General features: G+C 66.3%; 62 protein-coding genes and 1 pseudogene (1 of these 63 only partly in view). 26 read left to right on the plus strand and 37 right to left on the minus strand.

Annotated elements, in window-relative coordinates; translation table 11 throughout:
- Positions 1-146: 146 nt before the first annotated feature.
- Both ACZ5QD_RS12755 and ACZ5QD_RS12760 read right to left on the minus strand, forming a co-directional pair.
- Positions 147-722, minus strand: coding sequence for a hypothetical protein (locus ACZ5QD_RS12755; RefSeq protein ID WP_039868129.1), 576 nt, complete (start codon positions 720-722; stop codon positions 147-149).
- 135 nt (positions 723-857) lie between these two features.
- On the minus strand, positions 858-1,061 hold the full coding sequence (locus tag ACZ5QD_RS12760) for a cold-shock protein (RefSeq protein ID WP_006898129.1): 204 nt from the start codon (positions 1,059-1,061) through the stop codon (positions 858-860).
- Positions 1,062-1,367: 306 nt separating this feature from the next.
- On the opposite strand from ACZ5QD_RS12760, the gene ACZ5QD_RS12765 reads away from it, so the two are divergent.
- Positions 1,368-3,680 (plus strand): DEAD/DEAH box helicase, encoded by a 2,313-nt coding sequence (locus ACZ5QD_RS12765; protein WP_062366409.1) that lies wholly within the window; start codon positions 1,368-1,370, stop codon positions 3,678-3,680.
- 20 nt (positions 3,681-3,700) lie between these two features.
- Here the strand turns inward: ACZ5QD_RS12765 and ACZ5QD_RS12770 are convergent, their stop codons facing one another.
- From ACZ5QD_RS12770 to ACZ5QD_RS12780, 3 genes are read right to left on the minus strand one after another with little or no spacing between them, the layout of a single operon-like run.
- On the minus strand, positions 3,701-4,072 hold the full coding sequence (locus tag ACZ5QD_RS12770; RefSeq protein WP_062366407.1) for an Rv3654c family TadE-like protein: 372 nt from the start codon (positions 4,070-4,072) through the stop codon (positions 3,701-3,703).
- Complete coding sequence (locus ACZ5QD_RS12775) at positions 4,047-4,460, minus strand: TadE family type IV pilus minor pilin (RefSeq protein ID WP_082781251.1); 414 nt, start codon at positions 4,458-4,460, stop codon at positions 4,047-4,049. Before ACZ5QD_RS12775 ends, ACZ5QD_RS12770 begins: the two co-directional genes overlap by 26 nt.
- Positions 4,461-4,463: 3 nt before the next feature.
- Positions 4,464-4,595, minus strand: coding sequence for a DUF4244 domain-containing protein (locus ACZ5QD_RS12780; RefSeq protein WP_464367270.1), 132 nt, complete (start codon positions 4,593-4,595; stop codon positions 4,464-4,466).
- A gap of 34 nt (positions 4,596-4,629) precedes the next feature.
- On the opposite strand from ACZ5QD_RS12780, the gene ACZ5QD_RS12785 reads away from it, so the two are divergent.
- From ACZ5QD_RS12785 to ACZ5QD_RS12810, 6 genes are all read left to right on the plus strand, one after another.
- The gene (locus tag ACZ5QD_RS12785) at positions 4,630-6,327 is read left to right on the plus strand and encodes a recombinase family protein (protein ID WP_464366815.1); all 1,698 of its coding nucleotides are present in this window, start codon (positions 4,630-4,632) and stop codon (positions 6,325-6,327) included.
- 375 nt (positions 6,328-6,702) lie between these two features.
- Positions 6,703-6,936 (plus strand): helix-turn-helix domain-containing protein, encoded by a 234-nt coding sequence (locus tag ACZ5QD_RS12790; RefSeq protein WP_464366816.1) that lies wholly within the window; start codon positions 6,703-6,705, stop codon positions 6,934-6,936.
- A 385-nt stretch (positions 6,937-7,321) separates the two neighbouring features.
- On the plus strand, positions 7,322-8,746 hold the full coding sequence (locus tag ACZ5QD_RS12795) for a hypothetical protein (protein ID WP_464366817.1): 1,425 nt from the start codon (positions 7,322-7,324) through the stop codon (positions 8,744-8,746).
- Between the two features lie 29 nt (positions 8,747-8,775).
- Entirely contained in the window at positions 8,776-9,774 is a 999-nt protein-coding gene (locus tag ACZ5QD_RS12800) for a helix-turn-helix domain-containing protein (RefSeq protein ID WP_464366818.1), read from the plus strand.
- Positions 9,775-9,785: 11 nt separating this feature from the next.
- Entirely contained in the window at positions 9,786-9,992 is a 207-nt protein-coding gene (locus ACZ5QD_RS12805; RefSeq protein WP_464366819.1) for a hypothetical protein, read from the plus strand.
- A 1,150-nt stretch (positions 9,993-11,142) separates the two neighbouring features.
- Positions 11,143-13,035 carry a hypothetical protein gene (locus tag ACZ5QD_RS12810; protein WP_464366820.1) on the plus strand — a complete coding sequence of 631 codons (1,893 nt, stop codon included), beginning with the start codon at positions 11,143-11,145 and terminating at the stop codon, positions 13,033-13,035.
- 361 nt (positions 13,036-13,396) lie between these two features.
- Here the strand turns inward: ACZ5QD_RS12810 and ACZ5QD_RS12815 are convergent, their stop codons facing one another.
- The 10 genes from ACZ5QD_RS12815 to ACZ5QD_RS12860 form a co-directional block, all read right to left on the minus strand.
- Positions 13,397-13,921 (minus strand): hypothetical protein, encoded by a 525-nt coding sequence (locus ACZ5QD_RS12815; RefSeq protein ID WP_464366821.1) that lies wholly within the window; start codon positions 13,919-13,921, stop codon positions 13,397-13,399.
- Between the two features lie 45 nt (positions 13,922-13,966).
- Positions 13,967-15,085, minus strand: coding sequence for a cutinase family protein (locus tag ACZ5QD_RS12820; RefSeq protein WP_464366822.1), 1,119 nt, complete (start codon positions 15,083-15,085; stop codon positions 13,967-13,969).
- 34 nt (positions 15,086-15,119) lie between these two features.
- Complete coding sequence (locus tag ACZ5QD_RS12825; protein WP_464366823.1) at positions 15,120-15,857, minus strand: hypothetical protein; 738 nt, start codon at positions 15,855-15,857, stop codon at positions 15,120-15,122.
- 452 nt (positions 15,858-16,309) lie between these two features.
- Positions 16,310-16,603 (minus strand): helix-turn-helix domain-containing protein, encoded by a 294-nt coding sequence (locus ACZ5QD_RS12830; protein ID WP_464366824.1) that lies wholly within the window; start codon positions 16,601-16,603, stop codon positions 16,310-16,312.
- A gap of 369 nt (positions 16,604-16,972) precedes the next feature.
- Complete coding sequence (locus ACZ5QD_RS12835; protein ID WP_464366825.1) at positions 16,973-17,281, minus strand: hypothetical protein; 309 nt, start codon at positions 17,279-17,281, stop codon at positions 16,973-16,975.
- Complete coding sequence (locus ACZ5QD_RS12840) at positions 17,281-17,838, minus strand: antirestriction protein ArdA (protein WP_464366826.1); 558 nt, start codon at positions 17,836-17,838, stop codon at positions 17,281-17,283. Before ACZ5QD_RS12840 ends, ACZ5QD_RS12835 begins: the two co-directional genes overlap by 1 nt.
- Before the next feature lie 11 nt (positions 17,839-17,849).
- Entirely contained in the window at positions 17,850-18,224 is a 375-nt protein-coding gene (locus ACZ5QD_RS12845) for a hypothetical protein (RefSeq protein WP_464366827.1), read from the minus strand.
- A 64-nt stretch (positions 18,225-18,288) separates the two neighbouring features.
- The gene (locus ACZ5QD_RS12850; protein ID WP_464366828.1) at positions 18,289-18,735 is read right to left on the minus strand and encodes a hypothetical protein; all 447 of its coding nucleotides are present in this window, start codon (positions 18,733-18,735) and stop codon (positions 18,289-18,291) included.
- Between the two features lie 64 nt (positions 18,736-18,799).
- Entirely contained in the window at positions 18,800-19,192 is a 393-nt protein-coding gene (locus ACZ5QD_RS12855; protein WP_464366829.1) for a hypothetical protein, read from the minus strand.
- A 29-nt stretch (positions 19,193-19,221) separates the two neighbouring features.
- Positions 19,222-19,392, minus strand: a complete 171-nt coding sequence (locus ACZ5QD_RS12860) for a helix-turn-helix domain-containing protein (RefSeq protein WP_464366830.1) — start codon at positions 19,390-19,392, stop codon at positions 19,222-19,224.
- Positions 19,393-19,462: 70 nt separating this feature from the next.
- On the opposite strand from ACZ5QD_RS12860, the gene ACZ5QD_RS12865 reads away from it, so the two are divergent.
- Positions 19,463-19,813, plus strand: coding sequence for a hypothetical protein (locus ACZ5QD_RS12865; protein ID WP_464366831.1), 351 nt, complete (start codon positions 19,463-19,465; stop codon positions 19,811-19,813).
- A gap of 109 nt (positions 19,814-19,922) precedes the next feature.
- On the opposite strand, the gene ACZ5QD_RS12870 is transcribed toward ACZ5QD_RS12865, so the two are convergent.
- Positions 19,923-20,582: a DUF6308 family protein gene (locus ACZ5QD_RS12870; RefSeq protein ID WP_464366832.1), complete on the minus strand. Its 660-nt coding sequence runs from the start codon at positions 20,580-20,582 to the stop codon at positions 19,923-19,925.
- A gap of 181 nt (positions 20,583-20,763) precedes the next feature.
- Between ACZ5QD_RS12870 and ACZ5QD_RS12875 the strand changes: the two genes are divergently transcribed.
- Positions 20,764-24,561 carry a DEAD/DEAH box helicase gene (locus ACZ5QD_RS12875; RefSeq protein WP_464366833.1) on the plus strand — a complete coding sequence of 1,266 codons (3,798 nt, stop codon included), beginning with the start codon at positions 20,764-20,766 and terminating at the stop codon, positions 24,559-24,561.
- A gap of 385 nt (positions 24,562-24,946) precedes the next feature.
- Here the strand turns inward: ACZ5QD_RS12875 and ACZ5QD_RS12880 are convergent, their stop codons facing one another.
- Positions 24,947-25,579 carry a recombinase family protein gene (locus ACZ5QD_RS12880; protein WP_464366834.1) on the minus strand — a complete coding sequence of 211 codons (633 nt, stop codon included), beginning with the start codon at positions 25,577-25,579 and terminating at the stop codon, positions 24,947-24,949.
- On the minus strand, positions 25,576-25,773 hold the full coding sequence (locus ACZ5QD_RS12885; RefSeq protein WP_464366835.1) for a hypothetical protein: 198 nt from the start codon (positions 25,771-25,773) through the stop codon (positions 25,576-25,578). Before ACZ5QD_RS12885 ends, ACZ5QD_RS12880 begins: the two co-directional genes overlap by 4 nt.
- 261 nt (positions 25,774-26,034) lie before the next feature.
- Here ACZ5QD_RS12885 and ACZ5QD_RS12890 point away from each other — a divergent pair, with 261 nt between their 5' ends.
- Together ACZ5QD_RS12890 and ACZ5QD_RS12895 are read left to right on the plus strand one after the other, a co-directional pair.
- Positions 26,035-26,268: a hypothetical protein gene (locus ACZ5QD_RS12890; RefSeq protein WP_464366836.1), complete on the plus strand. Its 234-nt coding sequence runs from the start codon at positions 26,035-26,037 to the stop codon at positions 26,266-26,268.
- Between the two features lie 266 nt (positions 26,269-26,534).
- A complete protein-coding gene (locus ACZ5QD_RS12895; protein ID WP_464366837.1) occupies positions 26,535-28,130 on the plus strand; it encodes a DUF6119 family protein in 1,596 nt (531 codons plus the stop codon).
- Between the two features lie 30 nt (positions 28,131-28,160).
- On the opposite strand, the gene ACZ5QD_RS12900 is transcribed toward ACZ5QD_RS12895, so the two are convergent.
- Positions 28,161-28,427, minus strand: a complete 267-nt coding sequence (locus ACZ5QD_RS12900; RefSeq protein WP_464366838.1) for a hypothetical protein — start codon at positions 28,425-28,427, stop codon at positions 28,161-28,163.
- Between the two features lie 91 nt (positions 28,428-28,518).
- On the opposite strand from ACZ5QD_RS12900, the pseudogene ACZ5QD_RS12905 reads away from it, so the two are divergent.
- The 4 genes and pseudogenes from ACZ5QD_RS12905 to ACZ5QD_RS12920 form a co-directional block, all read left to right on the plus strand.
- Positions 28,519-28,770, plus strand: a pseudogene (locus ACZ5QD_RS12905) (hypothetical protein); the annotation flags it as partial.
- 114 nt (positions 28,771-28,884) lie between these two features.
- Positions 28,885-29,505 (plus strand): HNH endonuclease, encoded by a 621-nt coding sequence (locus ACZ5QD_RS12910; protein WP_464367271.1) that lies wholly within the window; start codon positions 28,885-28,887, stop codon positions 29,503-29,505.
- Between the two features lie 81 nt (positions 29,506-29,586).
- Positions 29,587-30,549 carry a DNA cytosine methyltransferase gene (locus tag ACZ5QD_RS12915; protein WP_464366839.1) on the plus strand — a complete coding sequence of 321 codons (963 nt, stop codon included), beginning with the start codon at positions 29,587-29,589 and terminating at the stop codon, positions 30,547-30,549.
- Entirely contained in the window at positions 30,546-31,406 is an 861-nt protein-coding gene (locus ACZ5QD_RS12920) for an NgoMIV family type II restriction endonuclease (RefSeq protein WP_464366840.1), read from the plus strand. Before ACZ5QD_RS12915 ends, ACZ5QD_RS12920 begins: the two co-directional genes overlap by 4 nt.
- Before the next feature lie 9 nt (positions 31,407-31,415).
- On the opposite strand, the gene ACZ5QD_RS12925 is transcribed toward ACZ5QD_RS12920, so the two are convergent.
- The 9 genes from ACZ5QD_RS12925 to ACZ5QD_RS12965 form a co-directional block, all read right to left on the minus strand.
- A complete protein-coding gene (locus ACZ5QD_RS12925) occupies positions 31,416-32,192 on the minus strand; it encodes a hypothetical protein (RefSeq protein WP_464366841.1) in 777 nt (258 codons plus the stop codon).
- Between the two features lie 289 nt (positions 32,193-32,481).
- Positions 32,482-32,628, minus strand: coding sequence for a hypothetical protein (locus ACZ5QD_RS12930; protein WP_464366842.1), 147 nt, complete (start codon positions 32,626-32,628; stop codon positions 32,482-32,484).
- A gap of 171 nt (positions 32,629-32,799) precedes the next feature.
- On the minus strand, positions 32,800-33,261 hold the full coding sequence (locus tag ACZ5QD_RS12935; protein ID WP_464366843.1) for a hypothetical protein: 462 nt from the start codon (positions 33,259-33,261) through the stop codon (positions 32,800-32,802).
- Positions 33,262-33,367: 106 nt separating this feature from the next.
- Positions 33,368-33,559 carry a hypothetical protein gene (locus ACZ5QD_RS12940; protein WP_464366844.1) on the minus strand — a complete coding sequence of 64 codons (192 nt, stop codon included), beginning with the start codon at positions 33,557-33,559 and terminating at the stop codon, positions 33,368-33,370.
- Between the two features lie 92 nt (positions 33,560-33,651).
- The gene (locus tag ACZ5QD_RS12945) at positions 33,652-34,404 is read right to left on the minus strand and encodes a metallophosphoesterase (protein WP_464366845.1); all 753 of its coding nucleotides are present in this window, start codon (positions 34,402-34,404) and stop codon (positions 33,652-33,654) included.
- A gap of 432 nt (positions 34,405-34,836) precedes the next feature.
- Positions 34,837-35,403 carry a hypothetical protein gene (locus ACZ5QD_RS12950; protein WP_464366846.1) on the minus strand — a complete coding sequence of 189 codons (567 nt, stop codon included), beginning with the start codon at positions 35,401-35,403 and terminating at the stop codon, positions 34,837-34,839.
- Positions 35,404-35,503: 100 nt separating this feature from the next.
- Positions 35,504-36,070, minus strand: a complete 567-nt coding sequence (locus tag ACZ5QD_RS12955; RefSeq protein ID WP_006898135.1) for a type II secretion system F family protein — start codon at positions 36,068-36,070, stop codon at positions 35,504-35,506.
- Complete coding sequence (locus ACZ5QD_RS12960; RefSeq protein ID WP_045538944.1) at positions 36,067-36,867, minus strand: type II secretion system F family protein; 801 nt, start codon at positions 36,865-36,867, stop codon at positions 36,067-36,069. The genes ACZ5QD_RS12955 and ACZ5QD_RS12960 overlap by 4 nt, the downstream gene beginning before the upstream one ends.
- The gene (locus ACZ5QD_RS12965) at positions 36,864-37,022 is read right to left on the minus strand and encodes a hypothetical protein (protein ID WP_197078086.1); all 159 of its coding nucleotides are present in this window, start codon (positions 37,020-37,022) and stop codon (positions 36,864-36,866) included. The genes ACZ5QD_RS12960 and ACZ5QD_RS12965 overlap by 4 nt, the downstream gene beginning before the upstream one ends.
- A 184-nt stretch (positions 37,023-37,206) precedes the next feature.
- Between ACZ5QD_RS12965 and ACZ5QD_RS12970 the strand changes: the two genes are divergently transcribed.
- The 5 genes from ACZ5QD_RS12970 to ACZ5QD_RS12990 are packed head-to-tail and all read left to right on the plus strand — an operon-like array spanning position 37,207 to position 43,036.
- A complete protein-coding gene (locus tag ACZ5QD_RS12970) occupies positions 37,207-37,917 on the plus strand; it encodes a hypothetical protein (RefSeq protein WP_006898138.1) in 711 nt (236 codons plus the stop codon).
- 58 nt (positions 37,918-37,975) lie between these two features.
- On the plus strand, positions 37,976-39,199 hold the full coding sequence (locus ACZ5QD_RS12975) for an XRE family transcriptional regulator (protein ID WP_006898139.1): 1,224 nt from the start codon (positions 37,976-37,978) through the stop codon (positions 39,197-39,199).
- 21 nt (positions 39,200-39,220) lie between these two features.
- A complete protein-coding gene (locus ACZ5QD_RS12980) occupies positions 39,221-40,420 on the plus strand; it encodes a tyrosine-type recombinase/integrase (protein ID WP_006898140.1) in 1,200 nt (399 codons plus the stop codon).
- A complete protein-coding gene (locus ACZ5QD_RS12985) occupies positions 40,410-42,656 on the plus strand; it encodes a tyrosine-type recombinase/integrase (RefSeq protein WP_006898141.1) in 2,247 nt (748 codons plus the stop codon). Before ACZ5QD_RS12980 ends, ACZ5QD_RS12985 begins: the two co-directional genes overlap by 11 nt.
- Positions 42,653-43,036, plus strand: a complete 384-nt coding sequence (locus ACZ5QD_RS12990; RefSeq protein ID WP_006898142.1) for a hypothetical protein — start codon at positions 42,653-42,655, stop codon at positions 43,034-43,036. Before ACZ5QD_RS12985 ends, ACZ5QD_RS12990 begins: the two co-directional genes overlap by 4 nt.
- Before the next feature lie 119 nt (positions 43,037-43,155).
- Here the strand turns inward: ACZ5QD_RS12990 and ACZ5QD_RS12995 are convergent, their stop codons facing one another.
- The 3 genes from ACZ5QD_RS12995 to ACZ5QD_RS13005 form a co-directional block, all read right to left on the minus strand.
- Positions 43,156-43,317: a hypothetical protein gene (locus ACZ5QD_RS12995; protein WP_156150509.1), complete on the minus strand. Its 162-nt coding sequence runs from the start codon at positions 43,315-43,317 to the stop codon at positions 43,156-43,158.
- Positions 43,318-43,713 (minus strand): hypothetical protein, encoded by a 396-nt coding sequence (locus tag ACZ5QD_RS13000; RefSeq protein ID WP_006898143.1) that lies wholly within the window; start codon positions 43,711-43,713, stop codon positions 43,318-43,320.
- A 62-nt stretch (positions 43,714-43,775) separates the two neighbouring features.
- Positions 43,776-45,740, minus strand: a complete 1,965-nt coding sequence (locus ACZ5QD_RS13005) for a heavy metal translocating P-type ATPase (RefSeq protein WP_039868140.1) — start codon at positions 45,738-45,740, stop codon at positions 43,776-43,778.
- A 96-nt stretch (positions 45,741-45,836) separates the two neighbouring features.
- Between ACZ5QD_RS13005 and ACZ5QD_RS13010 the strand changes: the two genes are divergently transcribed.
- The 3 genes from ACZ5QD_RS13010 to ACZ5QD_RS13020 all read left to right on the plus strand — a co-directional run bounded on the left by ACZ5QD_RS13010 (position 45,837) and on the right by ACZ5QD_RS13020 (position 47,345).
- On the plus strand, positions 45,837-46,235 hold the full coding sequence (locus tag ACZ5QD_RS13010) for an ArsR/SmtB family transcription factor (protein WP_006898146.1): 399 nt from the start codon (positions 45,837-45,839) through the stop codon (positions 46,233-46,235).
- A 144-nt stretch (positions 46,236-46,379) separates the two neighbouring features.
- Complete coding sequence (locus ACZ5QD_RS13015; RefSeq protein ID WP_174302307.1) at positions 46,380-46,589, plus strand: heavy-metal-associated domain-containing protein; 210 nt, start codon at positions 46,380-46,382, stop codon at positions 46,587-46,589.
- Between the two features lie 171 nt (positions 46,590-46,760).
- Positions 46,761-47,345 carry a YdhK family protein gene (locus ACZ5QD_RS13020; RefSeq protein WP_006898148.1) on the plus strand — a complete coding sequence of 195 codons (585 nt, stop codon included), beginning with the start codon at positions 46,761-46,763 and terminating at the stop codon, positions 47,343-47,345.
- Between the two features lie 27 nt (positions 47,346-47,372).
- Here ACZ5QD_RS13020 and ACZ5QD_RS13025 read toward each other — a convergent pair whose 3' ends face one another.
- A complete protein-coding gene (locus tag ACZ5QD_RS13025) occupies positions 47,373-47,699 on the minus strand; it encodes a hypothetical protein (RefSeq protein ID WP_231650302.1) in 327 nt (108 codons plus the stop codon).
- A gap of 87 nt (positions 47,700-47,786) precedes the next feature.
- Between ACZ5QD_RS13025 and ACZ5QD_RS13030 the strand changes: the two genes are divergently transcribed.
- The 3 genes from ACZ5QD_RS13030 (at position 47,787) to ACZ5QD_RS13040 (ending at position 51,256) form a co-directional block, all read left to right on the plus strand.
- Positions 47,787-49,682: a heavy metal translocating P-type ATPase gene (locus tag ACZ5QD_RS13030; RefSeq protein WP_464366847.1), complete on the plus strand. Its 1,896-nt coding sequence runs from the start codon at positions 47,787-47,789 to the stop codon at positions 49,680-49,682.
- A 153-nt stretch (positions 49,683-49,835) separates the two neighbouring features.
- Complete coding sequence (locus ACZ5QD_RS13035; RefSeq protein ID WP_039868132.1) at positions 49,836-50,450, plus strand: TlpA family protein disulfide reductase; 615 nt, start codon at positions 49,836-49,838, stop codon at positions 50,448-50,450.
- The gene (locus ACZ5QD_RS13040) at positions 50,447-51,256 is read left to right on the plus strand and encodes a cytochrome c biogenesis CcdA family protein (protein WP_006898152.1); all 810 of its coding nucleotides are present in this window, start codon (positions 50,447-50,449) and stop codon (positions 51,254-51,256) included. Before ACZ5QD_RS13035 ends, ACZ5QD_RS13040 begins: the two co-directional genes overlap by 4 nt.
- Before the next feature lie 110 nt (positions 51,257-51,366).
- Here ACZ5QD_RS13040 and ACZ5QD_RS13045 read toward each other — a convergent pair whose 3' ends face one another.
- From ACZ5QD_RS13045 to ACZ5QD_RS13065, 5 genes are all read right to left on the minus strand, one after another.
- Positions 51,367-52,281, minus strand: a complete 915-nt coding sequence (locus tag ACZ5QD_RS13045) for a M56 family metallopeptidase (RefSeq protein WP_464366848.1) — start codon at positions 52,279-52,281, stop codon at positions 51,367-51,369.
- A 28-nt stretch (positions 52,282-52,309) separates the two neighbouring features.
- Complete coding sequence (locus tag ACZ5QD_RS13050; RefSeq protein WP_006898154.1) at positions 52,310-52,663, minus strand: BlaI/MecI/CopY family transcriptional regulator; 354 nt, start codon at positions 52,661-52,663, stop codon at positions 52,310-52,312.
- 49 nt (positions 52,664-52,712) lie between these two features.
- Entirely contained in the window at positions 52,713-53,141 is a 429-nt protein-coding gene (locus ACZ5QD_RS13055) for a hypothetical protein (RefSeq protein WP_006898155.1), read from the minus strand.
- 366 nt (positions 53,142-53,507) lie between these two features.
- Positions 53,508-54,431, minus strand: coding sequence for a M23 family metallopeptidase (locus tag ACZ5QD_RS13060; protein WP_006898157.1), 924 nt, complete (start codon positions 54,429-54,431; stop codon positions 53,508-53,510).
- A 303-nt stretch (positions 54,432-54,734) separates the two neighbouring features.
- Positions 54,735-55,551: the 3' portion of a L,D-transpeptidase gene (locus ACZ5QD_RS13065; RefSeq protein WP_006898158.1), read on the minus strand. The gene runs 398 nt beyond the window's last position; 817 of the gene's 1,215 nt are visible here — the last part of the coding sequence; the start codon falls outside the window, past its right edge — the gene reads right to left on this strand; the stop codon is at positions 54,735-54,737.

Below are 55,551 nucleotides of genomic sequence, written 5' to 3' on the forward strand. Positions count from 1 at the left end.
AGAATTGCTGCTCGATGCCGTTGTACCTTATATAACGCGTCTTCTGCACGTCACCTCGGATTGTGGGGTCGGGACGTTGGTCCCGAATGACACACGTCGGGTAGTCCGAACGGACGACATCCGGTGGGGTCGCCGCACCTCACGGCCTATGGGGAAGGCCACACACCTTCCGGAGCCCCGTCCGGTGCGATGCCGACGGTCTCGAGCAACCGGGTGACCCGCTTGCGACTGGAGATCCGCAGCGCCGGGTGCGGCCCGCGCGTTCCGACGAGGGTCGGTGCGATGCCGACCCGCATGAGCGCGGTCGACAGCGGCGCGTGAGTGTCGGGGGCACTCGGGTCGAGGCCGAGCAGGTAATGAGCGCCGTCCGGGCGACCGGACGCGAGAGTCCACAGGCGCAGCGCGTGCGGGGTCGGCGTCCACCCCTCAGGAACCGCCTTCACGGCACCGGCAGACCATGCACGGTGCAGCGCGGTGATCCGCGGATTGGCCTCGGTCCGTGCGATCGGGCGGCCCTCCTCGGAGGTCACGATCTCCGCTTCGAGACCGGCGCCGCGGATCTCCGCGCAGATCTCCTCCGCGCGCCATTGCTCCCCGACCACCACGGAGACGCGTGCACCCCAACTCGTGTGCACCGACTGACCCTGTGCCGCAAGTAATCCGGCGAGGTCCGCGATGGCCGGGTCCTCGATCTCCGCAGAGAACAGCGACATCTGACTCACACGACCATGGTACGGCCCGAATGTGACAGTGAGGTCTCCGGCCGACGCGGGACGAAAAGACCGGACTCCCGGCCGCCGAAGCGGTCCGGGAGTCCGGTGAAGTCTTGTGTCGAACCCTGGCGGGCTCAGAGAAGACTAGAGGGCGTGAACGCCGGTGGCCTGCGGGCCCTTGGTGCCCTGACCGACCTCGAACTCCACGCGCTGGTCCTCTTCCAGGGTACGGAAGCCGTTGCCCTGAATCTCGGAGTAGTGCACGAAAACATCGGCGTTGCCGTCGTCAGGCGCGATGAAGCCGAAGCCCTTCTCCGCGTTGAACCACTTCACAGTTCCCTGTGCCATTTACTGCATTCCTTTACATTGCATTGCATCACCCATCGCAACGGAGCCGCGACGGGGGCCTGTTCCGACCGCCATACTTCAACAAGCCTCGCCGTAGGGCGATGAAACCAACTGCAGTACACCGGCCGCAACGAACTTCGATCAGATCGGAGCATGCGACCGCCTTAAGCTAATCACGTTCCTCACGCCAATGACACCCTCATTCGGCAGGTCGTTCGGCGACACGCCGGAGAAGGCGCCAAAGTCCCTGCGTACCATGGGTGCTTCGGGCAAGACGAATTGAGGGCAGTGAGGCGAGAACACGGCATGTCGCAGCGTGGTTACGGCAGCGAACTTCTCGGCCGCACCCTCGAGGGAACGCCGGAGGGCACCGCGGGACTCACGCACATGTCGGTGATCGATCCCCGCGGCGCGGAGTTCACCGATTGGCCCGACTGGGTGCACCCGGCGGTGCGCGAGGCGTTCGTCGAACGCGGAGTGCAGCGTCCCTGGCGTCACCAGTCCGAGGCCGCGAGCCTCGCCGCCGGCGGTCGCCACGTCTGTGTCTGCACCGGCACCGCATCGGGAAAGTCCCTCGCCTACCAGCTCCCGGTGCTCACCACCTTCGCCGACGACCCCGACTCGACGGCGCTCTACCTGTCCCCGACCAAGGCTCTCGGGACCGACCAGCTCCGGTCGGTGGCGCAGTTGATCGCCGGCCGGCCGGAGTTCGCGCACCTGCAGCCGTGCGCTTACGACGGCGACACCGATTCGGAGCTGCGTCAGTGGGCGCGGCAGCATTCCCGCTGGATCTTCACCAATCCCGACATGCTGCAGATCGGCATCACCTCGACCCATCCCCGATGGCGGCCGTTCTTCGCGAAGCTCCGCTACATCGTCGTCGACGAATGCCACCACTACCGCGGCGTCTTCGGCTCGCACACCGCGCTGGTGCTGCAGCGGGCACTGCGGATCGCGCGGAAGTACGGCGCCGACCCCGTCGTGATCGGGGCCAGCGCGACCGTGTCGAACCCGGCGCAGGCCCTGTCTCGGCTGATCGGCGAGGACGTCGTCGCCGTCACCGAGGACGCCTCGCCCCACGGTGAACGGACCGTCGCCATGTGGGAGCCGGGTTTCCTCGAAGAGGTCACCGGGGAGAACGAGGCTCCGGTACGCCGCTCCGCAGGATCGGAGGCGGCACGACTGCTCGCCGACTTCGTCATCGAAGGCGCACGCACCCTGTGCTTCGTACGCAGCCGGCGCGGCGTCGAGGTGACCGCGGTGCGGGCCCGGCAGATCCTGGCCGAGACGGCACCGGAGTTGGTCGACCGCGTCGCCGCGTACCGCGCCGGATACCTCGCCGATGATCGGCGCCGGCTCGAACGGGCCATCTCCGAAGGCGAATTGCTCGGTGTCGCGACCACCAACGCCCTCGAACTCGGCGTCGACATCTCCGGGCTCGACGCCGTGGTGGTGGCAGGCTACCCCGGAACGGTCGCCTCCTTCTGGCAGCAGGCCGGACGCGCCGGTCGGCGGGGCGAGGGGTCGATCGTCGTGATGGTGGCCCGCGACGATCCGCTCGACACCTATCTGGTGCACCACCCCGAGGCGCTCCTGGAGCGCGCGGTGGAGGCCACCGTCACCGACCCAACCAACCCGTTCGTCCTCGGTCCGCACATGCTGTGCGCGGCGACCGAGTTCCCGCTCACCGAGGCCGAAGTCGCGGCCTTCTCCGCTGAGCAGGTGGTGGCCGACCTCGCCGCCGAGGGCAAGCTCAAACGACGCAAGGCCGGCTGGTACGCGGCACCCGGGCTCGACCCGCACGGCGACATCGATCTGCGCGGCGGCATCGGCGGACAGGTGCTGATCGTCGATGTCACGTCCTCCCGTCTGCTCGGCACCGTCGACACCGCCCGCGCCATGACTTCGGTGTACCCGGGAGCGGTGTACCTGCACCAGGGCGAGAGCTTCGTGGTCGACGAACTCGATCTCGACGACGGCCTCGCACTGAGTCACCCCGAGGAACCCGATTGGACGACGTCGGCTCGCGAGGTCAGCGACGTGTCGATCCTCGAAACCGTGGACCGCCGCGAGTTCGGTCCCCTCACCGTCGCTCTCGCATCGGTCGTCGTCACCAGTCAGGTGGTCGGTTTCCTCCGCAAGTCGCTCAGCGGCGAGATCCTCGACTCGGTTCCGCTCGACCTGCCGGAGCACCGACTCGAGACCCGCGCCGTGATGTACACGCTCACGCCCGAGGCGATGATCGACGCCGGCATCGCACTCGACAAGTTCCCCGGCGCACTGCATGCCGCCGAGCACGCGGCCATCGGAATGCTGGGGCTCGTCGCGACGTGCGACCGCTGGGACATCGGCGGACTCTCCACCGCGCTGCATCCGGGAACCGGCTTGCCGACCGTGTTCGTCTACGACGGTTCCCCCGGCGGGGCGGGCTTCGCCGATCGCGGGTACGAGGCGTTCACCGAGTGGGTCGCAGCCACCGAGGCCGCCGTCTCCTCATGCGGCTGCGACACCGGCTGCCCGTCGTGCGTGCAGTCCCCGAAGTGCGGCAACGGCAACGAACCGCTGGACAAGGAGCACGCGATCAAACTGCTCCGCCTGATCGGCCGTCTGCACACGTAGCTCCGGGCCGACCCGCGGCCCTACGGCGACTCGACCGGCCCCGCCCGCGCGACCGCACGCGCCTCACGAATACCGAAGCGACCCAACCGAACCCTGACCGCGACGGACAGCTGCACGTCGTCGCCGTCGACCACGCAACCGGTCATCCTCGGATCCCCCTCCTGCCTCGACATCAGCTGCCGCGCGGCCGCACACGCCTCCCCGTCTCCACTGACCCGCACCGCAGCGGCCGCCAGTGCGGACAGGTCCGCTGCCGACTGCGCCCGATGCCTCGCCACCACCGCTGCACCGGAATACAGCATCGCCACCAGCAGGAACCCCAACCCCGCGATCACCGCGGCTCCGGCGACGGTCGAGAATCCCTCGTCACCCTCCGTCCCCCGAACGCTCATCGCCGTGCCCCGGTCCGCCCGCCTCATCGCCGGTCGGCTCGCGAGCGGCCACCGCCTTCGCCGAGACTCTGACGAAAGGAAGCAGCGGGACGTCCGCCGACACCTCGACCACCACCCGGTCGTTCTCACCGGACACCGCGATTCCCGCACCGGCGGGCGCCACCTCCGCGCCCACGCTGCGGGCCGAGTCGTCCCCCGCGGCCGTCAGCCGCGCCACCTCGCGTGCCGCATCGGTGCACCGGATCTGCGCCGACACCGCGGCCACCGCTCCGAGGCCGATGAGCAGAAACGCCGCTATCGCCGCGAGTGCATACGCCGCCTCCACGGTCACCATCCCGGACTCGTCGCGGGCGCACCGCCGGATCAGCGCGACCGTCCGGCCACGCACGGCTCACCCCGCCGACGTGCTCAGTGCCTTGCCGATGATTCCGGTCAGCGCCGAGAGCACCGAATCGCCGGTGACCACCGTGTACAGAAGCGCCCCGAACGCCGCCGCCGCGATCGTGCCGATCGCGTACTCCATTAGTTTCAATTAATACCACGGTATGATCCCTGACATGGGAAAACGTGCGTTGATCGTGGTCAGGTTGTCCCGCGTCACCGATGCGACCACCTCGCCGGAACGGCAGGAGCAGGCATGTCGCGAACTGTGCGAGCAGCGCGGCTACGACGTTGTCGACGTAGTCGAGGATCTTGACGTGTCTGCCGGTGCGACAACACCGTTCACGCGCCCAAAGCTCGGCCCGTGGCTGAACAGCCGGCACCAGGAGTTCGATGTGCTGGTCTTCTACCGCGTCGACCGGATCGCACGTCGACTCTTCGACCTCTCGGAGCTGATCCAGTGGTCGCAGCGCCACGACGTAACCCTCGTGTCGGCCACGGAGTCACACTTCGATCTGTCGAACGACTTCGGTGACATCATCGCGCTGCTCATCGCGAAAGTGGCCGAGATGGAGTTGGCCGCAATCAGCGCCCGCAATGCGTCGGCGTCGCACCACAACATCCGCAGCGGAAAGTGGAGGGGTGGGATCGCGCCCTGGGGTTATGTACCTGAGAGGGGTGACGACAAGGTCTGGCGACTCGTACAGGACCCGGTGCAGGTTGAGGTGATCCACGAGGTCGTCGAGCGGGTGTTAGCCGGGGAGCCGCTGCGTCCGATCGCTGCCGACCTCACTAAGCGGGGCGCGCTGACGCCCAAAGATCGTATGAGCCAGATCAAAGGGCGGGAGATCAAGCACTACGGTTGGGCCAGTGGACGGATGAAAGAGCAACTGACCTCCCGCACCCTGCTCGGACAGATCGTCACTCGTGACCCCGTGCTCGATGCGAAGGGACAACCTCAGCGAGATACCAAAGGGCGCCGGGTACTAGGCCCGGAGTTCGTCGTCACCGGAGATGATGGCCGGCCGGTGGTGCGGGCGGAGCCGATCCTGACGCGGGAGATCTTCGACCGAGTCGGCGCGGCGCTACGAGCCCGCGAGGTCGATCGTACGGCGACGACGACGTCGGGGTTACTGCTCAAGGTGCTGTTCTGCGGTGTGTGCGGAAGACCGGCGTACCGCCTCAAGGGTGGTCCGGGCCGCAAGCCCAGGTACCGGTGCGCCTACGCCCAGGACAAGAAGGGTGCTGCTGGTGTTTCCGGGCCGTGCGACAACCGTTCGGTGCCGCTGGAGTGGGCAGACGACGAGGTAGAGAAGCACGTGCTCGACCGGATTGGCTCGATGGAGCGGATGACGAGAGTCTGGTTCAGTGGCAGCGACTCTCGTACCGAGCTGGCCGAGGTCGACGAGCTGCTCGCCGACCTGACTGACCAACTGGGTACAGGGGCCTTCAAACGCGGGACCCCACAGCGTGCGCGTCTGGACGAGCGGATCAAGGCACTGACTGAGCGACAGGACGAACTACGTGGCCAGTCGATCGAAGCGCCGTCATGGCGATACGAGGGCACCGGCGAGACGGTGTCGGAATGGTGGGACCGGGTCGACTCCGCAACGCGAACAGCGTGGCTTCGTGATGCGGGCGTACGCGTGACGTGGCTATCGCACACGGAGAACGGCCGTACGAAGGTCGACAAGTTCGAGATCATGATGGGCGCCGGGCCGGATCTCGACGGTGCCGCCCTGCCCGGGCCGATCGCCGCGATGGCCGAAGTGCGCGCGGCCGGCGGATGGGACGCCGACGGGTGGGCTTCGATCCCAGAGGCTTTGGCGGGCCGCTACTGGCGTGATGGTGCCGAGCCGACGGAAGTCGAATAGCTCAACCAGCGTCATCGTGTGTTGAGGCGCGCGAGAACGCGGTTGCGCCCAGGAGCAGCCCCGAACCTCGCCGCGGTGTGCCGCATAACCTGCGGTTTCAAGTCGGCGGGGTGGGACCGAATAGCCTCGACCGCGGCGTGTCGCGTTGGTGAACTCGCGATTCGGTGACAACATTAATTGCGAGTGTTACCGCTGTTGGGCGGTTGACCCGCTCCGGTGCTCGCGCGGCTGACGCGCAGCAGTCGACCACAGGTCGGGACCATGCCCGGGGCAGCGCAAGCGGGGTTTACCAGGCGGTTCGGCGCAGACAGTTCTGCGGGCCGACTGCGAAGATGACCTGGACCGAAAGCACTCCTCAACCTTGAGGAGCATTTCGTGTCTGTCCCGTCCGTTCGATCCGTCCCATCCGCGTCTCCCGCGCGCACGAGCCGCCGAGACGAGCTGTCCGCGCTGAGCACCGCCCGTGCCGTGCTCGACGATCGCCTGTCCGACACCATCGTCGCCGCCCGCCGCGACGGTTTGAGCTGGGCCGCGATCGCCGCCCAGCTCGGCGTGACGCCGCAGGCGGTCCACCGCAAGTACGCGCCCCTGGTCGGAGGCGCTCGATGACCGCCACTTCCACGGCGTCGACGGCCGTGGGCTTGTCCCAAACTGGTCTGTCCCAGATCCGCGGAGCAGAAAGTGTTTCGGCACAAGCACCGGAAACAGCGATTTTTGAGCTGCAAGTGAGACCCCTCTTCAGGAAGGGCCCTCTGACCAGGCAATGCGTGCGCGTACGTACGCGCCTCACTGGCTGAAGCCAACTGAGACCAAGTGAGACCAACCCACCTTGACCTGTGGTGATGTGGTCTCACTTAGGGAACTCCTAAGTGAGACAACTGAGACCACACGAGGTCACAAACGGGCAACTCGCCCACCGACGGCCCGTAGGGCCCACCAGAACTGAAAAAAGAAGCACCCGGGCCGTCACCCAGGTGCTTCTCACAGAAAGGAATTGGCGATGCTGCGCCAACATCTCAATGATAACCCGCCGCGCCCTCGGTGCGGTCAATCCCGCGATCGTGACCGGGCCCGTGCGTTCGGCGCGGTCTGGTTCAGCGACCGGCCGATCACCGCGGCCGACGTGGCCGAGCTGAAGGCCGCTCTGGAGGCCACGGACGCCAAGTACGCGTTCGGGCTGCATGACCAGGACGAGGCTCGCGATCACCTGCAGGCTGGCCTGCAGTACCCGACGCAGCGCGATCTGGCCGTGGTGCAGGCGTCGCTGCCGTCCGGCTACGTGGTCGTGAAGATCACCGGTCGCCTCGCCTGGCCGAAGCACGTGGACTACCTGACCCACGAGGGCATGTACGAGCTGGTCAGCAACTTCGACTACAAGGCACTGATCGCCAAGTACGCGCCGAAGAAGCCGAAGGTCGGCTTGCAGGAGATCGATCGCCAGCTGTTCGAGGGCGAGCTCGATCCCTTGCACTGCGCCGAGCTCTACCCGGACACCTACCGCAAGCACGCCGGAAAGCTCAAGCGCACGTACGACGAGGGTGTCCGACTGCGCACCCTGCGATGGGAGGAGCAGGAGGAACGTCGCCTGGCTGCCGCCTTGGCGGAGCAGAAAGCCCGAGCCGAGCGTAAGCGCCAGGCCGAGCGCGAAGCCGAGCGAGAGTGTGCCGAGGCCGCGGCCCGGCGGCTCGTCGCCGAGCTGGCCGATGAGCTGGCCTGGGAGAACTCCCCGGTGCGCCTGTCCGAGGTCGCCGAGGAGGTCGAGCGCGCGGCTGCGAGCCGGGCCCGACATGCTGAGTGGAAGCGGCAGCGGACGGAGGAGTGGCTGGCCGCCGAGAAGGCGTGGTACGCGACCGAGGCGGGGCAGCTGCATGCGATCCGCTACATCGTGGCCTGCTACTTCGACTTGCTGCGAGACAACGAATTGCCCGTGCCGTCGACCAAGGTTCGTTTGCACCATGTGCTCGTAGACGTCGCTATGGCGTTCCGAATCGAAGAACTCGAGGACGCGCATTTCGCGAGCCACGAGCTGTCCGAGGACGAACAGGATGCCTGGACCGCGGAGATGGTCGCGGAGATTTACCGCAACCCGGCGAGCGTCTTGACGGACTGGATCGCGGGCGGGGTCCCGACAGCCGAGGAGTTGCACCAGCTCTACGCACACGTCGGTGGGCCCGACGAGGAGGACGTCAAGGATTTCACTGGCTGGCTCACCGGTTTCGGCACTCGCCACATGCTTCACGATCGCGACGCCGAGGACGGCGAGGAACCCATGAAGCGTGCCTGCGCCCTCCGTGAACTCGGCATGCGCAATCGCGATTTGCTCACCGAACCCGTGGGGCTGCCCAGTGTGGCGTACGCGAAGTCCGTGCGTGAGCGGCTGATCAACGCGTCGACGCCGACACACATGCGCAGCAAGTAACCAACAACACGTTTGCCGAGGAGGCACCGATGATCAACCCGATGAAGCTCGACCCGAACCTCGATAACTACGGCTACCGCTACTACGCGGGTGTTCTCGGTGCCTTCGTGGCGCTGTCGGTGGCCGGGAACATGGCGTACTACATGGTCCCGGAGATCCCGACGGCGGTCGTGGCGCTGTCTCACGGCACGCCGCCGGCGATCTTCGCATTGATGGTTCACATGGGGCCGACCCTTCGAGCCAGTTTCGCCGGGTCGGTCCGGCGGCCGGGACCGCGGGCACGCCGTGAACGCGGTCATATCGACTGGGGCTCGCTCGCTCTCTTGGCGGTCCTCGGCGTGGCCGTGGCCACGGTCGCGGTCATCGCGCTCATCGTCTCGTTCTCCGGCCTGGAGGGCTTGGCCGCGGCGATGGGGTGGGGCCGGTGGTCGTGGACCCTGCCCGTGCTGATCGACGTGCCGGCGGGCGCGGCGACCATCGGCGTGATGGCGGCGGCGTCCGCGATGAAGGCTGATGCGGCGGTCGCCGACGAGGTGACGAGTTCGACCGACGAGGTCATCACCAACTCGTCGCTCGCATCTCGTCACCCCTCTGAACTGGGCGTTCTGGGTGACGAGTTGCTCGACACCACCAACGAGTTGGCGGCGGAGACGGTCGACACCGCTGGGCGGAATTGGTGTGTCGACGGCAACTCGTCGCCCAACTCGACGGACCGTCGAGTTACCGACGAGTTCGACGAGCAGAGCGACGAGTTGGGCCAGGGCACTGTCGAGTTCGGCGACGACCTCGACGACACCGACGAGTTGCTGCGCGAGCGCGCTCGCGAACTGGTCGCCACGACGAAGATCAATGCCAGCGCAAACGAACTCGCGACGGTCCTGGCACTCGACGGGCGAGGCGAGTCGAAGCAGGCGATCGCCGACCGCATCGGTCGCTCGCGCTCGACCGTGACCGGCTGGCTCAAGGCAGCCGAGGGACCGGCGAAAGAGGGCCAGCGCCGCACGGCGCTGGCCGTGGTGAACGACTGAGAGGGCAGATGATGACCGAGCTGATGAATCTGGACGAGCGGTTGATGCTCGCCGAGGAGCGCGTGGAAACGCTGTGGGAGCTGAAGGCTTTGGCCGGCCGGGTCGCCGAGCGGGTGTTCGACGAGTTGAAGGACTCGCCGGCGGTCGCCGCGCTGCTGCGCTCCGACGACGCGATGAGCTGCCCGCGACCGGCCGAGCCGGTGCGCGGCGGACCCTGACGCGCTAGCCAGCCACCAACTACAGAGCCCCGTCACCGGCAGGTGGCGGGGCTCTGTCGTTCCATGGGCCGGTGACACGCACGACGACGACCCGCCGACGCCTCGAAACGCGGCACCGCTGGTGTCTCGGTGGCGTGTCGTCGCACCGCGTAGACCCGGATCGGGTCAGTCAAGCGCGAACCGCGGGCACCGCCGGCCCCCGGGTGGACGCTCGACGTCGCGGCGATGCCTCTCTCGTGGGTCGTCGCGCCCCGAAACGAGGCGCGGGTGGTCGCTGGTCGGCGTGTCGACGCACCACAGCAGGTCCATGATTACTGGCTGTCGTTTGTTCAGGGCTTCTCCGTCGGCACCGGTGCGTTACGCGTTTGCGATAGTCCGCCCAGTGCCCGCGCATCCGCGCTGCGATCAGCACAGCCCGCCGCCTCACCACGTCGACAGTCACCAGCTCGCCTCAACGGCACGTCGACCGTGACCGACTTGGCCCGGAGTGCAGCAACACTTCTTCCTCGCTGCGGGCCCCACTGATCACGGGACTCCGCGGCCACCTCGCGGCGGACCGGCGTCGCCGGGCTCCAGGTCCCTCTCTGGCATCTGAACAGGCTCGCCCGCCGAGGCCGCCGCGACGTCCCGGCGCAGAGTCTCCTGGGTGGGGCGTGGCCGGTGCGAGCGCGCGAGCACCGGGTGCGCCGTGCCCTCCCTGGCCGCAGGCCGGGGACCCCGCCAGGGCTCGCGGCGGGACGCCGCTCCCCGGTCCGGTGCATCAGCGCCGGGGGAACCCAGCCCGCCGCGCCGACGGCGGGGTCTGGCCGAACAGGCCTGACCCCGTAGAGGGCGCGCCAGCGCCCGACGAGCCCCCGGCAGGGCCCTCGGAGAGCGCCTCAAACCGGAGGGAGCGAAGCGACTGGAGGTTTGACTTTAAGGCGCTAAAAGTCAAACCCGGGTACGATGGGTGGAACGACGGTGGGGGCAGGCGGAGCCAGGGCCCCGCAGCGGCGTTCAGGGCCCCGTCGTACCCGGGTTTGACTTGGGCGCAGGCGCACGTCGCGGGCGGGGCCGGTCGGAGGAGGAGCGGCGCCAGCCGCCCCGACGAGGGCCGGACCAGGGCCCCGCGACGAGTGCCGAGCAATCACAGCAGAGAGGAGACGAGGCCGTGGCCGAGTCGACAGAGCCCGCGTCCCGCGCGGGCTGGCACGCCCAGCACCTCCAGCACGGCCGCGAGGCGGCCGGGGCGAAGCCGAGCACTTCAACCCGCGGCGAGCGGGCCCGCATCCTGCGCGAGGCGATGCGCCAGCTCGACGACGCCGACGCCGCGCGCCAGGCGAAGCGGAATCCGTCCATCGTGGCGGCTGACACGCGCCTGAACGCCGCCTACGTCAACGACGGGAACGGCGGCCTGCGCGAGTTGACGGCCGTCGACGGAGTGGATGCGGTCCTCGACTACGGGGACGGCCGCATCAACGCTGTGAGGCGGAAACTGGCCGACAGTACGTTCGAGACGACCACGATCGTGGCGTGGGTGCCGAAGTCCCTGCTGAAAGAGATTCCGGCCTACTACCCGGTCTTCAACAAAGCCGGGACGGAAATTGGCAGGCGTTCTCGGTGGGTGATGCCCGACGACGAGGCCGGTCGCGCGGCGGTCTCCCGCTGGTTCGCCGAGACGCACGAGCACCTGACCACCGATGTCCTCACCGGGGGCCACGACGCGGTCCACGGCGTGGTGTGGAACTTCGACGAGTCGACCCCTCACGTCCACTGGATGGCCGACACCTTCGCGCCGATGATCAAGTCGGTGACCTTCGACTCCGATGGAGCGGCGATCACCGAGGGCGGCGAACCGGTCGTGAAGTACGGCAAGCCGGTGACCAGGTCGACCCTCATCGAGCTGGAGGCCGACCTCGACGGGATCGACCGAGTGCGCCACGCGCCGGAGATCCCGGCCTCGTCGATCGGCGGCGTCGACGAGCACGGCCGGCTGGTCGACTACCACGGGCAGCTACTGCTCAGTAGCGCCGGCGCACCCGTGCAGGCGAGCACCCACCTGCGGACCGAGGCCCAGCAGATGTGGGGCCAGTCGAGGGAAGTCACCGAGGAACGGACCGACCCCGAGACCGGCAAGACCCGCCGCGTGCAGATCACCGGGGCGACGAAGATGCATCGCTACCAGGAGATCTACCGGCGCACGATGCTCGCCGCCGGTATCGATGTCGAGGCCGAGGTGAATCCACGCGGAACATCTCTGAACAAGGCCGCCTTCGGCGCTTCCGAGGCCGAGAAGCTGGAACTGGCCAACGCGCGGTCCGCCGTCGCGACCAAGGAGCACGCCCTGGCCCGAGCCAGCGCGGATCTCGACGAAGCGATCCAGACGCACGAGACGATGGTCCGCGAGACGGCCGAGCACGAGCAGCGAGTGGACCGCAAGGGCGCGATCGTGGACCAGCGGCAGAAGGAGCTCTCGGCAGCCTGGGGGCGGATCAACACCGCGAGGACCTCGCTCGACCGCAAGCGCGAGCAGGTGAGCGCCGCCCAGCAAGACACCGCTCGCGCGCTGGCCGAGGCCGAGCAGGCACTGCAGGACGCCCAGGCCTCCCTGACGCGCCAGCAGACGGCAGAGGCCGCCCAGCGCGAGGCCCTGGCCGCGGAGGAGGCCGTGGCTCGCACTGAGGTCGAGACTCGTGTCGCGACCTACGAGCGCGAGCAGAAGGCCGAGGTCGACGAGCGCGTCGCCAAAATGGTCGACGAGCGCGTGCAGTCCGAGGTCGAGAAGGCCCGGCGAGCCGGCTTCGACTCCGGCAAGGAGTTGGCCGAGTCGGCGCTGAATCGCCGACGCGCCGAGCTGAAGGCCGGATTCGACGACGCATTCGCGCATCTGGAGACGATGCAGGCCGATGTCGTAGCGCTGTTCAAATCTGTCCCGCCGGACAGGTGGAGCCCCGGGATGAAGGTGGGGTGGAAGGTCTACGGCGAGGCCAAGCGGATGTGGAATGCTCCCGCCGAGGAGGCCGCGGCGCCGAGCGACGCAGATGGCAGCCCCGACTTCGCGTGAGCTCGATGCCTGTTTGGCCGCCACGCGACTGAGTGGCTCGACCAGCGGGGCGTGAATAAGAAGAGGCCGGTCCTCGTTGCTCACAGCAACGAGGACCGGCCTCTATTACGCACCTACGGAGCTCGATGACGCCGGATTGGTGATGAGAAGTGGCGCCTCGGATCGCTCCCGCGACCCGCCGTGAGGATCCTGTGTGAGGGCTGGCGAGGCCCAACAAGTTCACGGCCGGGTTCGCCGAAATGCCTACGCTGGGGGATCAGTCGATCGGCAGGCACCGGCCGTACGGCTAGTGCATCAGGAACTGGCCGTAGCTGGATGTGACGCTTCGCCGATCGAGGCGCCGGGCGGTGGCTGCAAGGATTCAGAGTCCTAGTAGCGCTCCGACCGTGCCTCCAATCGCTCCGGCAGCGGCCCATTCTGCGGCCGAGGCCCCGGACTTGTGCGCTTTCCGGGCATCAGTTCCCTTTCCTGTGGCCACGAGCACGATCGTCGCGCCGTCGTCTTGAAGCTCGGCTGTCCAGTGGTCGGCCCAGTATTCTGTCTTCGGGGCTATCCCTGTAGGAACGACTACAACACGCGTCAATGCTCTCCGCGGCGCTTGGTCGGAGCCTGGTTGCTCAGCAAGCGGTATGCGAGCGGTGCCGCTGGCGATGCGTTCCAGGACCATCTCGTCAATGTGGGCCGTAGCGTCTGCGAGGAGACCGTCGTAGGTCGCCCGTCTGTACGGGTCGCTGAGAATGGTTCGCGCCGTGGTCACTCGGCGTCGGTTGATCGCGTCGTACTGGTCGAGAGTGTCTAGGTGGCGGGTGAGCTGCTGCGCAATGTCGGCGCATGCTGAGGTGGGGGCCAAGCCGTGTGCAGCGTACAGGTCAATGTGGATAGTCACGGGATTTCCTTCATCGGTGGGTATGTCTGAGTGAGTCTTGGCTGTTCACTGTCCGAGGGCCTTCTTGGCGAGCCACGCACGCCAGTCCTGTGGGTCGTAACCCTTGGTGTGGATGAGGGCGCCCGCTCCGAAATCGAAGTCGACCTTTCCTGGTGTGTTGGCGCATACGGTGTCACCCGTCATGCACCACGAGACGAGATTGCCTCGCCAACCGGATGGGAAGAGCCGAACGGAATCGACGCCCGACTGGCTCACTCCGAGATCGCTGTACGAAATACCGGGGAGGGCTTTTGCGCCTCCGCCGAACAGCACGTTCGGATCACTGGGTAGTCGGTCACCGTCTGCGATGAAGATGCCGAGAAGCGACTGCTGCGGTTCGATGCCGTGCAGTGCGCGGTGCATGACCATCGCGCCTTGTGAATAGCCTGCGGCGACCACGACCGAATCCGGACATTCGGCGATCGAGCGGCTGATCATCTGCGAAGCCGCCTGAGCTCCGGTCTCCACTGAGTCCTTGAACGTCTCGGACAGTGCCGTGCTGATCGGCGCTGCTGGGTACTCGACGGGCAGCTTCTCCACCGTCTTTCCGGCGTCGTTGGCGTCGCTGAGTAGGTTCTTGTACGTCACGTCGACGAACTCGCCCATGCCGCTGGTAGATGCGGCCTTCTCCCCGGTGCGCTGGCCGGAGCCGGCGGCGCCGATGAAGACGACGTCCGCGCAGTCTGATCGAGTCGAAGTAGGACCGATCGTCGCAACTCCAATCACGACGGCGAGCAGCACGACCAAGCCGACCCCACCGATCGCAAACCACTTCTTGCCGATACCGCGGCTGGTACGGGGAGTCGGATGTCGTTGTGGCCCGAGGGCGGCCATAGGGCGAGGATCGGAGGGCGCCGCGCCGAACGTCGCAGCGCGGCCGGGAGGTTGTAGGGCGAGTCCTGCGAGAGTCGCTTCGTCGATCGGCGGCGCCTGTGGGTCGGCCAGGTGTGCGTCGTAGCGAGCACGGCGTGCGGGATCGCCGAGGACGGCCCGCGCAGTGTCGATGCGCTGACGCGCGAGCGGGTCCGATGCGGCGCTGAGCTGGGCAGTGAGCTGTGCGGCGAGTTGCTCCGACGGTGCGCGCCGGTCGAGTCCGTGGATGGCGTAAAGGTCGAGGTCAGGCATGGTCGTCTCCCGGAGGTGGTCGTGCGAGGTGGTGTCAGTGGTCCCAGCAGGTCTTCATTTCCCGACTTGCGCTGACTGTTTCGCCCTTGCTCGGGAAGTACCAGGCGATCGTGAGGTACGCGCGTTTGCCGTTGCACATGCCGATGTTGGAGGCGACGACAGTTGCCGGGATGTACTGCTCTTTCCCGACCCGGCTGTCGACGCGGTAGGTTCCGGTGCCCGTGCCTTCGGCACGATCACCTCCCCAGCTGGACCAGGTGATGTTGGTGATCCGACTGGTCGGCGACCCGCCGGCGTAGACATCAGTCGGCCGCGAGGTGCCGTAGCCTGTGCCGTTGCTCGGCATCGAGCCCAGCACGACGTCCTCGGCAGTAGCCGTCGCGGTCGCCGGACCGGGTCCGTCGAAGGTCTCGACTTTTTCGTTCGAGAGGAACACGCCGGAGCCGGTCGTCACGTTCCAGACAGTCAGGCCGTTCACCTCCGACGCGATCGCCCAGTCCTCGAAGTAGTACTGCTTGCCGTACTCCACCCGCGGGACCGTGTAGCCCTCGCCAGGTGCATTCATCCAGCCGGTCGTGCCGGTGTTGCCGGTCGGCGCACCGACCTTGTTGCCAGAAAGCTGGAACAGCCACTTGCCCTTCCTGGTTCCGCCGATCACCTCGGTGCCCAATGGGCTGCTCGGGGTGTTCATGCTCCGCACGCCGCACTGGCCCTGCTTGCCGTCCCGGTCAGGGGCATTGAAATCGCAGGCGATGCCGCCGGTGGGCGTCATGAGATGCGCCGAGCGGAGCTTCGTGTAGCGGCCGACGTAGGTCGGGAGGGGCTCGGCACCCGCTGGCCGCGGACCGCCCGCGCCTACGTAGGCACCGGCCACCGGTGCTTGTGGTTCGGGCTCGGCGGTCGTGGTCGCGGCGGGCGCCGTCTGCGGCGCGTCCGCGGTCTCGGTCGACGACGCGGCGGCCGGTGTCGCGGAATCGTCCGAACCGTCGTTCATCACGATGAGGACGACCGCGACAACGAGCGCGATTGCGAGCACGACCGCCGTGGCGATCAACCATGGCAGCGGGCCGCGCTTGGGCGGCGATGGATAGCTTGGGTAAGTCATCTCGGATTCCCGGTGGCGTTTCAGGTGGTGGTTTCAGGTGGTGCGTTCACGTCCGCCGAGGACGGCAAAGACGGACGTCGAGGGTGTCGACGCCTTCAGTAAGGAGTGGAGCGAGTCGGTTACGGCTTGAGCGTCTCGGCGGTCGCCGGATCGGCCTCTACCGCGCTGAGCAGGGCGCTCGGCGTAGTTCCGAGGGCTGCAGCGATCTGGAAGAGGGCGTCGACAGAGATCGTCGCGGTACCAGCCTCCAGGCGAAGGATCGCGTGACGGGACAGACCAGCGCGTTCTGCCAGCTGCGCCTGGGTCCAGCCCCGCTCTGTGCGAGCGGCCTTCAGGACCGCCGCAAGTGCCTGCCGACGCACGTCACGCTCTCGCCGCTGCTGCGGTGTGAGTCGGTCGTCGGCGATGGGCACGGCCCCATCTTGTCATGTACTGCATGTCAACTCCCCTCCTAAGATCTGCATCCAGCCCTGCGAGGTAGCGCTAGAGTTACATCGCAGCTTGGTCGATGACCCGTCTTGGCCGCAAGCGAACTCGGGCAAAGAAAGAAAAAATGCGCCGCCCGGCGTGAGCGACGCATCCATTCGTAGCAGGGGTTTGTGACAGAAGATAGGCCATGACCTGCGCAGACCGCTCCCGCGGAGGCCTATCTATTCGTCATAAGAGGGTAGCAGATCGTGTCAATAATGAGACGCATGTCACACTCGCCTGCAAAGTCTCGCGTCGTTTAGGTGGACGACCACACGGGGGCCGGCTCGCGCAGCGGCCAGCCCCCGTGGTGGTCAGTCGGCAGTCGAGACGTAGACCGTGGTGATCCCCAACTCGTCGAGTAGATCCCAGCTTCCGATGCCGTTGTAGTCCGGGAACACTTCGTCGAGCTGCTGGCCGGCGCCCAGCGCCTGCCAGTCAGCGTCGTCCTCGCGCTCGGCGAAGATCCTCTGTACCCGCTCGATCGTCGCGGTCCGTAGGCCGTCGGCCGCGGCGGTGTAGCCGACCCGGCAGCCCTGTGAGGCCGCGTCGGCGGTGATGTCGTCGTGCCACGCCTCGGGCAGGAGGTCGAGGGCCAGGTCGAGCGGTGTCAGGTTGGTCATCACAGGCTCCTGAAGATGAATTTGCCGCCGTGACCGTCGGGCTCGATGACATGGTCGAAGGCCAGGTCGCGGGTCCACGACTCCCAGTCGAAGTAGCCCTGGAGATGATCGGGCAGACCGTCGAGCAGACCGATGTCGTCGGCCAGCGATTCGGCATACTCGCGGAAGCTGTCCCAGCAACCGGCGTACGCCTCCTCGAAGTCGGAGATGGACGGGTAGTCGGTGCTTCTCACGGCGATGTAGCTGCCGGAGCGGACCCAGGCGCACAGCGCAGGCCACTGCTCGTCGCCGACCGCTTCGTAGATCTCTCCCCAGCTGGCTGCCTCTTCCAGCGACGGCTCGCCGGTCGTGGGCAGGCCGTCGGTGTCCACGCAGACGAACTCCTCGCAGCCTTCGCGGATGTAGTCCACGCCGGAGCCGGCATGGATCTGCTCGGCGGTGAGTTCTGCCGCATCGATCGCGTCGACCCACACGCCGACGAGACGGCCTGCGGCGTAACAGCTTTCACAACCCGCCCAGACCCTGGGGGTGTTGGTGGTGGCGGTGACGATGGTCATGGCGATTCCTCTCAGTCCCACGGCAGCGCCGCGATCAGGGCGTCGGCGCTGATGGTCTCGCCGGTGCAGAGACGGTGTTCCTCGACCGCGGCCTCGATCTGGCCGGGATTGGCCCGGTAGGCGCGGCCGCACCGACCGGCCACGAGGTCAGTCAGGACGACGCGAGCGCCGTCGGGAAGGTCGATGCCGACCATCGACAGCGCTGCGAGGGCGACTTGTTGGGCCTGACCGGGCGAGTACAGGTAGTCCGTGTCGGTCTGGTCCAGCGCGTTGGCGGCGTTGTACTGGTCAGCGGCCTCGGCGCGGCTGAGGCCTCGGGCGCCGGGAGCCAGCCGGCCGGCGGCGATCATGCGCTCGACCCAGGGGTCGCAGAGAATCGTAGTCATGGGTAGTCCCCTCCCTCGGTGTGATCGTTCGAGGTGGAGACCGTCGACGGCTATGCCGTCGCTGCTACCCGTAGCTGTCGACCTTGAGCCCGACGAGGTACTCGAAATACGCTGGGGCGCTGAGGATCTCGACTTCATATGCAGCGGGGGTGTTGGCGTATTCAGGCCCCTCGCCGACGTACTCCCAGAGATGGTCGTACATCCAATCGGTGGCGTAGTCGTCATCGCGGTGGGCGGGAACGGTCACGTCGAGGATGTGCTCGAAGGACTTGTGCGGGTAGGAGTTCGTGACCTTGATCGTCACCGTGATGTCCCCCGTTGCGGCACGGGCAAGCATCGCCGACAGGTCGGCGGCGGCCGACGGCGTGAAGCTCATGATCTGGCCGTTGTCGACCATGATGCTGACGATCGGCTCGGCGCCGTCGCGCACATCATCGGTGCGCGTGACGACGACGCGGGAGCCTGAGCGTGTAGCGGTGGTGTTTGCTGGGGACGCGCTGGGAGTGGACATGTGAGAAGCCTCCTCGACGTGGACCTGTGTGTCGAGGAGGCTTCCGTCGCCGGCTGCGCCGGTGCTATGTCGGTACCTGCCCTGGCGGCCGGGCCATCGCGTGCGGAACGTCGCGCCGCGGGTGCGCGGCACAGCGGGGCGCGTTCGAGGGTTCAGCGACCGGGCCGCCGCACACCGTGCACATCGCCGCGGTACGCTCGGCGGCCTCGGCGATCATCCGCTCGGCGTCACGGTCGACGGTGTCGATCAGATAGCGGAGACGGTCACGCTTCTGGGCGGCCTGGATCACACGGTAGCCGGGCACGACGCTGCTGAGCCGCCCGTGCAGGCCATTGACGACGGACACCCAGCCGGCAGGCAGTGCCCATTCACGGCGCGGGTGGTCCTGATCGAGCCGGATCGTCGGGTCGGCCATCGTCTGCGCGGCATCGGGATGCTCGTCCGCCCACAGGAACATGTGCGCCTCCTTGAGTAATCGAGCTGCTGCTACGCCGCCTCGGCCAGGTAGCGGTACACAGTCTGCCGAGAGACGCCGAACTCGCGGGCCAGTGCGGTGATCCCCTCGCCGGCACCTCCGGCGTGGCGGCGGGAGATCTCCTGTACCCCTGTGGAACACCGGGGTCGGGTCGAGATTCGCCGGTCGGTTCGGTCTGGCACCGTCGCGGCCTGCCCTAGTCTGTCGTTGGGCCGCAGCGTGATCCACTAGCACCCAACCCGAGAGGTCGATATGTCCAGTACTAGTCCATCCCCGTCCGTGATCCCCGAGGGACTCTCGGAGGAGGGGCAGCGCGCAGCCGAGGGGATCGTGCAGTTCCTGTTCGAGCGCGGCGCGGCGCACGACCTGGAGGACTGCCTCTACAGCCCGCAGCAATGGGCCGAGCGCGGTGAGCGGTTCGGAGGCAACTCACTGTTGATCGTCACGCATGAGGGCGGCGCCCATGCCGGCGCCTTCGATACCGAACAGGACCCTGGCGAACTCCTGCACCCGGCGATGACCAAGCGCCTGCGGTCGCTCGGCCTGATGAGCGAGCTGTGCGACTCCTGGTACTCGGCGGTGTACCCACACCACGGGGTCTGACCGATATTGGTGTGATTCGGAGCAACGTCTGGTGCGGGCCGCGGAGACCGGCGACGGGAGCGGCCCACCGCCGGATCTCGACGAGCATCTGCGCTAATCCGTACCTGACTCAAGCGGAGGCAGCGCGGCCACTGCCCTGCATCCAGACCAGGACGTCGAACACCCGGATCGTGCTGATGTCGTCGCCGATCCCGGACCTGTGGCGGAGATCGTCGAGGTGGGCGGCCAGCCGCCCACCTCCGGCATTCAGCGCGGCGCGGAGGTTCCGGTAGAAGTTGTGCCTGCCCGGGACGTGCCCAACAGTCTTGACGACGACGGAGTCGATCACCGGGAGCAGGTGCGGGCGCTTGCGGGCCAGCAGCTTGCTCGTCTTCGCCCGGCCCATCCTGTGGTTGGCTCGGACCAGGGACCAGAGCTGCTCAGCGCACTCCAGAAGATCGTCGTCAGCACCGGCGAGCGTGCGGTCGGTGGGGATCGCACCGAGCTGCTCGCACACGAGCCGGTGGTAGTCGTGATCGCAGTCTCCGAGCAGTCGGAGGGCCGCGGGTCCTGGAACATACACATCGAGGAGGCTCACCGCGACGAGATCCTCGGCAGTGATCCGGTCGGCGACCTCGGGCCGGTCGCCACGGCCGGCGAACCGCTCGAATCGCGACCCGCTGTAGGCCGGCACCACACCGATAGCGAAGTAGCTCTGCAACGCCGCGACGGCCTGTTCGGAGCTGCGATCGTCAAGGATGGTCGGTAGGCGCATGCCGTCGATGGTCATGCCTGGACGATAGCGGCCGACGCCGACAACCCCTTCCCGATCGAGCTTTCCGATCAGCCTCTCGCACGAAGCATGCTGGCCGACGCCGTGAGGTGCCTACCTGGCGCTGTCATGTCGGATGTTAGCGGTAGAGTTGTCTGACTGATTGCCGACCGAGGCGGCGAAACAGCGAGGGGCTCGAATGACCGGCACTGTGTACGACAGCTATACGCCGGGCACTGGTACCGGCAACAGCCTTTATCGCGTACTCAACGCCACCATTTCCGACGCTAGACGGCGATTGTGGATCACAGTCCCTTGGTGGGATACCTCGGAACCCGCGCGCCCTCTGCTCGCCGCCGCCATCGCTGCCAAGAGCCGCGGCGTCGATGTCCGCGTGATCGCGCGCCCCACGCGGAACAACGACGCGGTGCTCGCGAGGCTTCGCGATGCGGGGGCTGAGGTGATCACGATCGAGAACCTCCACGACAAGCGAGTGATCTCTGACGACCGTGCCCTCACCCTCTCATCGAACTTCATCCGCAAGGAACTGCTGGTCAATGAGAACTCGGGGAAACTCGACACCGACCCGGCATCGGTCGCCATCTACGAGGCGATGTTCAACCAACTGGTGTCCAACCGGGACGCACTGGCGGTCGGCCAGGACAAGTGGACCCGTGCCGCGGAGATCATTCCATCGCCACTGACGCGCTACCTCGAACGCTACGAGAAGCTGAATCCGCTGCAGTCCAAAGCGGTCCCCGCCGTGCTGTCGGCCGCCGGGCACACGATGGTCGTGGCTCCGACAAGCTCGGGCAAGACCCTGATCGGTGAAGTCGCCGCGCTGCGGTCGATCGTTCTGGAGGGACGGCCAGCGGTGTGGCTCGTCCCCGCACGGGCCCTGGCTGCCGAGGTGGCGCAGACCGCCGCGCGCTGGAGGCGCCTGGGCATCGACTCCTTGGAGCTGACCGGCGAGGTCAATCTGTCGAGCGAGAAGGCGCGCAAGGCGCAGCTCTGGATCGCGACGACGGAGAAGTTCGAGTCGATGTACCGACGGTCGACGCTGACTGACTTCATCGACCGAATCGGGTGCTTGGTCATCGACGAGGTCCATCTCGTCGGCGACCCGTCGCGCGGCCCGACGCTGGAGTCGGTGATCGCCCGGCTGCGCCTGGCGGAGGGACGGACGCGCATCGTCGCCCTGTCTGCGACTGTCGCTAATGCCGAGGAACTGGCGGAGTGGTTCGACGCGCACCTCATCGAGTCACCGTGGCGGCCGACCGTCCTGACGACCCAAGTCGTCCCCTACAGGCCGGGGCCAGGCCGCACCGACTTCCAGAAAGATGAGGCCGGGAAAGACATCGCGATCACCGAGCTGTTCTGTAACCTCGCGACGACCGACCCTGAGCGGCCGGCCACTCTGCGGGGTGCGCTCGACCAGAAAGAAGGTGCGCTGGGCAGCGTCCTTACGTTCTGCGGCAGCAAGAACTCGGTCCGTCGCACCGCCTCGATGTTCGCGGGAATCCAGGCAGCCCCCGGCGACGACGCCGAACTGGTGCGCCAGGCGCGTCAGCAAGGCGTCGGTATCCATTTCCGCGACGCGCCGGACGCGAGTGACGCGCTCAAAGCCTTCAACGACCGGGAGATCAGTACCTTGGTCGCGACCTCCGGCCTGTCCACCGGAGTGAACACCCCCGCACGGATCGTGATCATCCGCGACCTGACCCTCGGGATCAGCGATCTGGAGGTCAGCCAGGCACAGCAGATGCTCGGACGAGCCGGACGGGCCGGCCAAGAGCGTGAGGGCTTCGGATTCCTGCTGGCTCCCGAGAAGCAGGCGATGGAATGGCATCAGAACCTGGCGGAAGGCTACCGCGTCGACAGCAAGCTGATCGGCCAGATCGACGACGCAGTCCTTGCCGAGATCCTGCTCGGCTCCATCACCTCGCGCCTCGACGCCGACATCTGGTTCAAGGGCACTTTCGCTTTCGCGCAGTCGACTGAACTGCACGATGTCGGCGCGGTCATCGACGCACTCGTCAAGCATCGACTGGTCTCGGAGGCCAATGACGAACTGAAGGTCACCGAGCTGGGCAAGGTCACCGCACGGCTGATGATCAGCGTCGAAGCCGCGTGCAACATGCTCGACGGACTACCGGGCATGGGCTACCCGGTTGACGCCGTCAGCGCAGAGAACCGCGTCCTCGGACTGGTGGCTGACAGCGTCCCGGTGTTGCGCGGCCTGCCGGTGAACGAGCGCACCTACGAGGACTGGGTGACGACGACCTTCGCCGCGTGCGGCGAAGGACTCGACGAATACGCTGGGAAAGCGTTCGGTTCCAAGTTCGCCGCTGCCGCCGGGGCCGCAGCGCTCCGCGACCCCGGCCGATTCACGGTCCCGCGCGGCTCGAAGATGGCGCGAGGGGAACTGGTCAGAGCGGTCGCCGAACTGCCGCGCTTCCTCGGCTGGTTGAGCGCACTCGGGGAACTCGGGGAATCAGCGTGGGCGCCGGCCGTCGCCGGGGACCTGTCCAGACGCCTGGAGTGGTGGACGCTCGATCCGCGCCCTGCGAGAGGATCTGGACGCCTGCTGTGGTTCCTGGAGCAGCTTCTCGACTCAGAGCATCGGTCTCGGCGAATGCCGGACCTGTGGCATCGTGCACGCAGCAATGGGTTCGACAACCCGAACTCCGTCATGGCCCCACCGCGCAAGGTCGATGTCACCGGCGAGGCGTTCGCCGAACTGGCGTCGCGGCGGGCGCACCTGGTGCTGTCGCCTCCCGAGGGGACCTCGTTGCCGCTGGAGGCCGGCCCATACGGCGCTGAGCTAGCTGTGGTCACGAACTGCGGATCGGTCCCGGTTTACTCCGCCATGAAAGCGCTCAGCGAGCGCATCGAACTGGCAGTGCCACACGGCAGCGACCGCGATGAGCTGGCAGCAGACGTGATCCTCTACACGCGATCGGATTTCGCCTACCAAAACCTCACGACCGACGTCCCGCGGCAGGTGGGCGGGCACACCGAGGCAACGCTGCGCCGGGTGCGCCCCTTGATCGCGGGACTGAATCCGGCGGCGGCAGTGGCCCCGCACCATTCCAGGGTGCGCCGGCTGTTCATGGGCGAGCGGAAGAAGACTCTCGCCGAGATCATGCCCCAGGCCGCAGCGGAGGACGGATTCACCGAGATCGCCGAACTGCTGGGCGGCCGTTCACGCGACACCACGGCCCAGGTGATGAGTCTGCGGGCCGGGCTCGATGCTCTGCTCGACCTTGACCGAACCGGCCCGGACAGAGCCCTCCGTTCCTCTGGCACAGTACTCAAGTCGGGACGGGCGACCCCGCGCGAGTTCGAGTGCGTGCTCCTCGGACTCGCCTCCTCGCTGGGGATTGAGGTAGGCATGGCGATGTCGAGCGAGGGCAACTTGATCGCACTCGTCGAGATCGGCGGACACTGGCGCATCGCCACTCCGATGGACCCAGCCAGGGAACACATCAGTCAACCGCTGACTCCTGCGACTCTTCCGCCGAATGTCCGGCCGCTCGTCCCGCCTGCCGCCCCGGGTCCAGTTTCACCGCTGATGCCGTGGCTAGCCGATTTCGCACCTGGTTCAGGCGAACCGGCTCCAAAGGATCGACCCGGCCCGAGGGAGACGCCTCCCGGCGATGGTGCGAACAGCGCGAACCGCGGGACGCAACCCTCCGTCGACCGGTCAGCTGATCGCAGGACTGCTGACACTGCGGATCTTCCGATCGGCCAGAGTCGTTTCGAACGACGAGTCACACTGGAGCGGGATCAGTCCTGGATTGATGAGGATCTAGATTGCGAGGATTGTGGGCTGCCGCTCGACGATGAATTCCCGTGTAGCGATTGTGCCCAGCGGATCTGTGGATCATGCGGGCACGCGTGTCCCGAAGGCCGCTCGGACCTGGACGAGTGGTTCAGCTGCGGTTCCTGCGGACTCGAGTTCCAGGGAGATACGCCAGACTGCGCATGCGACTGATCCATTCCAGATTGTCGTCGGCCCTGTCCGCACAGGCTCCGTGTATAGATGATGTATTTCAAGTACGCGATTCCCGGCTCGCTTCTTGATGATGATGGCTGCGCCCAATCGAGACGAATAGCTCTCGACGGCGTGCTCGGTGTCGAACGGCCGGGCTGTCAGCACAAACTTGTGAGGATCGCTGTACGCATCGCGGACAGCAATTGACCACCACGCCGAGACCTTGGCTGGATTCAGGCTCTGCCAACTGCAGTCCTCCAGGGGCGCGGCCCCTCGTGAAACGACCGCCGACTCGGCGACGTGCCGTGCGCCGTGGAGCGGCACGCGGGGTAGACAAGTACAGCGATGGGAGCGGCCCGACGCCGGACCTCGCGCAGCGTCTGCGCTAATCGGGTTCGGCAGCTCGGCCCTCGGCGACATACCGGTAGACGGTGGCGCGGCTGACGCCGAGGTCGCGGGCCAGGGCCGCGACGCCCTCGCCGGCCGCCTTCCGGCGTGCCAGCTCGGCGATCTGGGCGTCGTTGAGCTTCGGTGCGCTGCCGCGGTACTTGCCCGCAGCCTTGGCCAGCGCGATGCCCTCGCGTTGGCGCTCCAGAATCAGCGACCTCTCAAACTCGGCGACGGCGCCGAGCAGGGACAGCAGCAGGGTGTTCATCGGTGAGTCGTCGCCGGTGAAGGTCAGCCCCTCCTTAACGAACTGCACCCGAGCGCCGCCCTTGCAGGCGACCAACTCGTCGCCGATCTGGATCTCGCCGCCGACGGTGAGCACCTTGACTATGCGTCGCAGGTCGTCGAGGTTCCGAGCGAGGCGATCCATGCTGTGCACGACCAGGGTCTCACCACGACGCACATAGCGCAGCGCCTCGGCGAGCTTGGGACGGCTGGTGTCCTTGCCGCTGGCCTTGTCGGTGAACACGGGGTCGACGAGGTCCGCGGCGATCAGGTCGTCGAGCTGGCGGTCAGCCTTCTGGTCGACGGTGCTCACACGGCGGTAGCCGACGAGCTTGGGGCCGGTCACAGCAGCGCCCCTATCGACAGGCCCTTGCGGCCGTCGTCGGCCTCACGGTCGTCGCGCCGCTTGGCTGCCTCGATCCGGCGGACCAGCTCGCTGCCCCGCTGGTCTGGGAGGTCGATGATGACCGTGCCCTGCTCGTCGATGTGGGCGACGAGGCCGGTGACGGTGGTCGGCCGGTGGGTCGCGGCTCGCTCCACGGCGCGTTTGGCGCGGGGATGTAGTCGGAGGGTGAGGGGCACGGCGGTCTCCGTTCGGTCGTCCGCGTCTATCGCGGCACTGGGTTTGTCTCAGTCAAGTTTATAATCTCAATGAGAATGTGTCTAGTTGATGGGAATGGGACTTGACTGAGACGCAGTTCGTCGAGTGCTGGGGTGTCTCACTCGGGTGTACCCCATATGATCGAATGATTGTGCGAGTGCCGGTGCGAGGTGCTGTCGGGGCACAACTACGATGCGGTCATGGCAAATCGGAAACCAACAGTTCTGGACAGCGTGAGTGACGCCAACGAGGGAGACCGGCTCAAGCTCGACCACGGCGACGGCTTCGTGCAATACGTGCGGGTCGCCGAGAGCCCCATCCATGACGATGTCCGAGGCCGGGGCGCCAGGCTCGACTACGAGGGCGACTACGGCGGTGCGGTGCGGCAGTTCGACTCGATGTTCGAGGATGTGACGATCACCGTCGTGCGCTGAGCGCTACGCGGCGGGCGTACGGTCATCGAGCCTTAACTGCGACTGTATGTGTACACCTCTTCCGTACGTTTCGCGGCCGTGGTGGCATGACGAATGGCCAGGTGTACGGTGTCCTACCGGCTTGCGGACGTGTAGTTCGATCGGATGATTGCAGGATTCGAGTTTCGCAGGCGCCCGCGTGGCGCGGGCTAACCGCTATACGGTGCACGACATGATCCGACACCTCGGTGGGCCGCATGGCGCCTAAGAAGAGCACCGAGACGCGCATGACTCTCTACCGCCTGTTCGGCTACTCGTCTCTGGAGAAGGTGATCCGTGAGAGGTACTCGGACTTCGGGGAGGAGCAGGTGGTAGTCGGCGGACGGCAGTCCGTCCTTCACTGGGGTCAGACTCCGGAGAAGACCGTGAAGTGGGCCGCGATCGTGAAGGGCCTTTCCGGGACGAGTATCGACCTGTCGACTGGAGTTCCCGCCGCTGTGCTGGTGATACCCGGGTCGGACGACGAGTCCGCAGAACCATTCGCGTGGGCAGTCACGTTCGGGATGGGATTCCAGCTCCTCGATCAGCGATACATAGACGCCGGTTTCGGGCAGAGGGTCGCCATCCGGGGTGCCGACCCCACACGACTGAACTCAATCACCAAGGTGACGTTGGACGAGTCGGCGAAGACAGACCGATCATCGATACCGGTGGGTGCGTCACTGCGCAGCTTCGGCTTCGAGGACATCGGAGAACTCGCGACCAGAGTCGTCGCTTCTGGGGTCGTGGAGGGAATCGGTTCGGGTGGCAAGCCGGTGACGATACGAGGCGCCGACGCTCTCAGCATGCCGATGTCCAAGAAACCGGACGAGTTCATCGCCGATCTCGACAGGCTCGTAGAGGTTCTGGACAAAGAGCCCGCGAGTGAAGAATTGGCAGACTTGGAGAGGTTGGTCCTGATCAAGGACAAACCAACGATCGAGGATCTCGACCGTGCGCTCGTCGAGGCGATCTCCGAGAGAGCGCCGAAGCGACTGAGCATCGCGTGGCCGCACGAGACGGTCGACGAATTCGGTCTGGCGCAGGGGTTCAAGGTCACCCATTCGGGCTACCGCGAGATCCAGGACGGATTACCCACGCTCGACGACCTGCTGTCCCCCGTCAGGAAATCGGACAGGAGCAATTGGGCCAATCGACTCAGCGAGATCGGGGTGTTCCTCTACGAGAGCGCTGACTCCGACGGTCTTGTGAGTTCGCGCATACCGGTGAGGAAGTGGCTCACTTTTCAGGTCGATAGGCACGATCGCCGATACTTCCTGCACAGCGGGCGGTGGTATCTGATGGAACAGAGCTACGCGGACAAAGTGGTGGAGCGTACCCGCGAGATTTTCGCCAGACCGGCGCCGATAGCGAACCTGCCACGCTGGGAATCGGGTATGGACGAGGCTGCCTACAACAAGCGAGTCGCCGAGAGCGTCAGGGGACTCCTGCTCGATCGGAAGCTGATCAAGGGCGAGACGACGAAGGGGCGGTTCGAGGCGTGCGACGTTCTGCTGAACGACGGCACGTTCATCCACGTCAAGCACGTCCAATCATCGGCTCCTGCCAGTCACTTGCTGGCGCAAGCCCTCGTCTCGACTGAGATCCTCACCCACGACACGAAGGCGCGCACTGATCTGCGTAGACGCATCCGCGACGAGGGTCAGGACTCGAAGGCGTATGAGTGCACGCCCAAGAAGGTCGTGGTAATCCTTGCAAAGGAGGGCGCGGCGATGGACGCCGATTCGCTGTTCACCTTCACGCAGGTGAATCTCGGGCGGCAGGATCGGCTGCTGAAGTCGCGGGGCGTCGACCTGTCGATCGTCTCGATCCTCAAGGAGTGACAGTCTGCGGCCAACCGGCGCTTCACGGGCTCAACCCCACCGGTCGGTCTCGATGAAGCACCAGCCGATCTGGCCGAGGTCGTAGTTGCCGTCGGCGTCGGGGCGCAGTTTGTCGCCGGAGATGACCGCGGTGGTCTCGATGAAGTGCAGGGTCTCGCCCTCGGCGGCGGCGATCACCGACTCCAGCACATCGCGGGTGACCACCGGGGTGGCCCAGCCGTTCCAGGGCCGACCGTAGCGCACCGCGGTCCAGACGTGCTCGGGCTCGAAGCCGTCGATGGTGAAAGTGCTTGGCATGGTCTGAGCGTATCCCTTCTCGGAGAGCCAGATTCAGGTCCGAATGGCGGTTCGTCGCCGACTTGTCGTTGGCGGGTGCTAGTTGTTGTCCATGTCCATAGGTCCTCTGACGCGCAGCTCAGTTCTGTCGGCGATTGCGGAGTGCGAGTCGCTTGGCCGGGAGGCTTTCCTGGCGCGTGGCGGATACTCCGCTGCGCACGAGTACTTCCTCATCCACAACGGCCGCGCGTACGACTCGAAGGCGATCGCGGGTACTGCTCACCGGATCGCCACGGGCGAAGAGGTCGGGTCGGCCGACTTCCGGGGCGGGACGCAAATCGCGGAGCAGCTGCGGAGCCTCGGCTTCACTGTCACTGGTGACACCGACTGGACCTGGGACGAACTGATACTCGCGTGCGACCTCCTCGCGAGCCGCGGGTGGGTAGCGGTCCCGAGGAACTCGACTGAGGTCGTCGCATTGTCCGACCTGCTCCGAGCCCAGAACCCTGCTCTGGCGCTGTCGCCATCGTACCGAAACGTCAACAGCATCAATCGCAAGCTTGAGGACCTCCGGTCGGCGCACCCCGGCTACTCGGGCAAGCCGACCAAGGGTGGGCACCAGACAATCCGGATGACGCAAGCGTTCGTCGAGGACTACGAATCGATGCACCGTGCGGCGACGGCCCTGCGCTCACTGGAGCGGTTTACCGACGAATCCGATGAAGGCTTCCCTACGGCCACCGACGTCCCTCCCAGCGAACTCGCTCAGGCGACCGAAGGGCGAGTGATGGAGCGGATCGTGACCCGTCGCGAGCGCAATCCCGCGATGCGCAGGGCGAAGGTCGACGAGTTTCGCCAGCGCCATGGGCGATTGTTCTGCGAGTTGTGCGACTTCGATTTCGCCCGGGCCTACGGCCCGCACGGCGACGGCTACATCGAGGTGCACCACAGAGTGCCACTGCACGCGAGCGGAGAGGTCACCACGACTGTCGACGACCTGATCCTGCTGTGCGCCAACTGCCACCGCATGATCCACTACCGCTCGCCCTGGAAGACGCCCGAGGAACTGCGTGAACTGGTTGAGGGCAGTCGTCGCTGACCAGGCACCTACAGCGCGGCGCAACGACGACGGTAGCCCGTGCAACTATGCTCATCTGTGACCGAGTGAACTGAGGAGACCATGACAGAGTTGACGTCCGTTGAGATCTGCACGGGTGCGGGTGGGCAGGCACTGGGCCTTGAGTGGGCCGGATTCGACCACCGCGCTGTCGTAGAGATCGACGCGCACGCGTGCAACACGCTGCGCACCAACCGCCCAGGTTGGAACGTCATCGAGGATGACCTCCTTGAATGGGAACCGACCGACGACCTGCTGGGGGTCGATCTGTTCGCCGGCGGCGTCCCGTGCCCGCCGTTCTCGAAAGCAGGCAAGCAGCTCGGCGCTGACGACGAGCGCGACCTGTTCCCTCGGGCTCTGCATTTCGTCGAGCAGATCGGACCGCGTGCGGTGATGCTGGAGAACGTTCGCGGGCTCCTGGACGCGGCGTTCGATGACTACCGCCAGGCTGTACTCGCACGTCTCGACCACCTCGGCTACAAGGGCGAATTCAAGCTTCTGCATGCATCAGACTTCGGGGTCCCGCAGCTTCGCCCGCGCGCCATACTGGTTGCTGTCCAGAAAGACCTCCCGGACTTCGAATGGCCTGAGCCGCACGGCGAGACCGCTCCGACCGTTGGTGAATGCCTCGTGGATCTGATGGGTTCGCGAGGCTGGAGTGGAGCGCGGGCATGGGCGAAACGTGCGAATACGATCGCCCCCACATTGGTCGGCGGGTCCAAGAAGCATGGAGGTCCAGATCTCGGGCCGACGCGCGCACGACGGGCCTGGGAAGACCTGGGGGTGAATGGCAAGACGATCGCCGAAGAGGCGCCGGACGCCGATTTCGACGGGCTGCCACGACTGACTGTCCAGATGGCGGCACGTATCCAGGGGTTCCCCGACGAGTGGGAGATCACCGGTCGCAAGACCAATGCGTACCGCCAAGTCGGCAACGCGTTCCCTCCACCGGTCGCTGAAGCTGTTGGGCGGCAGGTACGCAAGGTGATCGAGGTCGGCCGGGCCGACGGCCGACGAGTCGCGTGACATCCCTCGTCTCGCGCGAGCGAGCAGCCTTCTATCGCCGACTTATCGCTGACGGCACCCTGTCGATCTCGGGCGGAGTGGCGTCGAATGCCGACAAGTCGCAGAAGACGAGCACGACGATCGCACTCGACATCGCCGAGCGCCTCGGCGCGCAGACGATCGGCAAGAAGCTCGATGGGCAGAAGGCCGGCAAGCAGTTCGAGGACGCGGTGTCGGCTTTCGTCTCAGCAACGTTCCCGCACCTGGCATCGCTACGACCGGGGTCATGGGAAGTCCTCAATGTCGGCGGATCGAGAGGCACCTACCAGATCGCCAAGTACGAGCCCTACACGCATCTCGACGATCTCGCGGGCGCCATCGACTCCGATCCCACACTGCAGTCGGTCCTTGGGAACTCGTACGAGATCAGCCCCGACGTGCTCGTCCTCCGTCGCCCAGAGGCTGATGAGCGGATCAACGCTGACATGGATCTCGTGGACGAGTCGACGGCGCGGCGCACGATCATCCGATCCGTCAACCAGGAGCGCCCCATCGTCCACGCCATCGTGTCCTGCAAGTGGACGCTACGGTCAGATCGCGCGCAGAATGCCCGTTCGGAAGCACTGAATATCATCCGCAACCGGAAGGGCAGAACCCCGCACATCGCAGTAGTGACCGCAGAGCCGACCCCGTCACGACTCGCCTCGCTTGCACTGGGCACCGGTGACGTCGACACCGTGTACCATTTCGCGCTACCCGAGCTGGCCGACGCGGTGAAGGCTAGCGGCAACGACGAGGCCGAGAGCATGCTGCAGATTCTGGTCAACGGCAAACGACTGCGCGACATTAGCGACTTGCCGCTCGATCTCGCAGTGTGAGCGGACTCGTCATCGCTGCTGTGCGGCCCGTATCTGCTTAACTGCGGACGCCAGAGCGCGATCGTCCGGGACATGAAGCCTGCCGAAGGTGTGCTGTGTGGGCAGGTTGAGCGAGACGTAGCTGAACGAGTCACCCAGCAGGTCGCGCGGCCGTGGCTTTCGCCCGGCAGCACCGTCACGGAACGCTACGTTCCCGATGTATAGCGAGACGACGGTGCTGCCGATCCACGCGTCGGTTCGAAACAGTGCGTCGGCGAGCGGATGCACTTTGAGGTCGAGTCCTGCCTCGCGGATTCCGACCGCTGTGACCAGCTCACGCAGGAACGAGTAGTAGCTGTTACCGATTCGCCACTGCATGGCATCGCGGGCCCGTTCTCGGCCATGACGCACGGCCGCGAGTCTGACCGCCTCGATCGCGGGCTCGGTCAGCATCTGCCGAGCGGTGGGATCATCGACCGTGAAAGTGCGAAACTCCTGATAGGTGAAGGGCTTTCCGATCTGTTCCAGAGCGTAGTGCAACACATGTGTCATCGCGAAGCGCGGATTCCAATCACGAATCTCGGTGACCCCCGAGATCTCGTGCTTCTTGACCTCGCCCAGTGCATGCACCGTGCTAGCCGCCACCGCACGGAGTTCATCGGACGTCGTCGCGTAAGGGACCCTGGTGAGGTGAGGGAGCACCAGCGCGGCAACTTCAGGCCGCTCGTCCCGCCAGAGATCGAGGGCGCGGCGGGCGCGGGCGTCAACGGCGAGGTCTTCAACGACGTCGTTGCCCGAGATGTGCACCGCCCCATTGTTAGCGGCGGCTAGATGCGAACGCAACAGCGTCAGGCGATCTGATCCACCGGAGCCCCGGCCTTCACCGCTTCTTCCGAGATGTCCGTCGTAGTCCGACTCGGGCCTACACAGTCGGTGCCGCCAACCATGCAGCGGGTAGCGACTAGAATCAGGTCGACGAACTTCCCGTGTGGTGATCAAGGGGAGGTGCGGCTGACGGAGGCGGGCCTGCTTTCGATGCGCCACAGTGGTCAGGTCAATCGCCGACATCTCCGAGCGGACTCCCCTCCCACCCGGTTCAGCCTTTCGCTGACATCTGGGGAACCTCGTCGGCGGCGGCGATGATTCGCTCGGCCTGCGCGAGTGCGTTGATCGCGTTGCCGATCGGCTGCGTGCGCTCGAACTCGGCGTCAATCTCGGCTTCGCTCATCTGCTCATCGTCCACGCCTTCCAGTACAACTGAGGGGCAGGTGTCGTGTGCGGCATTCGCCGCAGTTTGTCTAAGTCGAGCAAAGCCCCAGTTCACGGGACCGAACCAGTGTCGTAATAGGCACCATTTGAATATCCGGGGGTACGATCGAATGGACCAGGTGAGGCCGTGAGCAGTGTCGACGGATCAGTCGAACTCGACGAAGCACCAGCCCAGTTCATAGAGGTGGTAGAGGCCGTCGCCGCCGGGCCGGATTTCGAAGTCGCCGTCGTCGGCCTCGTCACCGAAGACTGTGAACGCGCCGTCGGCGCCGACCTTGCCGGGAGCGCCGCCCAGCTCGGCGAGGTCCTCGACGAGGTTCTCCAGGGTCCGTCGGGTGACCACCGGTGTGGCCCAGCCGTTCCACGGCTCCTCGAAGCGCTCGGCGTGCCAGTTCAGGCCGACGTGCCCTTCGATGCCGAAGTCGCCGGCGGGCCGAGCGCCGAAATCCTGGCTTGATTCGGTGCGGCGCAGGCTAACCGCCGCCTGGCGCAACAACTGGCACTCATGGTCCTCGATCAGGGCGCGCTGATCCTCCTCGCTGAGGGTCGGCCATGTTCGGCGCAACATCGCAGAGGCCCAGTCAGGTACAGGAATGTCGGGATTCATTGGGCGGCTCCTTACGGCGTCGACGATAGCGGCGTGCGGCCGCTCGCGGACGCACCCGGTCGGCGCTGCGCGATCGACTACGAGCCGCAACTGTAGTGCGAAGGGGTCAGTCCCCGTGTGGGCCGAGCAGGTCTCGGAGCACCCGGTCGAAACGTGCCTGGATCTCGGGCGGCAACTCGTCGACGGCGGCCACGGCCAGTTCTGCCTGCGCGAGTGCGTTGATCGCGTTGCCGATCGGCTGCATCCGCTCGAACTCGGCGTCGATCTGCGCCTCGGTCATCATCTCGTCGTCATCCACATGCCTAGTACAGCGCGGTAGGTGTGCGACGCACAGCGGAACGAAGAAGGAGCATCCGCCAGCCACCGGCAGGCGGGTGCTCGTGTCGCAGGTCAGAGGAAGGCGGTCGTCCTCGTAGCCGAGTCGTATTGCATGACGTTGAGCCGACCGGTGTCCTCCACACGCCCGTCGAGGTACACGTGGCCAGCGTCGACATAGGGCTCCCAGCAGCGCATCCGGCCCTCCTTCGCGTGCAGCGGACCGACGCCGGTGTGACCGGCGACGATGATCTTGCCGACGGAGTGCTCGCCAAGCGACGGCGGGTGCTTCTCGGTGAACACTTCGTCGGTCGTCAACGATTCCCACATCGGTCCGGTCTCCTCGTCGACGCCGGCGTGGACGTAGATGTGCGTGGGCGTCTCGTGGAACAACGGCCGCTCCCTGAGCCAGGCGATCAGATCGGTATGACAAGCGCGGATCTCGCGCTTGAGCATGGCGTTGACGACGTCGATGGTGCCGCCAGCCAGCTCCGCGACGGCCTGCTCGATGATCCCTGCCGGCAGAAACGACCTGACCGTGACCAGGCCTGTGTCGGCCAGCAGCCAGGCGGGGTCGTTGTCGTCGGCGTCGAGCCAGTCGAGGAACCACACTTCATGGTTGCCGGCGAGCGCGATCACCTGGTCGGGGTGGGCGTCGGAGAGGGCCTTTACGGCGGTGAGGACACCGAGACTGTCAGGTCCACGGTCGACGTAGTCGCCGAGGAACACAGCGCTGGTGGTCGGGTCGGACAGATCGACCCCGGTCAGGGCGTCGCGCAACTCGGTCAGGCAACCGTGGAGGTCGGGAATAGCGTAGGTGATGGTCACAAGCTCCCCTTCTATATATAAGGCTCGGTTTTACTTGCATATGCAAGTAGTCCGCCGTCGGGTTGTGTCACCCGACTGCCGCCGGTGGCAAGAACGGCTCCCAAGTAGACATCGGTCGTGCGTTACTCGCACGTGAAAGTACGGATCCCGTGGGCGTTCGCGAACGCGCTGGTCAGACAGCCAAAGCATAAGGTGTTAATTACAAATAGTGGAGTACTCCGCCGTCGACATGCCCTCCTCTTCGGCCGCGAGCCGGATCGTTAACTCCCGAATCTCCGTCCAGCGTTGCCGCGCGGTCCCCGGAATCGTCATGACGTCTCCCTTTCGTCGATGAAACCCTGCATCACTTAGACGCGCGAAAGTCCGGACCGGTTCCGACGGCGGCGGTAGGGCGTGTCGGCTAAGAACTGCGCGCAGGCCGACGTCGGCCGGTCACGCCCCGCACACCACCGACTGGCCGAATCTCGTCGAGCACCAGTCGGCGAACCCGGGCATGTGGAGCACCGTGACACCGTCCTCCGCCGACGGCGCCAGGACCGCGGTCCACGACGTGCCGGGCTGGTTTCCGAGCGGTTCGCCCGTGTGCCAGGTCATGGTGTCCAGCGTGACGACGATGCCGTTGCCGTGCGCTCCCCACGTGGCGGTCCACTTCTCCACATTCGCGGCGCCGGAGGCCAGGGTGACCAATGCGGTCCCATCCGGCTGCAGCGTCATCTGCCGTCCGTGCCCGGTCCACTCCCCATAATAGCTAGACAGATCCGACCTGGGAGAGGTCTCCGTGGCCGCCTCGGTCGTCTCCGTCGACTCAGTGGGCATGACCGTCACCGTGGGCGACCCACTGTCGGTCACGGGCGCGACCGACTTCGTGACCGTGACGACCGTCGACGAGGCGCTCTGCCGCACGGCGCGGTCGCCGTTGTCGCAAGACCCGACTCCGACCGCCAGCAGCGCCGCTCCGGCCGCCACGGCCATCCATCGGGTGACTGCACGTGTATCCATGTACGAAGCGTGCGCGTCCGGGCGAGAAGAGGAAAGAGCGGCAGAACCGAATTCTGTCGTCTGAATGACCCGGGACGCCCGGCGCCGGCGCACGCCTCCGTCACACGCCCGCGAGGAGTCCCGACGCCAGGCCGATCACCACCGGCGCGATGCCCAGACATACGAACGCGGGAAGGAAGCACAGCCCCAGCGGTCCGCTGATCTTGACTCCCGCACGTTCGGCCGCTTCGAGAGCGGCGTTCTCCGCACGCCGCCGTGTGCCGTCGGCGAATCCCGAAACCACGTCGGCCACCGCTGAACCCGCTCGCGATGCCCTCCTGATCAGCGCCGCGAGTTCCGCGAACTCCGGGCTGTCGGACTCTGCGGCTGCCCAGGCCTGGTCCGGATCGGAGCCGAGCGCCAGGAGTTCCGCGGCTCTGGTGAGCGACCTGCCCAGCACCGGCGGCGACGTCCGGGCCGCGACCGCCGCCGCGGTCGCCAGCGGCAGTCCGGACCGGAGGCACACCGCCAGCGTGTCGTAGCCCGCTGCGATGTCGAAGGGATCCGGCGATCCTCCGGCCTCGTCCCCCGCACCGGTCTGCTCGGACTCCCGGACCCGGGCGAGCACCCACCCGGGCGGTGGCCACGCGAGCAATGCCGCCGCCAGAAGCACCAGCGCCGCACTCACGGCGCCACCGCCCTATTCGTGATCCGCCCGGCCCATGCGAGTCCGGCGACCGCCAGCAGCGTGCCGATCACCAGCAGAACACCGCCCGTCCCCGTGCCCAGCAGCACTCGAGCCGGATCGGCTCCCATCGCCTGTCCGAGTACCAGTCCGAGCATCGGCAGACCTGCGAGAACCGCCGCGGTGGCTCGTGGCCCCGCGAGCCCGGCTCTGGTCCGCGCGGCGAAGTCCTGCCTCGACAGGAGATCCGACCGCAGCGCGGCGAGCACCTCACCGATGGGCAGCCCGAACTCGAGCGACATGGCCCATGCCTGCGCCAGACGCCGGACCGGGTTCGACGCGGTTGACGGGGGTGGTCCCGGATCGCCGCCGAGTTCGGCCCGGGCCGCCATCCGGGCCAGTTCGTCCGCGACCGGTCCGGACGACCCGGACTGCAGCAGGTCGGACGCCGCGGCGCGACACGCCTGGACCACAGGGGCACCGACCGACAGTTCGGCTCCCATCACTCCGAGCGCGGCGATCAGCTCGCCCATGTCGCGATCTCGCGCAGCGTCCCGTCGCGTCTGCCTCCGCTGCCGGGTAATCGCACCGGCCACCAGCGCCCCGGCGACACCGGGTGCGACGCCGAACACGATCAGCGCGCCCGCGGGCAGCGCCCAGACCGTCAGCCAGGGGTCGGTCCGCCGGCGCGAGCCCCGATCGGCACGACCGCAGAGTTCCTCGAGTCTGCGGTGAGCCTGCGGCGCCGGCCACAGCAAGACGGCGGCCGCTGCCGCGAGGAGCAGCGGAACCACGGTCACGACCGACTCCCGATGAGCCGCACGAGAGTCTCCCGACGGTCGGTGAAACCGGTTCCGGCCCGCCACGCGGGCACCACCCGGACCAGCCCGGCTCGATCCCGTTCCACCACTCCGATCTCGGTCATCGACCGTCGACCGCCCGCGGTCCTGGCCATTCCGAAGATCACCTGAGCCCCTTATCTGTAGTAGCAAGACAAGATGAGTTATAAATATGCCCTTGACCTTTGCATTTATTGTTATCTACATGTATACTATTAGGTATCAACCGAGTATTCAGATGCGAAAACTTTCATCGGTGAACCTATTGATATGTAGGAACGGATATGAAATTCTTCATGCATGAACCTCAGCCAACTCCAGGCCAAGTGCGACCAGCTGGTCGAGCAGTTCAACGGCGAGTTCGTGGTGTTGCGGCGCGACCTGGCCGACGCCGTTCAGGCGGTTGCCGACCTCTGGGAACCTGTGGTGACCGAGCACGGCGGGACCGTGTCGGACCTACACGGAATGATCCACTGCACGGACGTGCGCGGGATGCTGTTGCTTCGCACTGTGGGTTTCAGGAATCCAGATTCTCCGCCGAAGCCTGGCGTGTTCGCGATGCGTTACGGGCAGGGGATGTCAGCACTGCTCGAGGACCAGCGAGGGACCAGCATCCGGGTCCGGAAGATGCCGGCGTCGGTCATCCCGGAGCAGGGCGAGCGTCTAATCGTGCGCACCGGCCCGGTTCCGGTGACTCCCGACGAGCGGGACTCCGGCCCGGCGGAGGCCGACTGGGTGCTTCCGTTCCCTGTTCCCGATCCGGAGCAGCAGATTCCCTCGGGCCCAGTGGAATGGTTCGTGCTCTACTCGTTCACGCCGGACTCGGTGCAGGTGGCCGAGGTTTTTCTGGCGGCGGTGGTCGGGATCGATTCATCGTCGACGGTGGCGATTTTGGCGTCGACTCCACTCCCGCGGCAAGTGCAGCCTCGTCAGGTCGTCGCCGAGAACGACGACGACTTCGGCGACCTGCTGGGCAAGGCTCAGGAGGGCGACGGTCCTTCGCCGGCCTAGCGGAATTGTCAGACCCGGTCGCTACCGTCAGTCGGCGAGTGTTTGAATCGGGGACGTTATGACCACATGTGAGGTGTACGGACTCAGGGTCCGGCAAGCGAGACTGCTCCGACGGATGACCGCCAAAGAAGTACTCGCGAAGATGGGCTGGTCTGGTGCGCGGTTGACGCGGATGGAGCGCGCGGAGACCGTCGAGTTGGCCGTCCAGGACGTCGATCATTTGAGTGAGGTTCTGCGGTTTCCTGCGGAGTTCTTCACCACCGCACCGGTGTCGCGGGTCGAGCCGTCGGATCTGTCGTTCCGGGCGCCGAAGGCGATGACCGCTGCCGAGAAAAATCGGATGGCGCAGGTGATGGCGTTGTCAGGTGACTTCCTGCTCCAGTTGCATGCTGCGCAGAAGTTGCCGCCCTTACTGATTGAGCCCAGACCGACGTTGGATCCTGTCGCTGCGGCCGCGGCGGCCAGGGAGATGCTCAATGTCGGACCGGATGCGCCGATTGCGGACCTGACTCATCTGATGGAACGAAGTGGGATCCCGGTGATGATGCGGAGTGAACGATTCGGATCCCAAGGCCTGGAAGGCAATTCACGCGGACGTCTGGAGAAGCATCTCGGGTGCTCGGTGTGGATCGGAGAATTCCGGGAACGGCCTCTGGTCGCGTCGCGGGAGTTGGACTCGTGGGAACGGACGCGGTGGACGCTCGCACACGAGCTCGGGCACCTGATGCTCCATCGCAATGCCGGTGAGATGACCGACGAACGCGAGCAAGAGGCCTCGCGATTCGCTTCGGAGTTCCTGGCGCCGTACGCGCATGCGTCGGCATCGTTGCGTAGTGCACCGTCGTTGGTGAATCTCCTTCCGGTGAAGATGAAGTGGGGCATCTCGCTCGGCGCATTGCTGCGCCACTTCTACGAGTCCGGCGCCATGGACGAGCATCGTTACGAGACGCTGCGCAAGCAGTTGTATACGCGGGTGAATCCTGATACCGGGTTCACCTGGGGCCGCACCGAACCGGGCTGGGACGATCGGCTTCCCGAGCGTCCTCGCCTGATGAGCAGGTGGGTCGAAGCGGTGTACGGCACCAAATCTGTGCAGGCTCTGGCCGCACGCCGATTGATCCTGCCGGTCGATGTGATCGGCGAGTTGATGGTCGGCCAGCGAGGGCCGGCTCAGAAGGCTGTAGCAACGCCGGCGTCAGCGGCCGCGCCGTCGGTCACCGGCCGCCGCGGCGCGGTTGTCGAGGTCGACTTCGCCGGCGCTCACCGTTCGCGGCAAGCGTGATCGTCGGCGGAGGTGGCGGTGATGGCCCGAGCACAGCGAATGAGATTCCCTGACCGGCCCGACTCCTACACCGTCGTCGACGACACCGGTCTACCCGTTCTGCCTGCGCACGAGTTCCTGCGGTTTCTGCGCGATCAGGACCGCTCACCTAATACCGTCCGCGGCTACGCCCGTGGCCTGGGATACTGGTGGACTTTGCTTGAGCATGTCGGCGACGAGTGGGACCAGTTTCCGGTGTCCCGGTTCGGCGACTTCCTGACCTACCTGCGGTACGGGGACCTGCCCGGCGTGACGCGACTGTCCGAGCGGGAGAGGTGGCTCGCCGAATCCTCGGTCGCCACCTACAGTGCTGCTGTGCTGGCGCTGTACACCTTCCACGCCGATGCTCATCACCTGATCGAACCGTATGAGCGGCTCTACAGTGCCCGCCGGACCCAACGCTGGGCGAGCCCCTACAAGGGCTTCCTCGACGGTGTCGGCCCGCACCGCGATCACCGGCGGCCGTTGTACCGGACTCGGCTGCCGAACCAGTCTGCGACGCCGGTCCTGGATCCAGCGCAGGTGGTCGCGATCCTCGACGACTGTGCGGTCCAGACCGACACCGGCTGGACCGGCGGCCCTGTCGGACTCCGCGACCGACTCATGATGGCGGTCCTGGCCGAGACCGGCATGCGCCTGGGTGAAACGTTATCGTTGCGGCACAGTGACTTCCACATCACTGGCGGCGTCACCCCATCCATCGACATCGTCGGCCGCGATGATCATCCTCACGGCCTGCGCGCCAAAACCGGGGCTCGCCGCATCTACATCGGTGACGACTTGGCCGCGCTCTACACCGAGTACGTGTGGATGCTCGTGCAGATGTGCGCTGACGTGCTCGTGGAGAACCTGGATTCACATTTCGTGTTCGTCAATCTCGTTCGCGGGCAGCAGTTCGCGCCGATGCGGGTGGAGACCGTGTACGCCCGGGTCGACCAGGTGCGGCGCCACCATCCCGACACAGTGCCGGCCGACTGGTCGCCGCACTGGCTGCGTCATACGCATGCGACCGCGTTGCTCCTCAACGGGACTCCGCCGCACGTGGTGATGCGGCGCCTGGGCCACCAGGATGTGCAGACCACTCTCTCGACCTACGGATGGGTGACCGAAGACGCGCAGATGCGGTCCCTGTCGCAGTGGAAGAACTACGTCGCGGGCTGGAGGGGAATCCATGACACCTGACCACACCCCGCGGCTGATACCTGCCGACGCCGCAGATCCCTCCGGGGACTCTTTGTGGGAGGCGCAGTGGGCGCGGGTCCCCGATCAATGGCGGCAGCTGCGGTACCGCATCGACCAGGCGCCCGCCGATCGCGTGTTTCTGCTCAATCGGCGGTACCTGCGGAACCCGGACGGGCACGACTTCACCCCGCAGTCGGTTCCGCTGCGCTTGCAGCAAGAGCTGGCGTGGTGGGTGTGGCTGTGCGGTGCCGACGGACTCCGCAAGATCGAACCGTCCCTGCTGCGCTGGTTCTCCCTGACGTTGACCGCGGCCGTCGCCGACTATCAACGAGTCCACGGTGATCCACCGACGTCGGTGACCGACCTGGGTGTCGCGGACCTGACCCGGTCGGCGCTGGTGGGGTTCGAGCAGCGCAATGCCCGCCTGGCGTCGGCGAACTCGCGCCGCAACATCACCAACTTCATCGAGCAGATGCACCTGCACGTCAGTGTCCGCTGCGGCACCAAGCCGTGGTGGGAGCACGACATCTGGGATCTGCGAGCCGATCGGCGGATCCCGCAACGCGAGCACGAACCGGCCCACGACAAAGCGCTACGCTTGGACACCCTCGAACCGCGCTGGCTCCGCGACGGTGTCCGCTTCTGGTTGCGGACCGCGCTGAGCACCGAACTGCTGCGGTGGTCGTCGGCGGTGGAGCGGGCCCGCACCCTGTCCCGCCTTCTCGGGCCGTTCCTGCAGGCTCAGGGCATCGACGATCCAGTGATCAGCACCGACCCCGCAGTATTGCGTCAGGTGTTCACCGACTTCTCCGGCTACCTGCACTCACCGCAGGCCTGTGCCCGGCCTGGGCGATTGTTGTCGGCGTCGGCCGTCGACGAGGCCCGCAGCCAGACGCAGGTGTTCTACACGTTCATGGCCGACCACGCCCCCGAAGCCGCGGCGGCGACCGGCGATCGTCGCTGGCTGGCGGTCTCGGCCGCGCACACCCGGCTGTGGGGGCCGGCGTTCCGGACTCGGCACTCCTCCCGCGTTCGGGAGTTGACCTGGTACAGCACCAGCGAACTGCAGCAGATGCTGTGCTACCTCGACGTCCTGTCCGCCGACCGCGGATTCCCGGTGTCGATCACCCACCCCGACCGAACCCTATCGGTCGTTGCCGGCCTCGGTGACCCGCAGACCGCCCGCATCTGGCTGCTTCAAGCCCTGACCGGCCGCCGAGCCTCGGAGATCCTGATGCTCGACCACGAACCCCTGGAGGCGATCCCTGGCATCGAACGTCCCGTAGACAGTAACGACCCCGATGCGTTCGTCGCCAAACTCCGGTACCAGCAGACCAAGGTCGACGGCGTCATCCCGACGATCCTGGTTGAGCAGGCCGTGGTGAACATCATCGCCGAACAACAACAGTACAACCGAGACCACTACCCGGACCTGACCCCGAAGTACCTGTTTCTCGGGGTCCGGCACCAATTTCAGGGGCAACGCCCCCGCCCGTATGCCTCCTACCGATCCGCACTGGCCAAACTCGACCGAGTCCACGGACTCACCGACAGCGCCGGAAACCCTCTGAGGTTCACCCAAACCCACCGGCTCCGGCACACCCGGGCGACCGAGCTCCTCAATGACGGCGTCCCCATCCACGTCGTGCAGCGCTACCTCGGACACGCCTCACCCGAGATGACCCTGCGATACGCGGCCACCCTCGCAGCCACTGCGGAAGCGGAGTTCCTCAAGCACAAGAAGATCGGCGCCCACGGCGCCGACCTGGGCATCAGCCCCACCGACGTCTACGACATGACCCAACTGTCCCAACGCACCGACCGCGTCCTCCCGAACGGCGTCTGTCTGCTGCCGCCCTTGCAGACCTGCGACAAAGGCAACGCCTGCCTGACCTGCGGTCACTTCGCCACCGACCGCACACACCTCGACGAACTCGCCGACCAGCGCACCCGTACCGAGTCGCTTCTCCAGGTGCGGCGCCGCCAATACCACGAGCGCACGGGTCGGCAACTTTCCGACGAGAATGTCTGGGTCCACGAACGTCTCCGCGAGATCGCCTCGCTCGATGCCATCATCGCCCGACTCGCTGCCGAAGAGGACCAGGCATCGGCCGATCGCGATTCTGCGGTGGCCGGGGCCGGCACCTCCGATCGGCGACCGCTGCTGCAGATCCAGACTCGAGGGCTGCACGAGATCGCACTAGGGAAAGCTGAGAACCGAGGTAATGGGGTATGACGCCACCGACTGATCAGGCGATCGCCGCGCTCAACGCCCACGCACAGCAGCGCTCCGCCGACGTCCGGACTCGGATTGAGAAGGCCCTCACCGCCATGCGGAGATCGGGGGCCACAATCAACATCAACGCCGTCGCTGTACGTGCCGGCGTCACCCGCAAGACGATTTACAACCATCCGGACCTGCGGGAGAAGATCCGCGCCCACACCACCATCGCCCCGCCACCCGAGGCTGCAGCCACCGACAGCTCCATCGTGTCGGCGCTTCGCGCTCAGTTAACGGCCAACGATGCCGAACTCCGTCGCCTCCGCGCAGAACTTCGCGCCAAGGACGTGCTGATCGCCAAACTCTACGGCCGGCTAGACACGGCGGACGAGTGACGACAGACCGCCGACGATTCTCGGGTAACCGGCGCACGTCCCGTCCCACGGTTCGAGAACGTCATTGCGCACATCGCGCCCAACCGTAGGGCCATCGGCTGATTCGTCTGTTCGCCAGCCTAGTCAGCAGGATCGAGGAGGTCGTCAATGACGGCATCCAGTCGTCGCCGAATGTGCTGTGGCGGTCCCACCACGGAGTCGACGAGGATCTCGGCCTGAGCAACGGCATTGATTCGACTGCCGATCCGCCAGGAGGCCGCAAACGCGGCGTCAGTGTCCACCTAGCCACCCACCAGAGTTACGGCGGCCGCGATGAGCGTGCCTCGGAAGCGGCCGGGATCGTCGGCGATGACCTGTGCCGGTGCTCGATCATCCAGGCGCGGATTGCGTCCTTGGAACCAGGCTTGGATCAACGATGGGGTAGCGCCGAGCTGGTGTTGCAGGGCCGCCACGCTGTAGGCCACCTTCAAACGGGCTCGGACGTGGTCCGGGACTGCGGCCGCGTGTGTGATGTAGTCGCTGACCGCAGCGGTGCTGGGCGCGCCGGCCAGATACGCAACCAAACGCGCACCGAGCAGCGTGCGCAGTTGGTCGACCAGTGTCGCGTCGTCGAGGGCGTCCAGATGCACTGTCACACGATCGTGGACGGCGGCAACCGAGGGCCGGACCGATTCCATGGATGTCATCGTCGCACACACAAGCCGCCTGATTCGCCGCCGTTTTTCGGAGGCTCCGCTGATCAGTGCCCAATCATTCGTGGCCACGCAGAACGCCGGAGCAGTCGCAGACCATTGAGCCCGACGATGATGGTGGACCCTTCGTGGCCGGCGACACCGAGTGGCAGAGGCAGCGTGCCGAGCAGGTCCCAGAGCACCAGTACCGCAATGAACGTCGCCGCGATGATGAGGTTGGCGACGACGACACGGTGCGCCCGCCGAGCAAAAGCGAGGACCGAGGGCACTGCGGTCAGATCATCACGGACGACGACGACATCGGCAGCCTGCAACGCCAGATCAGAACCGGCGCCGCCCATCGCGATCCCAACCTCGGCCGCAGCGAGCGCGGGCGCGTCGTTGACCCCGTCGCCCACCATAGCGACAGTGCGACCGCCAGCGTGCAGGGCGGCAATGGCGTCCGTTTTGCCCTCCGGGAGCAATTCAGCATGGATGTCAACGATGCCCACGTCGGCCGCGACGCGTTCCGCGGCTTTTGCGTTGTCACCGGTCAACAGGACGGTACTCACTCCATCGCCAGTCAGAGCGACCACGCTGGCGGCCGCGTCGACGCGTTGCGAGTCGCCCAGAGCCAACACTGCGATAGCCGCCCCGTTGTCGACGACGATGACCGCGGTGTCGCCTCGCGTTTCGGCGGCAGCAACGAGTTCGGCGACCTCGACCGCCGCGGGGGTGTCCGAGGTGTGTGGAGACACGACCGCGATCTGGTGCCCGCCAACAACGCCGGTCACACCGCTCCCCGGCTGCGCGGCAAAGCCTTCCACCGGCGGGACCGATAGCCCTCGCTCATGGGCAGCTGAGACGATGGCCGCCGCCAGTGGGTGTTCACTGAGTGACTCGACGGCTGCGGCGACGCTGAGGACCGTGTCGATGCCGTGGCCGAGGTCGAGGCCCTGCCCGGTGAGGTCGACGGTGGCCAGGACAGGACGGCCGGAGGTGATTGTGCCCGTCTTGTCGAATGCGACAGTGTCGATCGTCGACAGATTTTCCATGACCACCGCTGATTTGATAAGGACGCCGCGGCGACCTGCGTTGGCGATGGCGGCCAGCAACGGCGGCATGGTCGCCAAGACCACCGCGCACGGCGACGCAACGATCATGAACGTCATCGCTCGCAGCAAAGACGGCTGCAGTTCGGCACCGAACGCGAGCGGAATCGCGAACACCAGGAGCGTGCAGGCCACCATGCCGATCGAATACCGCTGTTCGACCTTGTCGATGAACAGCTGTGCTCGCGCCTTCGTCTGCGACGCTTCGGCGACCATCGCCGCAATACGCGCGACGACCGAGTCGGCGGCAGGCCGGTCAGCGCGGATTGTCAGTGCGCCGGTGCCGTTGACCGTACCGGCGAAGACCTCGTCGTCGACCCGCTTGATCACCGGTAGCGGCTCCCCAGTAATGGTGGCCTGATCGACTTCACTGGCACCGTCGATGACGGTGCCGTCGGCGGCGATACGCTCACCGGGGCGGACCCGGATCACGTCGCCAACGACCAACCCCGCGGCGTCAACGATCTGCTCGTGCCCGCCGGCGCCAAGGACCGTGGCCCGACTCGGCGCAAGGTCGAGCAGTCCGCGCACCGAATCCTCGGTGCGAGCCGTCGCCCAGGCCTCCAAGGCGCCGGAAGTCGCGAAGATGACGATCAACAGGGCACCGTCGGTGACCTGCCCGATCGCGGCAGCACCGATCGCGGCCACAACCATCAGCAGGTCGACGTCGAGAGTCTTCTCGCGCAACGCCTGCAGACCGGACAGCGCCGACTCCCACCCACCGACGACATAGCAGGCCAGATATAGCGTCCACCACACTGCCGGCGCCGTGCCGCCGAGCTGCGCGGCCAGCCCGGCCACGAACAACACCAATGCGGCCACTGCCCATCGGACCTCGGCAAGGTCCCATGGACGGGTCCGCGCCCCGGCATAGCCACGCCTCGCGGCACCCCTGCTTTGGTCGACCTGTGTCGTCGCCATGTCCATCCCGGGTCACTCTCTCTGGTTCGAATCAATCACCAAATCAGAATATATGAACACCTCTTCATGTGAGTAGTGCGAAGTATGATGTTGATCATGGGACACCGGATCGGCAGTGGCGGCGAGACAACGACCTCACTCGACGCGGCGACCGCCGACCGCGTCGCCACCACCCTGCAGGCTTTGGCGACTCCGAGCAGGCTGCGGATCTTATCCGAGCTTCAAGGCGGAGCCATGGCTGTGGGAGAACTTGCGGCGGCCGTGCAGATGGAGCCGTCCGCGGTCTCGCACCAACTACGACTGTTACGGAACCTGGGCCTGGTCACGGGGGTACGCAACGGCCGCAGCATTGTGTACAGCCTCTATGACACCCACGTCGCTCAACTGCTTGACGAGGCCGTTTATCATAGCGAACACCTCCGTCTCGGTCTCACTGATCAGTACACCGCCGAGACGCCCGAACGGTCACGTGCAGACGTAGTCAACCGCAACTGACCGAGTCGCCCCACACCTGGCAGCTCTCGCCAGGTCGCCTGACCTGCGATGCGCGGCGGCACTCTTGCATCACGGCCGGCGGCAGGTATTTCGTCATCGGAACATCATACCCCCATGGGGTATCAACTGGAGAGGTGGGAAGACATGTCGTCGAGCGAGTATCAGGTAACAGGCATGACGTGCGGGCATTGCGAGGCCTCGGTGCGCGAGGAAGTCGCAGCCGTAGAGGGTGTTCAGGACGCTCAGGTGAGCGCGCAGACCGGCAGGCTCGTGGTCACCGCCGTCGGCCTCGTCGACGAGGCCGCGGTGGTCGACGCAGTCACAGCGGCCGGCTATTCGGCAGTGCGGATTTGATGGACGCCAGCTCGCGTCCTGCTGTCGGCGTGACGTTCGCGGGTTAACGCACTTTTACACCTTCAGCCCTGTGCGGCCGCCGAGCAAAGCGCAATCGGCCGACAACGGAGAAAACGGCGATGCACCACACCGGTGCGTCGTTCGGTGAGATCAGAGTGGATAGGAGACCACATGCGCAAGCCTCTCATGACGGCCGTCTCGGCCGGAATACTCGTCGGAGTACTGGTTCTGGCCGGTTGCAGTGCCGGCGAAAGCCAGGACCACCAAGGCCATGACAGTGGCAGCATGGCCAGCAGTGCCGGAGCAATGAGCGATTCGCCGATGGACCACCCGATGGACGGCGGACCGGCACCTGCCGGCATCAAGGCGGTCTCAGCACCCAAGTTTCCGATCGGCAGCCAGGTCATGCTGACCGCAGACCACATGGCGGGCATGGACGGTGCGCGGGCCACAATCGTCGGCGCCTTCGACACCTACACCTACTCGGTGAACTTCACCCCGACCACCGGCGGCCAGCCGGTCAAGGATCACAAGTGGGTAGTCCAACAGGAGATCAAAAACGCAGGAGATCGACGTCTGGCCGATGGCACCGAAGTCACCCTTGAGGCCGATCACATGACGGGCATGAAGGGGGCGAAGGCAACAATCGCCAGCTCCACCGACCAGACCGTCTACATGGTCGATTACGAGGCGGACGGCATGAAGATGACCAACCATAAGTGGGTCGTCGAGAGCGAAATTCAACCGACGTCTTGAGCCGGGGGGTGGTGACGACTTCAACAGTCACCAACCCAGCTGGGGAATGACGATGAGGAAGGCAGCAGGATGACTGACCCCCACGCGCACCACCACCACCGAGACGTCGGCGGCGCCCCCATACACGGCGTCGACCGCCATGACGCGGCAGTGCCTGAGAGCCACAATGCTGTCGCAGACCCACCGCACAGCGGGCACAACGAACACGGCGAGCACGGTCGAGATCACAACGACCACGCCGACCATCACGGAGAGCATGGCACCCCCAGCGGGCGTAGCGGGCACCTGGACCACGACAGTGGACACGGAGACCACAGTGGGCACCGGGACCACCACGGTGCGCACGGGGGGCATGGTGGGCACGGTGACCACGTCGGGGAGTTTCGCCGACTGTTCTGGATCAACCTCATCATCGCGGTTCCGGTAATCGCCTTCTCGCCGATGTTCGCGATGTTGGTCGGCTACTCGGTCCCCGGCTGGGCCGAATGGATCGCGCCCGCGCTCGGCACCGTGATGTACCTCTGGGGCGGCTGGCCGTTCCTGGCCGGCGCTCTGAGCGAGCTGCGGACGCGGAAACCCGGGATGATGCTTCTGATCGCACTGGCGATCACGGTGGCGTTCTTCGCGTCCTGGGCGGCGACGCTGGGACTTGTCAGTCATCAACTGGAGTTCTGGTGGGAATTGGCGCTGCTGATCGTCATCATGCTGCTGGGCCACTGGATCGAGATGCGGTCGCTGGCCCAGACCACCTCGGCCCTGGACTCCCTGGCCGCGCTTCTGCCCGACCAAGCAGAACGTGTCCGAGACGGGCAAATCGAGGCCGTGGCCCCCGCCGATCTGGAGGTCGGCGACACCGTCGTCATTCGCCCCGGCGGGGGCATCCCAGCCGACGGCCGGATCGTCGAGGGGCGTGCGGCGATGGACGAATCGATGGTCACCGGTGAGTCCCAGACGGTCACCCGCAGTGTTGGCGACACCGTGACCGCGGGGACGGTCGCTTCCGATTCAGGACTACGAATCGTGATCACGGCCACCGGCGACGAGACGACTCTCGCCGGGATCCAACGGCTTGTCACCGATGCTCAGAACTCGTCGTCTCGTGCTCAACGACTCGCCGACACCGCGGCCGGATGGCTGTTCTGGTTTGCCCTCGGAGCCGCGGCGATCACCGCGATTGTGTGGACGGCGATCGGCTTGCCCGATGATGCGGTGGTTCGCACGATCACCGTCTTGGTGATCGCGTGCCCGCACGCTCTGGGCCTGGCGATTCCGCTCGTCGTCTCGATCGCGACCGAGCGTGCGGCCCGGGGCGGCGTACTCGTCAAAGACCGACTTGCGTTGGAGAGCATGCGGACGGTCGACAGCGTCCTATTCGACAAGACCGGCACGCTCACCCGGGGCGAACCCACTGTCACGGACGTCTTTGCCGTCGACGACGTCGACGAGGATCAGTTGCTGGCGTTGGCGGCGGCCGCCGAGTCCGACAGCGAGCATCCCCTCGCACGCGCGATCGTCGGCGCCGCCGATCGCCACCGCCTCAGAGTCCCGACCAGCAGCGATTTCTCCTCATCGCCCGCAGTGGGGGTCACCGCGACGATCGAGGGAACGACAGTGCGGGTCGGGGGCCCGCACCTGCTCGCCGAAGAACACCTCAACGAACTGCCTGTCGCTGATCGCTGGCGTGCGGACGGGGCGATCATCTTGCATGTCATTCAAGACCGGCGGCTGATCGGCGCATTGAAACTCGCCGACGAGATCCGCCGCGAGTCACGCGAGGCTGTCGATGCGCTCCATGCGCAGGGCGTCGAGGTCGTGATGATCACCGGTGACGCTGAAGCTGTCGCGAATGCCGTTGCTCATGAACTCGGCATCGACCGTGTCTTCGCCGGTGTCCGTCCCGAAGACAAGGCCGCCAAGGTGCAGGAACTGCAGACCGAAGGTCGCAGGGTGGCGATGGTCGGAGACGGGGTGAACGATGCTCCCGCGCTCGCCCAGGCCGACATCGGTCTGGCGATCGGCGCAGGCACTGATGTCGCGATCGCCTCGGCCGGTGTCATCCTGGCCAGCGACGATCCCCGCTCCGTGCTCTCGGTGATCGAACTGTCGCGAGCGGCGTACCGCAAGATGAAACAGAACCTGTGGTGGGCGGCCGGTTACAATCTGATCTCCGTCCCGCTCGCGGCCGGAGTGCTCGCACCCATCGGATTTGTCATGCCGATGTCGGTGGGCGCGATCCTCATGTCGTTGTCGACCATCGTCGTGGCCCTGAACGCACAACTGCTGCGCAGACTCGACCTGCATCCAGGATCAACGACGCGCGCAGTCTTGGACCGCTAGCCGGGTTAGTCCGCCGCCGGCCACCGTCAGCACCCGGGCATCGATCACTCTCACCATTTACTAAGCAAGTTAGTACTACTCTCCTTAGTAGATGGAGGTGGTCGTGTGGCACCCGGACACATTTCCGAGGACAGGTACCGGATCGACGAGAGGATGCCGGACTGCGCGCGTGGCCGTCGGCGACGCGCGCAGGCGCTCGTCGGCGCGATGCTCATCGGTGCCACGGTGCTGACCGCGTGCGGTACCGGCACTGATGCCGTGTCTGCGGTGCGCGCCAATCAGTTCGTCTCCCCTGACGGTCAGACGGTCATCGACTACGCGCCCGCCATGCGGCGTGCGATCGGCGCGGTCGAGGGTGAGGACTTGTTCGACCGGGGAGCTGTCCGGCTCGCCGATTACCGCGGTGACGTTGTTGTGGTGAACGTGTGGGCTTCGTGGTGCCCACCGTGCCGTACCGAGTTTCAGGCACTGGAGAACGTCTACCGCGACACCCGCGCCCGTGGGGTGCAGTTCGTGGGGATCAACTTTCGTGATTCGCGCTCGACCGCGCAGGATTTCACCACCGACCGCAAGGTGCCCTATCGGTCGATCTTCGACTACGGCGGCGCCACCCTTGCCGCACTCGGAGTCCCCGTGGGTGTTGTCCCGACCACTCTGATCCTCGACCGCCAGCACCGCCCGGCGAAGCTGTTCCTTCGAGCGATCACCGAGGCCGAATTGCGTGCTGCCGTTGTGACGGTGGCCGAGGAGAAGGCGGCGCCGCAGTGAATCAGTGGTTTCTGGCGGATCTGGGAACGACGTTCGCGGCCACGGTCACCAGTGGTCCGCTGCTGCTGGGCCTGGGTGTCGCGGCGCTGGTCGGGATCATCTCTTTCGCCTCGCCGTGCGTGGTGCCTCTGGTGCCGGGCTACCTGTCGTATCTGGCGGGGCTGGTCGGTGCCGAAGCTCCCGCCGTCCAGGTCGGTGAGGGCCCCAAGTCCGGCCGGTGGCGGGTGGTTGCCGCGGCAGGGCTGTTCGTCCTGGGCTTCACGCTCGTCTACGTCCTGGCCACGGTGGCGCTGTTCGGTGTGACCTCGGTCTTCCTCGATCAGGCCCGCCTGGCAGTGATGCAACGCGTCGGCGGGGTCGTGACCATCGTGATGGGCTTGGTATTCGTCGGCGTGGTTCCGTTCTTCCGGCGAGAACGCCGCATGACGCCTCACCGCCGCACCGGTATGGTCGGCGCGCCGCTGCTGGGGGCCGTGTTCGCCATCGGGTGGATACCGTGCAGCAGTGCCACCCTCGGTGCCGTCATCGGGCTAGCGATCAGCACGAACGGCGACGCGCCGTTCCGCGGCGCGCTGATGGTCGTCGCGTACTGCTTCGGCCTCGGTGTCCCGTTCGTGGTCCTGGCGTTCTCATCGGCATGGGCCGTCCGCAGCCTTGGCTTCCTCCGCCGCCACGCCCGCACCATTCAGATCGTCGGGGGCGTCCTGCTGGTCGGTGTCGGCGTGATGTTGGTGACGGGCTTGTGGAATGTGTTCGTGGACTGGGTCCGAAAGGCGCTGATCAACGACGTCGTCCTGCCCGTGTGACCGGGCGCCCAACGAGCCTGGCCCCGGCCTGACGGTGCGCGTCGGCGTGCGGACTCTCGATCACGATCGATGCGACGGGCCGGGCGAGCACCGGCCGGTTCCCAGGAGGGTCAGGCGGGGCAGGCAGCCAGGAAGACGGTGGCCAGACCGGCGAGGAATAGCAGAATGGGGAACATCGCGGCCGCTGTCGGGGCAGCGTAGGACGAACTACGCGACGGTCGCGTGCCGGGAGCGGCGGAACGGCCCAATCGATGCAACCGCAGATCGACGCAGTCACGAGCGATCCCCAGAGCGCCCGCCGGCGCGGTCGGGTGAACGTGCGTGATCGCGCGGACGACGGCAGCGTCGCCGTGCTCATGCGCGGCGTGTGCGTCGGCGTCGAACTCGACCAGGGCGCGCACGATGGGACTCGCCTGCCGAGTCAGTGGTAGCCAGGGCACCGCGTGCGAGAGACAGTCGGCGACGCGGACGAACAGATGATGGTGACCATGGACGTGCGCCTGTTCGTGAGCCATCACCGCCGACAACGCCGCCGGGTCCAGTCGCTGCCGCAGCCCTTCGCTGGCCACGATCAGGCCCTCGGTCCGTCCGGGCGTGCTGTAGGCCATGGGTGTGCTCGTCGGCAGCCACAGTGGCGACCGGGCGCCCGTCGGGTTCAGCAACCGCGCGAGCAGTGCGTGGTGCGCCCCGATCTCGAGGTCACGGCGACGGGCGGTCCGCCAGAACGCCGCAGCCCGCCACCCGGACACGGCCAGGACGAGGGCGAACACGCCTGGCCCGGCGACCAACTCGAGGGTGCGGCTGACCGCACTGTCGAGTCCGTTCAGGCAGGTCTGCAACACCCCACCCACGACGCTCGCGTGGCCGGGAATGGCGACGATGGCCACCGAGCTCGCAGCGGCGACGAACACGCCAGCGGTCAGCGCCGCCCACACCCGCAGCAGGGTCCTGGCCGTGAGTCGATCACGCGCGATCAGGACGTCGAGGACCCGGTCACCGATCAGAGCCGCAGCCAGCGCACTCACGCCCAACAGTGCTGCCGTGACCACCGCGTCAGTCCCGTTCCCGCAGGCCCTGAGCGATTGCTGCGCTTTCCTGGTCGGAGGCGTGCCGCACGAAATGCAGCAGCGCCCCAGACGGGTCGCCGGCGTCGGCCAGCACCGCACGCAAGGCATCGCTGACGGTCTGCTCACGCGACTTGAGCGAGTGATACCAGTACGCCCGGCCGCGCCGGTCGCGTCCCAGCCACCCCTTCTGGTACAGGTTGTCCATCACCGTCATCACCGTCGTGTACGCGGGTTCGCGCTCCGCGTCCAGCCCTTCGAGCACGTCGCGGACACGTTTGTCCGCGTCATCGCGCCAGAAGACCTCCATGATGCGTGCCTCCAGCTCGCCCAGACCGTGCATCGCACACCTTTCCCTCACGCCACTGCACTGACTGCGGCAAACCGCGCAGTCAGGCCGCGACCGCGCATCGCCGTTCGCCCTGCAGCCGTCGCTGCAGGGCCCAACCCAACAATGCCACGGACACCACAGCCAGGATCGGCTGCAACGGCGCCCAGACGGTCAATGCTCCACTGACACCGACGACCGCGACCACCACCTTGTTGCACACCGGGCATCCGACAGCCAACGCCGAACCGACCGTCGCCCAGAGTTTCTTCTCCATCCGCGGCGCCGTCCGGGCTTGAATGTAGGTGGCCGCGATCAGGCCGCCCAACACCGCGGTCGCCAGCCAAATCGGGTAGTTCCACCACAGGGTCGGCGTCATGCGTGAATACCACGGCGTGTCGATCAGTCCGGACGGAATACCGACGGCCAATCCGATCGCGATGGCCGTGACTGCTGCCACCACCCAGCGCACCAGGGACCACTCACGCAGCATGGCCACTCCTTCTTGTCTTGGTCAGCATCTGTGTCTCGGCCCGTCGAGTCGAGTCGGTCTCGTCCGCCGGGTCGGCAGTCGTCGAATCACGGCGAACGTGCGCGGTGAATACCAGTCGCCGCAGCAGCGCTCGCGCGGCGAGCGCCACGATCGCCGCTACTATTGCCGCCCACACCCAATGCCAGGTCGGCGGCCAGCCGAGGCGGTGCGCATGCGGGCGCCCTCGCAAGTCAACGGTCTCGGCATAGACCAAGATCATTGCACCGCTGAGGACTGCTGCGAGAACGCCGACCGCCACGGCGAGTCGATGACTGACCCTTGTTCGCGTCACTGCCAACCCCTCCATCTACTAAGCAACATAGTAGGTCAGTGTCGGCGGTCGCGCACCTGCCCCCGAGCCAGCACCGACACGTCCGGAGGCGTCGCAGTCGGCGGCGGCGATGCCTCGGTGGCGATGGTGACGCCGCGGGCCTGCAGCCACGGCAGCGGATCGATCGCCGTCCCGGCGGGGTCGGCGACCTCGAAGTGCACGTGCGGCCCGCTCGACACCCCGCGGCTGCCGACAGTGCCGATCTGCTGACTCATACGCACACGGTCGCCGACGTTGACCGAATTCTGATCGTTGTGACCGTAGGTCGTGACAGCACCGTCCGCGTGACGGATACGGATCCACAGGCCGAACCCCTCCGCAGGCCCTGAGTTGATGACCTCGCCGTCCTCGACCGCCAGGATGGGCGCTCCCAGGCGGTTGCCGATGTCGATGCCCTGATGACCGCGACCGTCACCGAACGTGGAGGTCAGGACACCGCCGGGGGTGGGGGTGGCCGCAGTCTGCCCGGGAGCGGGGCGGGCGCCGTCCGGGGCGAGGTGATCGGAGGATCCCCCGTGCGAAATCGACGGGTCGTGCGGCGCGACCGCGGCAGCGAGTGTCGCCAGTAGGCGCCCCACAGGGACCGCGTCGAGGATCAATGGCGCCTGCCCACCGAAGGCAGTCCCGGCGGCCGCGAAGCACCCCAGAGCTCCGACCCGATCGCCTGCGGCGGGGTCGGTCTCGGCAGAGACGGTCAGACATGAGGTCACGGTGGCCATCGGGGCCAGCAGCTTCACCAGTCCGTCAGGTCCGGCCACGGCCCGCACGCTGTCTTTAACGATGGCCGCCAGCTCGACCACGACGTGACCGTCAACACCGTTGGCGGTCTCAGCCACGGCGGGCGCTGGACTCAGCGTCCCCGCCGCAACCGCCGCGGCCAGACCAAGAGCGACAGGGGCGGTGCCCACCCAGTGCCGCACCCGAGGTGCGAGCGTTGCCGATGATGGCGAGGAGGTGAGTCCGACGAGGGGATCTCTAGTCATGGACGCCACTATGACACTTGCGCACCACTGGCACCACCAGCACCAAACCGGACATTCGACGGAATGGGCAATGCGTGTGCGGGCCGCCTTCAATCGCAGAACATGGAGGTCAGCGCGGTCGACAGGTCGATGTCAGCGCGGGCTGCAACGCCGTCGATGTCGACCCAATGATCTACTAAGCGCCTTAGTAGATCGTTGCGGGAGTGAGATCTATTCGTGATCGTCTCGCAGGAGTTCTGATCAGGCCAGCGCACTGCCTGCTCGCCATTGCTCCCAGGGCACGCCCCAGTCGCCGTTCTGCCAGAGCTCCAGCGGCGCCCCGCCGGTGTTGCGGACCTCGACGACGTCGCCCGGGATCGAGAACTGGTAGAACCAGCGGGCGTTGGCGCCGTTGAGGTTGAGGCAGCCATGCGAGAGATTCGTGTTTCCTTGCGCCCAGACGGTCTCGTCCAGTTGATGCAGATAGACACCGTCGGTGCTGATCCTCGTGGCGTAGGCGATGGTTTGCTTGTAGCCGAGCCTGGAGTTGATCGGCAGACCGTAGGTGGACGAGTCCATGACGACCGGATTCGCCTTATCCAGCACCGTATAGATGCCACGCTGAGTCCAGAAGCTGATCTCGGTGCCCCCGATGACCTCAGTGCCACCCATCCCCATCGAGGTCGGCATCGTGCGGACGAGGTTGCCGTTCTCGTACACCTTGACCTGCTTGGTGCGATCGTCGGCGATCGCTACGTGCGAGTCACCGATCGTGAAAGTCGCCTCGGCATCTTCTTGACCGTAGAGGCCGCCGCCGAGGTCGGCGCCGTAGATCCGCGCCTCAACGGTGACCTCGGTGCCAGGACGGTAGTACTCGCGCGGCCGCCAGTGAGCGTTCTGGTCGTCGAGCCAGTACCAGGAGCCCTCGACTCCGGGCGTGGTGCGGACCGACAGTCGCCGCTCGGCTGCGGCGCGGTCACCAATCGGCTCGTCGAAGTGAGCAACGATGACGATTCCGACGCCGTAGGTCCCTCCGGTCGACAGTGGCGTGCCGCCGGTCGTCTGCAGGGTGACGCCG

The sequence above is a fragment of the Gordonia sp. J1A genome (assembly GCF_055393515.1).

Bases quoted from the DNA above. Each gene is read 5' to 3' on its own strand.
- ACZ5QD_RS12950 (WP_464366846.1), bottom strand. From the start codon at position 35,403: ATGGATACACGTGCAGTCACCCGATGGATGGCCGTGGCGGCCGGAGCG.
- ACZ5QD_RS12820 (WP_464366822.1), bottom strand. From the start codon at position 15,085: ATGCCTGACCTCGACCTTTACGCCATCCACGGACTCGACCGGCGCGCA.
- ACZ5QD_RS12915 (WP_464366839.1), top strand. From the start codon at position 29,587: ATGACAGAGTTGACGTCCGTTGAGATCTGCACGGGTGCGGGTGGGCAG.
- ACZ5QD_RS12870 (WP_464366832.1), bottom strand. From the start codon at position 20,582: ATGACCATCGACGGCATGCGCCTACCGACCATCCTTGACGATCGCAGC.
- ACZ5QD_RS13030 (WP_464366847.1), top strand. From the start codon at position 47,787: ATGTTCGCGATGTTGGTCGGCTACTCGGTCCCCGGCTGGGCCGAATGG.
- ACZ5QD_RS12805 (WP_464366819.1), top strand. From the start codon at position 9,786: ATGACCGAGCTGATGAATCTGGACGAGCGGTTGATGCTCGCCGAGGAG.
- ACZ5QD_RS12785 (WP_464366815.1), top strand. From the start codon at position 4,630: ATGGGAAAACGTGCGTTGATCGTGGTCAGGTTGTCCCGCGTCACCGAT.
- ACZ5QD_RS12800 (WP_464366818.1), top strand. From the start codon at position 8,776: ATGATCAACCCGATGAAGCTCGACCCGAACCTCGATAACTACGGCTAC.
- ACZ5QD_RS13025 (WP_231650302.1), bottom strand. From the start codon at position 47,699: ATGCCCCCCGTGCGCACCGTGGTGGTCCCGGTGCCCACTGTGGTCTCC.
- ACZ5QD_RS12985 (WP_006898141.1), top strand. From the start codon at position 40,410: ATGACACCTGACCACACCCCGCGGCTGATACCTGCCGACGCCGCAGAT.
- ACZ5QD_RS12895 (WP_464366837.1), top strand. From the start codon at position 26,535: ATGACTCTCTACCGCCTGTTCGGCTACTCGTCTCTGGAGAAGGTGATC.
- ACZ5QD_RS12900 (WP_464366838.1), bottom strand. From the start codon at position 28,427: ATGCCAAGCACTTTCACCATCGACGGCTTCGAGCCCGAGCACGTCTGG.
- ACZ5QD_RS13000 (WP_006898143.1), bottom strand. From the start codon at position 43,713: ATGGAATCGGTCCGGCCCTCGGTTGCCGCCGTCCACGATCGTGTGACA.
- ACZ5QD_RS13055 (WP_006898155.1), bottom strand. From the start codon at position 53,141: ATGCTGCGTGAGTGGTCCCTGGTGCGCTGGGTGGTGGCAGCAGTCACG.
- ACZ5QD_RS12980 (WP_006898140.1), top strand. From the start codon at position 39,221: ATGGCCCGAGCACAGCGAATGAGATTCCCTGACCGGCCCGACTCCTAC.
- ACZ5QD_RS12970 (WP_006898138.1), top strand. From the start codon at position 37,207: ATGAACCTCAGCCAACTCCAGGCCAAGTGCGACCAGCTGGTCGAGCAG.
- ACZ5QD_RS12845 (WP_464366827.1), bottom strand. From the start codon at position 18,224: ATGACTACGATTCTCTGCGACCCCTGGGTCGAGCGCATGATCGCCGCC.
- ACZ5QD_RS13050 (WP_006898154.1), bottom strand. From the start codon at position 52,663: ATGCACGGTCTGGGCGAGCTGGAGGCACGCATCATGGAGGTCTTCTGG.
- ACZ5QD_RS12835 (WP_464366825.1), bottom strand. From the start codon at position 17,281: ATGACCAACCTGACACCGCTCGACCTGGCCCTCGACCTCCTGCCCGAG.
- ACZ5QD_RS12850 (WP_464366828.1), bottom strand. From the start codon at position 18,735: ATGTCCACTCCCAGCGCGTCCCCAGCAAACACCACCGCTACACGCTCA.
- ACZ5QD_RS12855 (WP_464366829.1), bottom strand. From the start codon at position 19,192: ATGTTCCTGTGGGCGGACGAGCATCCCGATGCCGCGCAGACGATGGCC.
- ACZ5QD_RS12965 (WP_197078086.1), bottom strand. From the start codon at position 37,022: ATGGCCAGGACCGCGGGCGGTCGACGGTCGATGACCGAGATCGGAGTG.
- ACZ5QD_RS12760 (WP_006898129.1), bottom strand. From the start codon at position 1,061: ATGGCACAGGGAACTGTGAAGTGGTTCAACGCGGAGAAGGGCTTCGGC.
- ACZ5QD_RS12890 (WP_464366836.1), top strand. From the start codon at position 26,035: ATGGCAAATCGGAAACCAACAGTTCTGGACAGCGTGAGTGACGCCAAC.
- ACZ5QD_RS12840 (WP_464366826.1), bottom strand. From the start codon at position 17,838: ATGACCATCGTCACCGCCACCACCAACACCCCCAGGGTCTGGGCGGGT.
- ACZ5QD_RS12990 (WP_006898142.1), top strand. From the start codon at position 42,653: ATGACGCCACCGACTGATCAGGCGATCGCCGCGCTCAACGCCCACGCA.
- ACZ5QD_RS12770 (WP_062366407.1), bottom strand. From the start codon at position 4,072: ATGAGCGTTCGGGGGACGGAGGGTGACGAGGGATTCTCGACCGTCGCC.
- ACZ5QD_RS12865 (WP_464366831.1), top strand. From the start codon at position 19,463: ATGTCCAGTACTAGTCCATCCCCGTCCGTGATCCCCGAGGGACTCTCG.
- ACZ5QD_RS12975 (WP_006898139.1), top strand. From the start codon at position 37,976: ATGACCACATGTGAGGTGTACGGACTCAGGGTCCGGCAAGCGAGACTG.
- ACZ5QD_RS13015 (WP_174302307.1), top strand. From the start codon at position 46,380: ATGTCGTCGAGCGAGTATCAGGTAACAGGCATGACGTGCGGGCATTGC.
- ACZ5QD_RS12825 (WP_464366823.1), bottom strand. From the start codon at position 15,857: ATGACGCCCACCGGCGGCATCGCCTGCGATTTCAATGCCCCTGACCGG.
- ACZ5QD_RS13035 (WP_039868132.1), top strand. From the start codon at position 49,836: ATGCCGGACTGCGCGCGTGGCCGTCGGCGACGCGCGCAGGCGCTCGTC.
- ACZ5QD_RS12875 (WP_464366833.1), top strand. From the start codon at position 20,764: ATGACCGGCACTGTGTACGACAGCTATACGCCGGGCACTGGTACCGGC.
- ACZ5QD_RS12780 (WP_464367270.1), bottom strand. From the start codon at position 4,595: ATGGAGTACGCGATCGGCACGATCGCGGCGGCGGCGTTCGGGGCGCTT.
- ACZ5QD_RS13005 (WP_039868140.1), bottom strand. From the start codon at position 45,740: ATGGCGACGACACAGGTCGACCAAAGCAGGGGTGCCGCGAGGCGTGGC.
- ACZ5QD_RS13010 (WP_006898146.1), top strand. From the start codon at position 45,837: ATGGGACACCGGATCGGCAGTGGCGGCGAGACAACGACCTCACTCGAC.
- ACZ5QD_RS12765 (WP_062366409.1), top strand. From the start codon at position 1,368: ATGTCGCAGCGTGGTTACGGCAGCGAACTTCTCGGCCGCACCCTCGAG.
- ACZ5QD_RS13020 (WP_006898148.1), top strand. From the start codon at position 46,761: ATGCGCAAGCCTCTCATGACGGCCGTCTCGGCCGGAATACTCGTCGGA.
- ACZ5QD_RS12935 (WP_464366843.1), bottom strand. From the start codon at position 33,261: ATGAATCCCGACATTCCTGTACCTGACTGGGCCTCTGCGATGTTGCGC.